This is a genomic window from Terrilactibacillus tamarindi, assembly GCF_009718825.1.
Classification (GTDB): domain Bacteria; phylum Bacillota; class Bacilli; order Bacillales; family Sporolactobacillaceae; genus Terrilactibacillus; species Terrilactibacillus tamarindi.
In genome coordinates this window covers 1-57,671 of the sequence record NZ_WNHB01000017.1, presented here as the reverse complement: position 1 = coordinate 57,671, position 57,671 = coordinate 1, and the positions used below count along the sequence as shown (strand labels likewise).

The window sequence follows — 57,671 nt, the reverse complement described above, 5'->3', positions numbered from 1 at the left end:
AATCTCATCTTAACAACAGGAAAAATTCTCTTTCTTTTTGGCAAGGTTGTCCCTCGCTTTACGTTGCTTACGGTCATTACACTTCGTTTCATGCCGCTACTTAGGAAAAGGTTCATCGAAATTAAGCACGTACAGGACATGAAGGGTCTATCTATCACAACAGGCCATTTTCGGAAGCGACTTCGCCATGGCATCATGCTTATTCAATTGCTTCTTACCTTTTCTCTAGAAGAAGCTTTGCAAACAGCTGATTCAATGGAATCTAGAGGTTTTGGTCTAGATAGAAAGAGAACGTCTTATGTTAGTTACCGATTTGATCGAAAAGATACTTTTTGGTGCCTCATCTTTTTTGGTTTAATTTTGATGTATGTTATCTTGCAACGTCAGTTTTATCCGGACACACCTTTCTTTGGTTACACAATGATCACGCTTGATGATTCCTTATTTCCAAAGGGGCAAGCCATATGGCTTTTAATTTTAAGTTTGACGTATTTTAGTTGTCCATTTTTTATTGAAGGAAGAGAGCGAATTCGATGGTACTTTTACAAGTTGAAAACTTAACATTTAACTACCCAAATGAACCCGAACCTGTCCTTAAGGATCTATCATTTACCGTAAATTCCGGTGAATTTGTTTTACTTACTGGTCCTACAGGATGCGGAAAGTCAACCTTATTAAGGCATTTAAAGCCGGTTATTCAACCTATAGGTGATAAAACAGGCTCTATTTATGTTGATAACAAGCCCATAGATAGGTATCCAAAAAAAGAAATGGCACAGGCCGTAGGATTTGTTTTTCAAGATCCAGATAATCAAATTGTGATGGATCATGTTGAACAGGAACTCGTCTTTGGACTAGAAAATATAGGATTAAACCGTTCAGAAATAAAGAAACGATTGGCAGAACTTGTTCATTATTTTGGTATTGGGGCATGGATGGATGATCCAATCGATGAACTTACAGGTGGCCAAAAACAATTGCTGAATATTGCTTCCGTCCTTTTATTAAATCCCAAGATTATTCTTTTAGATGAACCGACGAGTCAACTGGACCCCATTTCAACTAAAGGCTTTTTTGATTTGTTACATCATTTAAATCAAGAACTGGGCATAACCATTATTCTTGTTGAACACCGCCTTGAACACGTATACGACTTATGTGATCGAATGATGTTCATGAATCATGGACAAATTGTCTATAACGACACCCCAAAAGAGGTGCTTTATCATTTATGGGAGTCTAAAGATGAAAACGTTAAAGATATGAAGCATTGGCTGCCTAATATAGCCGAACTGTATTTAACATTTGATCCTCAACCAGAAAGGGACCTTATTCCTTTAAATGTCAATGAAGGACGAGCATGGTTAAAGTCATTACATATTCATGAGAAAGAAGTTAGAAAAGATCAAGAAGTCGGGATTAAGGATACGATTCTTCAAGCTAAAAATATATCATTTAAATATCATCGAAAAGGAAAAAAAATCATTGAGCATTTAGATCTCTCCATTTATCAAGAAGATTTCCTAGCGATCGTCGGCAGTAATGGGTCAGGTAAATCGACTTTATTGAAGGTTCTAAGTGGAATTTTAAAACCTCAGGAGGGGAGCATTTACTACAAACATCAGAAGTTAAAAAAAACAGACCGTCGAGTCCTAGGTTATTGTCCACAAAACCCAAAATATTATTTCCTTCAAGACACGTTAAAAAAGGAAATGAATGATCTTGTTCAAAGATACGAAATCCCATCAGCAAAAGAAAAAATAGATGAATGGTTACATCATTTTTCCCTTCATATGGTTCAAGACCGTCATATCTATGATTTAAGTGGTGGAGAAATCCAGAAAGCCGTGTTAGCATGCCTTTTATTGACAGATCCCGACATCATCCTTATTGACGAACCAACAAAAGGGCTTGATCCTTTTGTTAAAGAACGATTTGCCGAATGTTTGTCAGAGATTAATAAAAAGGGAAAAGCCATTGTATTGGTCACACATGATATTGAATTTGCAAGCAAATATGCAAAACGAAGTGGCATGATGTTTCGTGGTGAGATGTCAGAAGTAGAAAAAGCGACGGACTTCTTTAAACAAAATCACTTCTATACGACGGCCATTAATCGTATCACGCGTCAACGAGGGATCCCGCATGTTTTGAATCTTGAGGAGGCTAAATTGAAGTGGCACGTACAAAAGCCTTATTAATCTTATTTCTTATAAGCCTATCAGGAGTTTTAATTTTATCAGAGTTTATTTGGCCAGAGCATCTGTATTTTTGGATTTCTTTATTTGTTATAGGAACGGCTGCACCATTTTTTATTCGATTTGAAGTCCGCCATATATCGGGTCGTGAGGTCGTTTTAATTAGTATTCTTGCGGCTATTGCAGGTTTGAGTCGTGTTCCATTTTCCGCATTTCCAAGTGTTCAGCCAGTGACCTTTGTGATTATTGTCAGTAGTGTCGTTTTTGGTCCGGAAAGTGGCTTCATCATCGGAACATTGAGTGCTTTTGTTTCGAATCTATTTCTTGGGCAAGGACCATGGACCATATGGCAAATGTATGCATGGGGACTGATTGGCGTTCTAGCTGGGTTCTTAGGTCAAACACGGATCTTACGTTCTCGTCTTGTTTTATGTGTTTTTGGGTTCCTAGCAGGGTTTCTTTTTGGATGGATTATGAATTTGTGGATCATCTTAATGAATCATGAGTGGACATGGGCGATGGTGATGAGTTATTACCTATCGAGTTTTTATTTTGATTTCGCCCATGCACTCTCTAATGTTTTCTTTTTGGCTATATTTAGTAAAAGTTGGATAAAAATTTTATCCCGGTTTAAACTTAAATATCGGTTATTGGATGATACACAAATGACTCATCCAAAGCACAAAGACACAAATTAGCCCCACTTTGTCACTAGACAATGGTGGGGCTGTTTATCTTCAATCATGAATTGAAGATTAGTCGATCACAGGAAGGATACGGGTTTCTTTTTCCATTTTTGATTGACATAAAGGACATGACGGCTCTTCCTCGAAAGAAAATTTATCTCTCATCCAACCTGAGCATGATTCATTCGTGCATGACCAAACGTTTGTTTCTTCTTCAGGTATTGGTTCTTGCGGACCTCTATTAAATGCCAATTCGATCATCCCTTCCTCTATACTCATTCTATTATACCCTATTTTACAAAAAAATAAAAAAACTCGCTTTCAATTCCACAAAATGGCAGTACTAAATAAGTATTAGTATGTATTCAAATTGTAGAGCCACGATATTATCAAAACTAAACATTAAAGAGTCAACAGAAGATTAGTTTGACTCTTTAATCATGATTTTGCGGAGCTAAAGTTGGGATTTGAAAGTCATCTTCCATTAACTTGGCAAATTGAAGGAGACGAACGTCATCTAAACGCCTTGCTGCTGCCTGAATGCCAACGGGTAATTTTGTTTTTTTTGTAAATCCAATGGGGATGGATATCGCTGGTTCACCAGTTAAATTATACAATTGCGTCATGACCCAGTCCGAATCTCGTTTGATTTTCTTGCCGTTTATATGGAAAGGTCCTTCTTGATCATAATCAAACGGCGGCACCGCAAGTGTTGGTGATAGTATAATGTCATAAGTTTGAAAGTGAGATTCCATCATATGATAAAGATAGGCCCGATAGGTTTCCAATGATTTGAATTCCACGGCCGATAATTGTTTTCCTCGTTCAATCATCGATAGTAAAGTTTCAGGTAAACGATCCCTATGTTTATCCGCAAATTCACCTGTGCTGGCAGCTAAACCACATGTCCATAACGATTCAAAATAAGCAATATACTCGGGAAGTGTTTTCTTCATATCTATGTTCACGTGTTCAACCGTTATTCCAAGTCTCTCGAGCTTTGATAAAGTATCAAAAAAGAGGTGATTGACCTCTTCATCAAGAGTATAAATTCCAAAATCACTTGTCCATCCAATCCGAAAGTCTCGGGTTTTTAGGTTTATTAAACGGGCAACAGACTCTTGCATCTTAGGTAGTGAAAAAGGATCTGTCATGGCATCACCTTGAACGACATCAAACATTAAAGCCATATCGTCTATATGCCGACCAATGACACCATAATGGACAAAAGGCTCATGGTTACCAAAGATACCATCAAGATGGTTATCCATAGGAATTCGTCCAAAGGAAGGTTTAAAACCATAGACACCGCAAAAACTCGAGGGTATACGTATTGAACCTCCCCCATCACTTCCTTCAGCTAAAGGGACTAAGCCGGCAGCAACGGCTGCAGCAGAACCTCCGCTTGATCCTCCGGTCGCTTTTGCCAAATCCCATGGATTTCGAGAGGGTCCAAAAAGCAGATTTGTTGTCGTTCCCGTATGACCAAATTCAGGTGTATTGGTTTTACCTATAATAATGGCTCCTGCTTCTTTCAATCGTTTGACGATCGTTGCATCTCTTTTCGGTATATGATCTTTATACACGAGGCATCCATAGGTTGTACGAAGTCCTTTGGTATTTGTTAAATCCTTAATGGCAATTGGGACGCCCTCAAGTGGCCTAGCGTTATCGTTTTTTCCATAAATACGTTCAGCCTGTTTAGCTTGATATAACGCTTTTTCTTTATTTAATGCAACAAAGGCATTAATTTTAGGATTAATCAGCTCGATACGGTGAAATAAATTTTGAATATATTCAAGCGGGGACAAGGTTTTGCTTTTGTATCTTCTTAATAGTTCATTAGCTGAATATGATTGTTGTGAACTCAAAAGAGGAACCTCCTTAAATTTTTAAACTTTTTAATAAAAAAGAGTGGCAATTCATGTACTGTTTTTAATATACTATAATAAAGAAATAAATTTTTTTTATAACAAAATGTATGCGCTTTCTTTCTCTCGCCAACCTTCTATAACACTGTAACCAATCTAATTTTTATTCGTATCACTCTCTGATTTAAAAACTAAAGAAAACTTGTCAATTGCGTGGCATATAAGGCGAGACAGAAGCCTTTCTTAAAGCAAAAAAAAATCTGCGTATAATACGCAGAATAAACGATGAATTAGTTGTTGGGATTAGGGTTAGTAGTTGAATTCCCTTTTTCAGAGTTTATAAACCATTTTTCTTAAATAGTTTAAAAGATGACGTGATTGGCAACAATGAAAATAGATGAAATGGCTGTTTTATAGTTTATAGAAAAAAAGGAGGACGCCTAATGGAGCGCCCAAATAATATATTAAGAGCTGCCGTTATGAAGAGAAAGGCCGAACTTGTTGATTTAATAAAAGCAAATGCAGAAGAATCTGAATCTGATTTACTAGGTCTAACATTATCTGAACTTGAAGAAGAATGGAAGCGTTACCAAGACCGTTATTCTGAAGATCAGTTCCACTAAAAGACTACACGATCTTTTTTTCGTATAGATTGGACAAAGTGGGCGTAATTTTTTATACTGAATGATAGACTAAATAAATTTTAACCAAAAAGATGCGGACATGAGGCTGTTTTTTTTCATATTTATATATTACATCCTTAAGCTAAACAGTTATGAATTGGTTTAGTTATTCGAGCCCAAAATCTTTGTAGAGGTTGTTCAAAAAGTCACCAAATGATAAGCTACGAATCTCGGACGCTATCCAAGAGGATCTTCAACTAAAAACGCTCACGTCCTGTGAGCAACGTTGAAGCCACCACATCCTGTGGAAGGCCGGTCCTCAGGAACTGCGCGCTCTTATCTTCTTGCTTTTAATTTGTCACCTTTTTGAACACGCATTTATAGATAGGGATGGAGTTATAAACAATGAGTCAATCGATTACCTTTGATGATTATTATCAAAACAGAGTTACTTTGTCATTTGAAGATCATCCCTTTTCTTCCGAACCAAAGCATGTATGGGTGATTTGCAAGTTCCATACACAGTGGCTATTAACCCAACATCCAAGACGTGGTTTAGAGTTCCCTGGTGGTAAAGTCGAAGACGGTGAAACACCCGAAATGGCAGCTATTAGAGAAGTAGATGAAGAAACCGGGGCAAAAGTGTCTGATATCCATTACATTGGCCAATATAAAGTTGAAGGTAAAAATGGTACGATTGTGAAGAATGTATATTATGCTACCATATCAGATATTCGGTTAAAAATGGACTATCTAGAGACTGAAGGCCCTTATTTTATTCAGAACATTCCCCAACATATAAAGAAATTAAATCATTATAGTTTTATGATGAGAGATGATGTTCTCACTTATTGCCTTAAAAGAATTAAGAAACTCTATTTATCTTCGTAACAACGATAACTTATCCTTTATAGTTATTGACAGGTATTCATGACTGCGATATTCTAATTCTAATACGGCTGCTCTTATCCCGAGTAGGCGGAGGGACAGGCCCGATGAAGCCCGGCAACCGGCATGTTATGTGTACGGTGCTAACCTGAAAGGATTTAATTAAATTCCCTTGACGATAAGAGGTGCGTGGATCTGACCGGCGGCCTACTCCTTACTTTAAGAGGGACGAGGTCTTTTTTTCATGCTTTTAACACGATATCAGTGGGAAACGAGTACCGTTATTAATAGACATCATAGTTCATGTAGAAGGAGGACTTAGAACAAATGGCAAAGAAATATTCCAGGCGACTCTTCACATCAGAATCTGTAACAGAAGGACATCCAGATAAAATCTGTGACCAAATATCCGATGCTATCTTAGATGAAATTATAGCAAAAGATCCAGTTGCAAGAGTTGCATGCGAAACAAGTGTGAATACGGGACTGGTGCTCGTTGCAGGAGAAATTTCCACATCAACCTACGTAGATATTCCGAAAATTGTAAGAAAAACCATCAAGGATATAGGGTATGACAGAGCAAAATATGGTTTTGATGCTGCAACTTGTGCGGTATTAACTTCCATTGATGAGCAATCACCTGACATCGCACAAGGTGTAAACACAGCACTTGAGTCACGAGAAGGCCAAATGACGGATGATGAGATTGAGGCGATAGGTGCAGGAGATCAAGGCTTAATGTTCGGCTATGCTTCTAATGAAACACCTGAATTAATGCCATTACCAATATCATTAGCCCATAAATTATCTAGAAAATTATCTGAAGTAAGAAAAACGGGTGAGATTGACTACTTGCGTCCCGACGGAAAAACGCAAGTAACGGTTGAGTATAATGAAGAAGGAAAGCCTTCTAGAGTCGACACGATTGTTATTTCAACCCAACATCATCCCGAAATTTCTCAGGAACAAATTCGCAGGGACCTGATTGAAATTGTGATAAAATCGATCGTCCCAAGTGAATTAATTGATGATCGGACGAAATTTTTTATTAATCCGACAGGTCGCTTTGTCATTGGTGGCCCTCAAGGCGATGCTGGACTCACTGGGCGTAAAATCATTGTTGATACATACGGTGGTTATGCTAGACACGGTGGCGGAGCTTTTTCTGGGAAAGATCCAACGAAAGTTGACCGTTCAGCGGCCTATGCGGCTCGTTATGTGGCTAAAAATATCGTAGCGGCAGGTCTAGCTGAAAAATGCGAAGTACAGTTAGCCTATGCTATTGGTGTTGCTCAACCCGTATCGATTTCAGTCGATACATTTGAGACGGGTGTTGTACCAGAAGACGTATTAGTTGCGACTGTTCGTGAACTCTTTGATTTACGTCCTGCAGGGATTATAAAAATGCTAGATCTTAGAAGACCCATTTACCGTCAAACAGCAGCTTATGGACATTTCGGCAGAGTTGACGTCGACCTTCCTTGGGAACACACAGATAAAGCAGAACTAATTAAAGAAAAATGTCAAATTAAATAAATCGATGTTACGATCACGTTGAACATGGGTATATACAAAGCAATAAAAAAAGGTGTGACTTAAGCGAGGTCACGCCTTTTTTAACATCTTTGACTAAATTTGATATACTTATAGATAACACAGGTTGTGTTACAAGTTCAAAGATAGGCATATAATGTTCGATGAAGACAAGGTTCTATGGAGGTCAGTACATGAAAGTACCATCAACGCCATTTGGACTCATGGCACAAATATATCGAAAAGTACTTCCAGGTGTCCATCATGAATTAAACAAATGGCATAAACTAGCTTTAAAAATACCTGATCCAGAATTACAAAAACAGGCATTAGCTAGTATCCAGTCAAAAACCTTTCATTGTGAAGGAGGAGCCATTTACAGTCTTCTTGCTCGGGATCATTATTTAGAGGTCATTCCATTTATTGTCGCTTATCAAACGATCAGTGACTATTTAGATAATCTATGTGATCGAAGTACGTCACAAGATCCAGAAGACTTTAGAGCCTTACATCAAGCTATGATTCATGCTTTGACACCTGGCGCTTTACCTGAAAATTATTACCGGTTAAGAAAGGTTTCTTCTGATGGCGGTTATTTACTTAAACTCGTCAAAACTTGTCAATCTTACCTCGAAAATTGTGAAGGATATGATGAAATTAAATCTGCTCTTCTTGAATTGGCAGGTTACTATTGCGATCTCCAGGTGCATAAACATGTAACAAAAGAAGAACGTGTTCCCCGTCTCGAAGCATGGTTTAATCAATACAAACATCAAGTTCCGGCTATGACGTGGTATGAATTTTCCGCTTGTTCAGGATCAACGTTAGGAATCTTTTGTTTAATAGCCTATGCTTATGCTAAAGGAAGCGAAATGAAAAGTCTTGCAAAGACAATCAAAGAGGGTTACTTTCCGTGGGTACAGGGATTACATATTTTAATGGATTACTTTATAGATCAGGAAGAAGATAAACAAGGTGGAGACTTGAACTTTTGTTTTTATTATCCTAATGATAGAGAAATGATCAAACGCTTTCAATATTTTATTGAACAAGCTGATATCAGCATTAAAACCTTACCAGATAAAAATTTCCACCTCATGATCAATCGCGGATTGTTAAGCATCTACTTAGCGGATAAAAAAGTAGCTGGGCAAAAAAACGTTCGATATTTATCGCGGCGTCTTATGAGAAAAGCAGGGCTATCAGGCATGTTCTTTTTCTTTAATGGTTGGCTATACCGACGATTAAAACCAAGTATTTAAAAATTCGATTAATGTAAGAAAAAAGTTCGGCCTATTATAATCAATTGGCCGAACTTTTGTTGTTTATGTTAATAGATACTTATCCCGCCTTAACGGGAATTAAGACCCCCACTGATGGAAGCTTCACTTTATTTACGTTTTTCTAAAACAATAAGAAAGGGTGGCTCATGAACTTGATTAAACATGTCAATTTTTATAACTCGCCAAAAGTGTTGATCTAAGGATTTAAAGAAGGGTAATAGGGTGTTTGCTTCAACAGTCCCTTCTGGATGGCCTGGATAAATAACCAGTGCAATGACTCCTCCAATAACCAGTCGATTTTGTATGGCTTTGACTGCTTTAATCGTCGTATCTGGTTTCGTAACAATGGTTTTATCTCCTTTTGGAAGATAACCGAGGTTAAAGATAGCTGCTTTGATATTTGTGTTTTCGTCTATATATTGTTCAAGACGATGATGACCATCTAAGATGAGTTTGACCTGTTGATTTTTCCCTGCTTCAATGAGTCTCTTTTTTGTATTTTCGATGGCTTGTTCTTGAATATCGAATCCATAGACAAGCCCTTCTTCTCCGACAGCGTTAGCTAGAAATAACGTATCATGACCATTTCCTACAGTCGCATCAATGACGACATCACCGCGCTCGATAGCCTTAAGTAGAATATCATGAGCCATTTGAATGTTACCTTTTAATATCATTGATGCGCCGCCTTCACTTCATAATATTTTCCTTGCCAACTGTTCCGCTTCTCAAGTTCATGATCAATGGCATTTAATACTTCCCATTTATCCAGACTCCACATAGGCCCAATCAATAGATCATTAGGACCATCTCCGGTAAGACGATGAATGGTCATTTCAGGCGGCAATACCTCTAATTGATCACAGACAAGTTGGATATAGGTGTTAAAATCCAAAAAATCAAATAATCCTTTTTCATACTGTTTCACGAGGGCTGTTTTCTTCAAGAGGTGAAGAAGGTGGATCTTAATCCCTTGAACATCGAGTTTAGCCACTTCTTTTGCCGTTTCAAGCATCATCTCCGGTGTCTCTCCAGGAAGTCCATCGATAATATGTGTACAAATTGGAATGTTATGTTGGCGTAGTTTGGCCACACCTTCTTTATAACAGTCAAAGTCATGTGCACGATTAATGAGTTCTCCTGTTTTATCGTGTACGGTTTGAAGCCCTAATTCTACCCATAAATAGGTTCTTTTGCTAAGTTCGTTTAGATACTCAACCACATCATCAGGGAGACAATCGGGACGAGTGGCAATGGATAAACCAACAACACCATCTTGCTCTAGAATCACTTCATAACGTTGTTTTAAAATATCAACAGGCGCATAAGTGTTCGAAAAGGCTTGGAAATAGCCAATGTATTTGCCTTTTTTCCATTTACGATGCATTCGTTCCTTAACGACTTGGAATTGCGTCACTAAGTCGTCACGTCTGTCTCCAGCAAAATCACCTGAACCGCTTTGACTACAAAAAGTACAACCTCCGTAAGCAGCTTTGCCGTCCCTATTGGGGCAATCGAATCCACCGTCAAGTGGAATCTTAAATACTTTTTCACCAAATTTCGTTTTTAAAAATGTATTCCAAGAATAGTAACGTTTATTTTCTGGATAAAAATGAGGTATACCGCTAATCATGAATAAACTCCTCCATTCACATCATAACCTAGTCTACCAAATTATAGATGGAAATTCATTCTATCATTTTTAACAGATTTCCGGAAAAATTCCCCTTCTTCAAGCCTGTGAGGGTTAAGTCCAAGGGTAATGAGGGATCATTCACTATAGTTCCTTTGAGCGAAGGATCTTAACTTGTCTTTTTAAAAAAAGGTAAAAGATGTTGACATATAAAATTCACTTACATACAATGAGGTGTATAGGATTCTTTTATTGGTTATAATGATGAATATAATGATGAAAAACATGGACGAGGAGTATTAGTGACGTCGTTAGTTTATAGAGTCGTATCATCTTTAGCATAGATTCTAATAAAGAGAGTTGACGGTTGGTGCAAGTCAATACTAACAGGAACGAACTCGCCTCTGAGTTGCAGTAGTGAACGATGAGTAACTATCTGCCGTGAAGCTTGCGTTAAGGCATAAACAAGTGAGTACGTTTAGTACTAATTTGGGTGGTACCGCGGGTAACCGATACACATGTGTGTCAACCTCTCGTCCCTAACAATACGTTTGGGATGAGAGGTTTTTTAGTTGTGAACTATGTTAATAAAACTAGGAATTTCCATTTAAATATAAAACAAAAAGTATGTTTAGTTAACATAGCTCGTTTTAACATTTTTATTATGGGATGTATTAAGGGAGGCGTTATCAATGGCCTATAATCATAAGGTGATTGAACCAAAATGGCAAAAATACTGGGAAGAACATGAAACATTCAAAACGGACGATCAATCGAATAAGAAGAAATTCTATGCACTCGATATGTTCCCCTATCCATCAGGTAAAGGATTGCATGTTGGACATCCTGAAGGATATACAGCAACGGATATTCTTTCGAGAATGAAACGCATGCAAGGATTTGAAGTTTTACACCCTATGGGTTGGGATGCGTTTGGACTTCCTGCTGAACAATATGCGTTAGATACGGGAAATGACCCGAGTGAATTCACGAAAAAGAACATAGAAACCTTTAAAGGACAAATTAAATCTTTAGGTTTTTCTTATGATTGGGATAGAGAGGTCAACACAACAGATCCAGATTACTACAAATGGACCCAATGGATCTTCCTTCAACTTTATAAAAAAGGATTGGCTTATGTGGATGAAGTGCCAGTAAACTGGTGCCCAGCTCTTGGTACGGTTCTTGCCAATGAAGAAGTCATCGATGGAAAAAGTGAACGTGGGGGCCACCCAGTTATCCGTAAGCCTATGAGACAATGGATGCTTAAAATTACCGCTTACGCCGATCGATTACTTGATGATCTTGAAGAACTTGATTGGCCTGAAAGTGTCAAAGATATGCAGCGCAACTGGATTGGAAAATCAGAAGGGGCAAATATCACGTTTTCTATCGAGGGTCATGACGATAAAATAACGGTTTTCTCGACTCGGCCAGATACATTGTTTGGCGCGAGCTTTCTCGTACTCGCTCCTGAACATAAATTGGTAGATAAAATTACCACGACTGATCAGAAATCTGAAATTGATGCGTATCGAAATGAGGTCGCAACAAAGAGTGATCTTGAGCGTACCGAACTTAATAAAGACAAAACAGGCGCATTTACAGGAAGCTATGCGATCAATCCAGCAAATGGAGAGAAATGCCCAATCTGGATTGCAGATTACGTTTTAGTCACCTATGGTTCAGGGGCTGTTATGGCGGTTCCAGGACATGATCAAAGAGACTATGAATTTGCTCAAAAATTTGACTTGCCAATCTACGAAGTCGTTGAAGGCGGCGACATATCAAAAGAAGCGTACACTGAAGATGGAAAACATATTAATTCAGATTTTCTAAATGGAATGAAGAAGAACGAAGCCATTCCAGCTATGATTCAATGGCTAGAAGAGCACGATGCAGGATCTAAAAAAATAACGTATCGTCTTCGTGATTGGCTATTTAGCCGTCAACGGTATTGGGGCGAACCGATTCCTATTATTCATTATGAAGATGGAACATCGAGACCCGTTGACGAAAAAGACTTGCCGCTTATGTTACCAAAAACAGATGAAATTAAACCGTCTGGAACAGGAGAATCTCCACTAGCTAACATAGAGGATTGGGTCAATGTTGTTGATCCAGAAACGGGACTAAAAGGTCGTCGTGAAACCAATACGATGCCGCAATGGGCAGGAAGCTGTTGGTATTACTTACGTTATATCGACCCACACAACAAAGAGGCATTGGCTGATCCAGAAAAACTCAAAAAATGGCTCCCTGTTGATGTTTATATCGGCGGAGCAGAACACGCCGTTTTACATTTACTCTATGCTCGTTTTTGGCATAAAGTACTCTACGACCTTGGGATTGTTCCAACTAAAGAACCCTTCCAAAAATTGTTTAACCAAGGCATGATTTTAGGTTCGAATCATGAAAAAATGAGTAAGTCGAAAGGAAATGTCGTCAATCCAGATGACATCGTTCAATCTCATGGTGCTGATACGCTCAGGTTGTATGAAATGTTTATGGGACCACTTGATGCAGCCATTGCATGGTCTGAAGAAGGTTTGGATGGTTCAAGACGATTCCTTGATCGTGTTTGGCGTCTTATTGTGACGGATGACAATCAAGTTGCCGATAAAATATCGAATCAGGCAACGAAGGATACAGCCTTTGAACGAGTTTATCATCAGACGGTCAAAAAAGTAACCGAAGACTTTGAAAATCTTCACTTTAATACCGCCATCTCACAAATGATGATCTTTATTAATGAAGCCTATAAACAAGATCAATTACCACTCTATATGATTGAGGAATTTGTGAAATTGTTATCTCCTGTTGCGCCGCATATGACAGAAGAAATTTGGAGTATATTAGGCCATCAAGCATCCATCCAAACAAGCCAATGGCCAACCTTTGATGCTTCTAAACTAGAAGATACTCAAGTAGATGTTGTGGTACAAATTAATGGTAAAGTAAGAGCAAAATTGCGTATTGAAAAAGGAACAGCTAAAGATGTCTTAGAAAAACAAGCCTTTGAAGACGCAACGGTTCAAGAATGGTTGAAAGATAAAACGATTCGCAAAGTGATCGTCGTGCCAAATAAAATTGTCAATATAGTAGCAAACTAAAATCATATTAATTGGCTTTGTTGATAAGATCCATAACATAGCAATGTCATCATACGTGTAGCTCAATCTTTAATGTGACTATTAAAGATTGACATGCTACACGTTTTTTTATTGAAAAAGTAACCTAACTCATTTCTATTTGTTTATTGTCGTGGTAAAATTAAAAATAAAAACGCTTACATAAACGGTACATCAGGTTAGAAATAAAACAGTGCCATAGGAAATATAGATAGACCATAAAGCAATTTTATAAAATGCCCACTGATGGAAGCTTCACTTTATAAGACGTATTGGAGGTGATTTTAATGAAGCGTATTGAGCGTATTTATCAAAGGCTAGAAGAAAAATGTGAGGATCTAACTAAGGAGGAACTTCTGAACATTGGTGGTTATTCAGCCAACGATTTAGCAGACGATTTAAATATATTGCGAAATAATATAAGTCTTGAACTAAATAATCTAGTTAGAGAAGGCCGGATTGTAAAAATAAAGACTCGTCCAGTTCTTTATGTTCCAAGGAAAACAATCCAGAAATTCTTTGGTAATATCGTTGATCGAACCGTTATTGAAATTCAATCATTGAAAGATCTATATCAAGGGAAAGAGAAACAAAAGGATCACTTAATGGAAAATCCGTTTAATTTGTTAATTGGATCTGATGGGAGTCTAAAACGTTCTATCGATCAAGCTAAAGCGGCGATTGTTTACCCACCTAATGGCCTACACACGCTTATTCTAGGTCCAACAGGATCCGGTAAAACATTATTTGCTCATATGATGCATAATTACGCAAAGTATGTTGGTAAAATGAATGAAAAGTCGCCTTTTATTGTCTTTAATTGTGCTGATTACTATCATAATCCACAATTATTAATCTCCCAAATCTTTGGCCATGTCAAGGGTGCGTTTACTGGAGCGGCTTCCGATAAAGAAGGGATGGTTAAGAAAGCGGATAATGGGATTCTTTTCTTAGATGAAGTTCATCGACTTCCACCTGAAGGACAAGAGATGATTTTTTATTTCATGGATACAGGAAAATTTAATAAATTGGGAGAAACGGAACGAAATCGAACGGCCAATGTTTTAATTATTGGCGCAACGACAGAAGATCCAAACTCCTCTTTTCTAAAAACCTTTTTACGTCGAATACCTATCACAATAACCATGCCTTCATTTCACGAGCGGCAAGTAAAAGAAAAAGTCGACTTAACAAAATATTTATTGGCGAAAGAAGCGTCTCGTATTAATAAAAAAATTACAGTTCAAGAAGATGTTATAAAAGCATTGATTCAAAGTGTGACTTTCGGTAATATAGGACAATTAAAATCGGGTATTCAGCTCGTTTGTGCTCAAGGTTTCTTAGAAAGTATCCAAGAGCCTTTTGTTTACTTAAATTCTAAAACCTTGCCTCAGGAAATGAAAGAAGGTCTCAGTCTTATTTCGAGAAATCGAAAGGAAAATGAAGAAATTGCCAAATGGATTGATCCGGTTACGGTGATTTCTAATGATGAAACACTTGAATTAATCGAAGATGACGTTTACGAACTCCCTTTTGATATGTACCGAATTATAGAGGATAAAGCGAACCTACTTAAAGATGAAGGGGTAAGTAAGGAAGAAATAAATAAATTTGTGACAACGGATATTAAACTTCATATCAAAAGTTTTTATCGTCAAGTCGCAAAAGAGAAAAAGACACCTTTATCTAAATTAGTGGATAAGAAAGTCCTTCAATTGGCTGAAGAGTTAAAAACGTTGTCCGAAAGTATGTTAAAGCGAAAGTTTAGTGATAAATTCCTTTATTTCATGAGCTTGCATATAGATGGTTTTCTTAAAAGAAAGGATATGCAAAGCAAAAATTTAACACCACTTCACCGCATGCATGAAGTGATTAAAGAAAACAAGAATGAATATCAGGTCGCTCTAAAAATGAAAGAGGTGATTGAAGAAACACTAAGTATCACTATTCCTCAAATAGAAGTCATGTATTTAACTTTGTTGTTGATATCTGCAGATGAAATGAATCAAAAAGGAAAAGTTGGCATTGTGGTTGCAACGCATGGAAATAGTACTGCCACATCCATGGTCGATGTAACGAGGGATTTATTAGGGGATTATAATATTCAAGCGGTTGATATGCCGTTAAGCATTCAATTTAACGAGATATTAGATCAGATTATCGACGCTGTTAAAAAAACAAATCGAGGCGAAGGTGTTCTTCTTTTAGTCGATATGGGATCGCTTTATTACTTTGAAGAGCGTATTATGGAGCAATCTGGGGTTGAAGTTAAAGCGATTGATATGGTGTCTACCCCTCTCGTGCTTGACGCTGTTCGTAAAGCCAATTTCATGGACATGGATCTTAAAACGATTTATGCTTCTTTGAGACAAAATCATATTGGCAGTGAACAATTCCTTGAGCCTTTACTGGAACCAAATGATAAATTAGATGGTAAACGAGCCATTTTAACGATTTGTTCAACAGGTGAAGGTACGGCAAAGAAGTTAAAAGAGATGTTGAAAACTTATATTGAAGACATCACGGATAGTCCTATTACAATCATTCCGGTCTCAACAGTAGGTTTAAAAGAAACAGTTAACCAGTTAAAAGATAACTATCACATCATAGCGTCTGTCGGAGTCAAGAATCCAAAATTAAACGCACCATTTATCTCACTTGAACAATTTATTGAAGGTAAGGGCGAAAAAATTCTTCAACAAGCATTAAAAAATCATCAGATCACCATTAAGAATAACCATTCCAATCTGGTAATAAAAAGTGTGTGTGAAGATGGTCTAAAAAAATTCCTTCTTTATTTAAATCCTTACCGTGTGACTCAGGGATTACTCCTTTTCGTTAATGAGCTGGAAAAAGAATATCGTGTGCATTTTAAAAACTCAACAATCATAAATCTTGTTATGCATACGGCCTTCGCCGTTGAAAGAGCGGTTAAGAATAGTCAGTTGAGATATACGGCTGAAGTTACAATGGAAAAAAGAGAGGCATTAAAAATTGTTAGGCGTGCTTCAGAAATTATTCAACATCATATGAATGTTTCTTTAGAAGACGATGAACTTTTGTTTATTGTTGATTTGTTAACGGATAGTATGAAGGAAAGAATAACATCGAAATAAGAGGATGTTCAAAAAGCCACCAAATGATAAGCTACGAATCTCGGCGCCCGCCAAGAGGATCTTCAACTAAAATCGCTCACGTCCTGTGGCTGGCGCCTGAAGCCACCACATCCTGTGGAAGGCCGGTCCTCAAAACGGCGCCGCCTTGACCTTCTTGCTTCTAATTCGTCGTCTTTTTGAACGTGTATTATAATAGTTTCAGATAAAGAATAGTGTATCAAACAGAAAATAAAATGAAGTTGTGTATCAAAAAGAAACCAATTGACAGGATGGTTTCTTTTTATTTATGAAAAGTGTATCAAAAAGAGAAGTTTAATGGATTGATTGGTTACTAGATAAATAAAAATAAAAAAATTAGTGCCTTTTTTACTTGATTAAATAAGGTATTTCACTTTTTTGAAAGCGCTTAATACTGTATTTGGCACAGAACTTGCTTATATAAAAGTGTAAGGCAAAGTAAAGGTAAGGAGGTTTGAATATGATTGCATTAATTGTTGCAACTCACGGAGAATTTTCACGTGAAATCGTGAAATCCGCAGAAATGATTTTTGGTAAGCAAGATAATTTGGAAACAATTACATTTTTACCTGGAGAAGGTATTGAAGAGCTTAAGGAAAAATATCTTCTTGCTATGAAGCATTTAGATACATCTAAAGGTGTTTTGTTCATGACAGACTTATTTGGTGGAAGTCCATTTAATGTTGCAGCATCTGTGGTTTTAGATCACGAAGAAATGGAAGTTATTACAGGAACAAATCTACCCATGTTAGTAGAATGTTTTGCAAGGAGAAGGACAGACGACTTAAAAACACTTGTACCAGCTATCAGTCAAACGGCCATTGAGGGAGTAAAAACCTTAAGTGGGAGTTTGAGCTTAAACGAAGAAGAGGGGGATTTATAATGATTATTGCACTCGTTCGAATTGATGATCGTCTTATTCATGGCCAAGTAGCAACATCGTGGTCCAAAGAAGCCAAATGTGATCGTATTATCGTTGTATCTGATGAGGTGGCGAAAGATACCTTTAGAAAAACGCTATTGCTATCTGTTACGCCTCCAGGCATTAAAGCAAGTGTTGTTCCTATTGACAAAATGATCCGTGCTTACAACAATCCAAAATATGAAAAATCAAGAGCTTTACTCCTTTTTACGAATCCGAGTGATGTGTTAAGAGTTGTGGATGGTGGAGTAAAAATTGAAAGCGTAAACATTGGCCAAATGAGTTTTAAAGAAGGACGTACAGCCATTGCACATGCTGTGAGTGTTGTTGATGAAGACATCGAAGCATTTAATAAATTAAACGAAAAAGGAATTGAACTTGAACTTCGTCATACTGCAAGTGATCCTAAGGTTAATTTGATGGATAAAATAAAAGCGTTTTCAAAAGAGTGATGGTCTTCATTATTTATACAAAATGACAAAGGAAATAGCCATCATGAATTCTTATAAAAAATAAAGGGGTGACACATCATGTCATTGATTCAAATTATCTTGGTTTGTCTTATCGCAGCCATTGCAGGTATGGCCAGTGTATTAGATGAAGGTCAACTTCACCGCCCGTTGATTGTATGTACCCTTATTGGGTTAGTACTTGGTGATTTGAAAACAGGCGTTATTCTTGGAGGTACGCTAGAAATGATGGCCTTAGGCTGGATGAATATTGGGGCTGCAATGGCACCTGATACGGCTTTGGCGTCTGTTATTTCAACTTTACTGGTTATTACGGCAGATCAAAGTATAGGAAAAGGGATTGCGGTCGCCGTTGCGGTTGCAGCAGCTGGGCAGGTTTTAACCATCTTTGTAAGAACGCTTACGATAGGTTTACAACACCGTGCAGATAAATATGCAGAGGAAGGGAATATTCGGGGAATCGATATTATGCATATCATAGGTTTATCATTACAAGCCTTGCGTGTTTTGATTCCAACACTTATTGTTGCATTAATTAGTGTTACTACAGTTCAAAGCCTTCTCAATTCCATACCAGAAGTGATTACGAAAGGACTTCAAGTCGGTGGAGGCATGGTCGTTGTAGTAGGTTATGCGATGGTTATTAATATGATGGCCGTTAAATATCTCATGCCATTCTTATTCTTAGGCTTTGTTATTGCGGCATTTACAAACTTTAACTTGGTGGCTTTAGGTATTCTCGGGTTGGTCGCAGCCATTATCTATATCCAATTAAATCCAAAATATCATGTGTCAGCAGGCCAAAATCGCGCAGCTGCAACTAATGGCGGAACGGTATCCGGCAATGATTTAGATGATGATTTAGATGACTAATCTTGATAAGGGGGAGAAAATAATGAGCGAACAAGTGAAAACACAAGATGTAGCCACTAATGGTGAGAAAAAGTTAACGAAAAAAGATTTGTTTTCCATGTTTATTCGTAACAATTTTCTTTTAGGAAGTTTTAACTTTGAACGGATGCAAGCTGTCGGTTTTTGTTTCTCAATGATTCCAGCTATCAAGCGCTTGTATAAGGGAGATGAACGGAAGAAAGCACTAAAAAGACATTTGGAATTCTTTAATACCCAACCGTTCTTGGCTGCTCCAATCGTCGGAGTTAGTGCAGCCATGGAAGAACAAAAAGCAAATGGTGCACCCATAGATGACTCGACAATTAGTGGGGTTAAAGTCGGCTTAATGGGTCCACTTGCAGGTGTTGGTGATCCAATCTTCTGGGGTACGTTACGTCCTGTCATTGGCGCTTTAGGTGCATCACTTGCTATAACAGGGAATATCATTGGGCCACTAGTCTTCCTAGTCTTCTTCAATATTCTTAGACTAGCAACGAAATATTACGGCATTCAATACGGATATAAAAAGGGATTATCGGTGATTTCCGATCTTGAAGGCAATCGACTTCAAAAATTGACTGAAGGAGCCTCGATACTAGGATTGTTTGTCATGGGAGCCCTGGTATGTAAATGGACCAGTATTAATGTTCCAGTTGTTTTAGCTCATTTGACAGACCAAACAGGACATAAAACCGTGACAACCGTTCAAAGTGTTCTTGATTCGTTATTACCGGGATTACTTCCATTACTACTCACATTCTTTGTAGCTAGTCTGCTTAAAAAGAAAGTAAATCCACTTTGGTTAATCTTTGGTATCTTTGCCGTTGGTATTCTTGGCTATTGGTTAAAAATTCTTGCATAAAAAGTCTTGACTTTTTAAGGCTAGGACACGACAATAATAAGGCAAGAAAAAATTTAAAACGAGGTGGAAGCATTGGCTGAGAACGTTCAGATCATACAACCTGAACAGCTTGATGACATGCTTAAAAATCATGAAGACGTGTCTGTTATTGATGTAAGGGAAAATGAAGAAGTCGAATTGGGCAAAATCCCATCCTCCATTCATATTCGTTTAGCGGATATCCCTGAACGATATGAAGAATTGGATCGTTCAAAACAACATGTTGTAGTTTGCAGATCGGGAAGAAGAAGTGTAATGGCAACCGAATTTTTGCAAGAACATGGTTTTAAAGCAAAAAACATGGTTGGTGGTATGTTAAAATGGCACGGTGATGTTGAGTAAAACAGCCAAGTGACACACGTGAAAAATAGCAAAAGCTCCTCTAATCAGTCGTTCTGTTTAGAGGGGTTTTTTTTGAAGTTTAGCAAATAGGAATAAGTAGGCTGCTTCTGTTAGATGTGACTTTAATGGATATAATATATAGAAAGACTTCATCAAATTTAGACAAATTTCTTTAATTGTAACATCTTTTGCGTTAACCTATATTTGTTTATGGTACAATACTATAGTTATGACTTTTCGCCTAACAATCAAGATTTTATCATGATAACATATCTCATCAATATGTCAATATATTGTCATATTAACGTTGATTGAGAGCAATTTTGATTAGTGTATGGTCATTTTATTTACATCGGGGAAATTGAAATTATGTGGTTAAAAATCCGTATTATAAATAAAGTGAAACTTCCATCAGTGGGGGTTTTCTTCATCCCCCACTGATGGTTAGCTGAACCAATCGGACCTTTACGGGCAGTTGATCCCCACCTATCTTCTTTGAATACTCAGAATCCCCGAGGTGGGGTCTTTACTTGCCCGTTAAGGCGGGATAAATGTTAGAGTACTTCTAAATACCATTTGGTTGCCTGAAGTTTCACATATAGGAGGATCTTCATGATCAGAGGAACTTTGATCCTTACCGTTGCTACATTTCTATCAAAAATGTTAGGTATTGTGTTTGTTATTCCATTTACAGCTTTGGTTGGAAATGATGGCGTATTTTTATATTCAATTGCTTATATTCCTTACTCAATTATATTAAGTATTTCCACATTAGGACTACCACTAGCTGTGTCCAAATTTGTTGCCAAATATAATGCTATGGGGGATTATCATACAGGAAGACGTTTATTTAAAACCGGTTTACTCATGATGAGTTTATCAGGTCTTATTGGTTTTCTATTTTTGTTTATTTTTGCCCCAAAAATTACTGGATTAATGGATGCTGATGGGCATAATCTTAATGATATGGTTCTTGTCATTCGTGTCGTAAGTATTTCAATCTTAATCGTCCCATCCATGAGTTTAATCCGAGGTTATTTTCAAGGTTATCAGTCAATGGGACCTACAGCGGTATCTCAAGTAGTTGAACAAGTGGCACGGATTGTCTTTATTTTGTTAGGTTCCTTTCTTGTTATTAAAGTTTTTCATGGGTCAGTACGGACAGCTAGTGCCATGGCGACATTTGCGGCCTTTGTAGGTGCTGTCGCAGGTTTATACGTTATGCTGTTATTTTGGATGAAACGTCGTCACCGTTTTAATGAACTGGACGATCGTTCGCTAAATTCAAAAAATACGAGCCTTTCTTTAAGCAAAATGTATAAAGAATTATTAAGCTATGCCGTATCATTTGTAGCCGTAGGCATAGCGATGCAAGTCTATCAATTAATTGATCAATATACGATATTTAGGTTTTTACATCTTGGTGTTGAGACCATGACGTCGTATTATGCCGCTTTATCCATGAATGATCAGAAAATTATTATGATCCCTGTTTCACTTGCAACAGCTCTTGCGGTTAGTGTAGTACCGTCAATGATTACATCCTATGCCGAAGGGGATCAACGTGGTCTTCATAAAAAGATTACACAAGCCTTACAGTTTGTTATCTTTTTAACGCTACCGGCGGCAGCAGGATTATCTATTCTTGGGTATATGATTCATGGTCTATTTTATACTGTTGATCCAAAAGATCTTACAATAGGTGGACATATCCTAAGATGGTATGCTCCAACAGCTTTGTTTTTTGCTTTGTTTTCAGTCACGGCTTCGATATTGCAAGGGATTAATCGGCAGAGGGTGACATTATACAGCTTACTTGTTGGTGTTCTTTTCAAACTGATATTTAATCCAATCTGCATGATACTTTTCGGTATGGTTGGGCCAATTATTGCGACTAATATCGGGTATTGTGCGTCAATTCTAATTAATTTATATGCTATTAAACGGCAAACAGGGTATAATTTTACCTTTATTGCAAAAAGAACAATACTTATTTCAATATTCACATTAGTGATGCTCATTCTTATTAAAATCATCTTTATGTTATCAGGTGGTTCTATTCCGAACACAAGAGGAAAAGCCATTATTATTTCCGTTATTAGTGTTGGTGTAGGTGGTTGTTTTTACTTATTCATTTCCATGAAAACAGGTCTTTTAAGGCAAGTTATCGGTAAAGTACGAGTTCCTCTTCTTTCGAAGCTTGTGAAAAAACATGCATAAGAAGCCCTCCAGTCTATGAGGGCTTTTTTCGTACCAAAAATAATTAAGATGGGTAAGCTTGAGGAGGGACAGGAATGCCAAGCCTTTGTTCAATGACACGAAGCCGTGCATGGAGACTCGAAATACTTTCTGCTAATTGCTTATAATTGTTATCAATGTCTTCAATTCTTTTTGTTAGTGTATCGTCTAACATCGAAGTTTGTTGATAGTAGGATTCTGAAGGATGTCCATTTGAGTTGTAAGTGGGTTGGTAAGGGAATGAATTGGTTTCAGTGCCAGGCAACATCGAATAAGGAATAGATGTAGGCGATGACATAGGTTGATGATTTGTGGCTGGCTGAAAAGGTAAACTATAATAACTTGTTCCAATCGTAGTTGGATCATATTCAGTAGGTCTGTTTGGTCCTTCAGTCATATTTCCATAACCATTAAACGTATTTGAAGGCGACGGCCACTGAGGCTGTTGTTGGTGTTGATTACGATAAACCATGAATTAACCCCCTAAAGAATGCTTTTCATAATAGTGTATGTATAGGCAAATGGATATGTTTCTATGTTTAGCCTTTTTTATTCCTCAGGATCAGTTTTCATTTGTTCATCGTACCATTTTAATTGTTCCCCGATGCCTAGTCCTTTAAGTGGAACTTCAAAGGTAAAACCCCTCTCATGTAACACCGGTTCAAGATATTTGCGATAGATGTTGCCTCCATGGAGATAAAGCTGAATTTGATCGGGTTTTTCATATTGACAAAAGGCTTCGATAACCTTTTCTCCCCACTTTCTTCTTTGTTGATTTGAAAATGTACGGATCGATACATCATAAGGTGCCATAATAGTATCCGGGAGTAAGAGGCCATCTTTTGCGTTATAAAAATACAAAGTATCGTAGTTTTTTAAAGCATATTGCACCGATTTCTTGAATAATGGACTTTGATAAAATTCAATAACAGGTGCTGTTTCTTTACTCTTTTTTCTTGCGGTTGCCATTAGTGCAACTTTTCTTGTCATTTGATCCCCTCCTTCCTACTATTGTACCTTTTATTTTGTAAAATGGGTCAAATGACGCATGAAAATTTTATAGAATTGTGATTAGTTTGCTGTCTTGAAGGGTATTTTTACTATTAGAGGATGTTCTTGAACACGCTCTAGAGTATTAAACGTTATATGTGGATTGAAAAAACAAAAAAGAAGGGAGTATCCGATGCTAAGTTATCAGCAAATAAAATCATTTCCTCTTATCTATGATGATGCCGAAGGAGAAGATATCCGCACTGTTCACGATATCTTAATCGATCCCAAAAATGCAGATATCAAAGCATTTGTTTATGAAGATTCTAAGGTTGATACACGTGATACAGAAGAATCTGTTCCCCCAGATACGATTAATCATGTGACAGAATCGGGACTCGGTATTCAAGCATCATCCGTTCTGCCTTCATCATTTTCATTTGAAGGCGAAAAAACACAAGACTATTTTATCAACGCTAATAATATTTGGCTTGACGAAGAGGCGTTAAGATATACAGGAGTAACACGAATGGCGACGGAACAACATGACCTAATTTCTTTAGAGTTTAGTATAGGAAATCCTGTTTTTAATGAAGAAAATGATAAAATCGGTAAAATAAATGATGTGTATCTCGATATGGTGAATAAAAAGGTATCCTCATTTAAAGTCAGTGGTGGATTGTGGGATCAGTTATTTGGAACAGAAAGTAAGGAATTAATCCATATTAAAGACATTATATCTATTAATACAAATGGAATTGTTATGAAAAAAAGATGAATGGATTAAAGATGAGGATAAAAAGCGAATAAATATCGTTTAACTGTTAACTCTTTTAAATTTGTTTGAAAATTTGAAGAATGTGTTTGACTTTTTATTATATTAATGTATAGTATAGGGGTATAGAAGGATAACATAGTTCCTTTTGACTGCAACTCTGGCTTTTACTAAACACAGTAACCATAACGTAATCACTTCAAGAAAAGGAATTAGAATAATCTGCTGCATTTTGAATATTCTTATTATTGTAAGTTATCCTTTAAAAAACGTTAGGGAGTGGTTATTTGAATCCTTCAACTGATCGGATGTTAAACCGTGTAAAAGCTGTTTATTTATTCATTCGAAACAAAGGTACTGTCACAACGCAGGAATTAGTTGAAGAGTTTGACATCACGCAAAGGACGATTCAAAGGGATCTAAATATACTTATGTATAATAATTTAGTGAAAAGTCCTAGTAGAGGAAGATGGACAATAACAAATAAGAAAGTGAAAGTTTCATGAGCTGCCATTGCTGCACGCTCTTTTTTTGTGTATAAATAATTGATGCATTCTATTTCATTTAGATCATGATTTTGCCAAACAAGAAACAAATGAAATGAAGTCAACGTTTCTTGTTTGGATTATCATCATTCTTAAATAATTAATCTCTTATTTTACGAAGAGACTTGCTTTCAAAATAAGTCACCGGATAAATAGCGTTCTCCTGTATCGTTAGTCATACATATAACAATGTCATCTGGTGTATATCGTTTGGCTACTTGCATCGCTGTGTAGACAGAAGCACCTGATGAAGGACCAACAAGAATTCCTTCTTCATGGGCCAATCGTCTAGTTGTTTCGTAGGCTTCTTCATCGGTTATTTTAATAATTTCATCGATAATAGATAAATTTAAAATAGATGGGATGAAACCTGGACTCGTTCCGACTAATTTATGCCGTCCGGGCTTTCCTCCAGACAGAACAGGAGATCCAGCTGGTTCACAGCAAAAAATAGATAGATCATGGAAATGTTCTTTTAATGTTTCACCTGTCCCTGTGATTGTACCTCCCGAACCGGCTGTCGAAACAAAGGCTTTAAACGGCTTGTTTAATGTCTTAACATCTTCAATGATTTCCAGAGCAGTGGACTTGCGGTGAGCATCCGGATTAGCCACATTTTCAAATTGCATAGGTAAGAAACTGTTCGGAATGGTTTCAGCCAGTTCCTTAGCCTTCTTAATAGCCCCAGGCATTTTTTGATCTCCAGGAGTTAAAATAACTTCGGCTCCGTAAGCTTTCAATAAACTAATACGCTCTTGGGTCATCGTATCTGGCATAACAATCATTGCTCGGTATCCTCGTGCTGTTGCGTTCATAGCTAGACCGATCCCTGTATTACCTGACGTTGGTTCAATAATCGTTGCCCCCTTTTTTAGGAGACCGTTTTTTTCAGCGACCCGAATCATATTGAAGGCAGCCCTATCCTTCAAACTTTTACTAGGATTAAAAAACTCTAATTTAGCGTAAATTTGGGCGCCCTTTTTATCTGGTAAGCGATTTAACTTAACAAGAGGCGTATTTCCAATTAATTGATCAATTCGATCGACAACTTTTTTCAAAATCAACACTTCCTTCTTATACACGATAACTATAGATTAGTCTTCTCTCATATTATTATACCAAGAATTATAATAGGAATAACAGGAAAAAGAATTAAAACGAATGTTATGCCTTTTTTGATAGTTCACTCTAACCTTGAAACATCTAGTTTAATCGGAATAATTGACTCTAATCGTGCTAAACTAACCATATGCCTTAAATTGATTTCAACGTGAATAGGGGTGCTTTAATTTGGATTCTCATTATTTTATAGGGATCAAAGTTCCGGAGGACGTAAGAAAAGAACTTTCAAGACGGTCCGAAAGTTTAAAACAACATATTGATTATAAACAATGGACTCATAGTGAAGATTTTCATATCACTCTAGCCTTTTTAGGTGCAAGTGATGAGAAGACCATTCATACGCTTATTGATATAATAAATAAGGAAAAGATAGCCATCAACCCTTTCATGATAAAACTAGAAGGTATAGGGGGATTTGGACATCCTGAGCATCCACGTGTGCTATATGGAGATATTGAAAAAAATGAACCACTTTCTGCATTAAAAAGAAAGATAGATAATAGTGTTCGTTCTTGTGGGTTTAAAGTCGAGTCTAGGCCGTACCATCCACATATTACACTCACTAAGAGATGGGTTGGACCAAAAAGTGGGTCTTTAAATGAGATTTTACAATGGACTGAACCAAAACCTGTTTCATGGAGTTGTAACGAATTCATGTTGTTTCGAATTGAGCTAAATAAGGCTCCAAAGTACAATCCGATTGAAATATGGCCTTTAGGATAATTTAAGTGGTTAAATGCTCTAATGTGTAAATTAAGGGGAAGCAGACGATTATGAGAATAGTGAATGTGTCTGGGGGAAGAGATTAACATGGCTCAACTTATTAAGGTAAATGAGTGTATTTCAAGGTATGAAGGTGATTTACAACGCTACGCCAATCGATTTATTACATTGAAACAGAGAAGATGGTTACAGTGGAGAGACCAATTTGAAAAGCCTCAGGACGACCGTTCTGTACGACTGGCTAAACGATTTAGTTCTATTTCGAATATAGAACAATTAAAATCTGCCTATTATAAATGGTTATTTGATCAACAACTTATTTGGGCGACATCTACAGCTCATTTTTATTCTGAAAATCATGAGGATTTAAGTCGTGTGACATGGCTTCAGTTCTGTCTTTCGAAATTAAATGATGTGACGTTTATACTTTACAAACCAGTGCTATTAATGAAACAAACAACGTTGCAATTAGATTCGCTTATCATAACGAATGACACGTTATGGTGCGTGAAGCCATTAATAGGTGAAGACAGCAGTGTCTTTCAAGAAATAAATAATCGGTTATGGCGAGAGATGAAAAGAGAGGAATCTCCTCAATTTATAAATCCATTTATATCGCTAAAAAGGACGAAGACGGCATTACGAACATTTTTACAAACTCAAAACTTATCAATGCCTATAAAATTTTTAATTTTTGCTCCAAATAGTTATGTTGAATTTGTACATCATGATACGGATATAGAAATTTGCGATTCTCGGGATAAGAATCAACTATCCGAAAAGATAGGTCGTCATTCATCTACGTTGAAATCCCTACAAATTATTACAACAAATCGTTTATTATCTAAGATGGCTACCACGGCCATTAAACGTGACTAAAAAAACCACCAAATGATAAGCTGCGAATCATGTAGTAAAAACAAGTGGATCTTCAACTAAAATCCCTCATGTCCTGTGGCTGGTGCCTAAAGCTACAACATCCTGTGGAATGGATTTGTCGCCTTTTTGAAAATGTACTAATAGACGTAAAAATTTTTTAAAGCCTCAATTTGTAAAAAGTATTTTTCTTTAATCTAAAATCGTGGTATGCTTATGTTTATGTTATGAAATATGTATGATTATTTGTTTGAAGGGTGACCATTTTGATGCAATTTTTCGATAATGATAATTGGGTCATTTCATCAGCTGGTGGGATGACAGGAGAAGCATATATGGCTGAATCGGCACGAGATAAATTATTCATAAAACGTAATTCATCTCCGTTTTTGGCTTCACTGTCTGCTGAACATATTGTTCCGAAACTTTTGTGGACAAGACGGCTTTCAAATGGCGATGTTCTAACGGCTCAACAATGGTTAAATGGGCGTGAGCTAAGTGCGAGTGAAATGTCATCGGAAAAAGTTGCCACGTTACTTAAAAAAATTCATTCTTCGGATCACCTGTTACTTACCTTTTCAAAACTTGGTAAAAAACCTATATCACCAAAAAATATATTAAATGATTTAAAAGATACTAATGATCAACGTCATAATGAATATTGTATTGATAAGGCGTTAAATTTTTTGAATCAATATGTAAATGACATTGACTTTGATCAAAAAAGTGTTTGTCATTCAGATATTAATCATAATAATTGGTTAATTGATGAAAAAGGAGAGCACCTTTATCTGGTGGATTGGGATCAGGCAGTCATTGCTGATCCAGCTCTTGATGTCGCCTTATTGCTTTATTGGTATATTGATGAGAACGAGTGGAGTAAATGGCTTTCCTTTTATGGATGGTCACTCGATCATCATCTTAGGCTGCGTATGCATTGGTATATGATTGCGCAGACAATCCAATTTATGTTTTGGCATCAAGATCACCACCAAACGAAAGAAGCTCTCCTTTATGAGAAGGATTTAAGGCGATTGAATCATTACTCTATTGTTCATTTTAGCTGAGTGAATCAATCCACGTTTGGAAATTTTCTTTATTATCACCAAGGTGACCATCATAATTCTCGAGTTGCATTCCTTTTTCACCATATGATTGAATGGCTTGTATGGTATTTACATCAAGTCCTGCTTGAGACTCGGGAGATAACAATGATGCAGCACTACGACACAATTGTTCATATTCTGATGAACGTGCAGCGCCATCTTGTTGGTGCGCTTTTAAAATGTCACCGATAAGACGTTTTTGATCACTATGTGATAAAACCATGATTGCCCACATCCTTTCCTCAATAGGATATCCGGATGGGGTTTTTTTATGAATAAGGAAAATAGTTAGTTGTTGGTAAATCCCTTAGATAAAACTATTCCTTTTTTCTTTTCGATAGTCTAAAATCGAATGTACAAAGTTATAATTAGGATGTAAAGGAGCCATGAGTCATGAGAGTGCGTCATAAGCCTTGGGCAAAAGATAAATTATTAAATCATCCAGAGTTTGTCGTCACGGATCCAAAGTCTCATATTGGAGAATGGCAATCCATATTCAAAAGTGCATGCCCAATTCATGTTGAGATTGGAACAGGGAAAGGTCAATTTATTACAAATATGGCTAAACAGAATCCGGATATTAATTTTGTTGGGATAGAAATACATGAAAGTGTCATTGTCTCAGCATTAGATAAATGCATAAACAGTCAATTGAAAAATGTACGTTTAATTAATGGGGATGCGAATGAACTAACAGATTTCTTCTCCGAAAATGAGGTTGCGGCGATTTATTTGAATTTTTCAGATCCTTGGCCTAAGAATCGACATGAGAAAAGACGCTTGACCTATCGCTCATTTTTGGCTCAATATGAATATGTTTTAAACAGTAAAGGCCGGATCTGTTTAAAAACGGATAATCAAGGTTTATTTGAATATTCTCTTGAAAGCTTCTCAAAATATGGCTTATATTTACAAAATGTTAGTCTGAATCTGCATCAATCTCATTACAAAGAAGAGAACGTCATGACGGAATATGAAGAAAAGTTTTCAAGCCAAGGGCATCGAATATACCGTTGCGAAGCCTGTTTTAGTGAATAAAGAATGATACAAGGCTAAGAAGCACCTCTCTTAAGGAGCTTCTTAGCCTATTTAAATGCATCATTCACTGTGATTGAAGTTCGAGTAATGTTCCTGTTTGAGCATCAACAATAAAATCATAATGTTTTTTTTCGTTACCTTGATTTGCCGTTACACCACCTTGATAGACATTGTAAGAAATGCCATAACGTTTCATGTCCGTCGGTGTGAGATAAATCCATCCATTATTAACATCTAGATCGGATTTAACCGATTTTTTAACTGATTGAAGTGCTTTTTCAGGCGTAAGTAATTGTTTTTCTTTTCGTTTTTGATACACAAGTTGACTTGTCATTCCCACCACGAAACCTAAAATGAGGGGTTTCCATTTCATTATTTATCCCTCCTAAAAATATCTTAATATAGAATATAGTATATCAATATCTTCGAATAATCGATATTCATCATATCATCTTTACTTATTATGCCTTTATTAGCTATCAAAATCCAAGGATTTTATCTAAAAATTGGATTGGTTTCATATTATTCGGTAAGATAAGAAGAAGATTATAAGGAAGGAAGTGAAGACTCACGACATCAGTATGATGCCTGTGTCACAATAATGGAAAATAATACTCAAGAATTGTTCAAGGTACTAACAGAATTAAATGGAGCTTCCGGTTTTGAACGTGATGTTAGAAAATTCATGAAGGAACAATTAACGAAATATTCGGATAGCATAGTTCAGGATGGTCTTGGAAGTATTTTTGGTGTAAAAAAAGGGACGAGTAATGGACCAAAAGTGATGGTAGCCGGACACATGGATGAGGTCGGATTCATGGTGACTCAAATTACTGAAAATGGGATGCTAAGATTCCAACCACTTGGAGGATGGTGGGAGCAGGTTTTACTTGCTCAACGTGTCCATATCATGTCAGATAATGGTCCTATAACAGGTGTCGTTGCTTCTGTCCCACCCCACCTCCTAGATGACGAAACACGTAAGAAACCGATGGCTATAAAAAATATGCTTATTGACATCGGTGCAGATGACCAAGAGGATGTTAAACGTTTAGGCGTAAAGCCTGGACAAGCGATACTTCCCATCTGTCCATTCACTCCAATGGCAAACGAGAAAAAGATATTAGCTAAGGCTTGGGATAATCGTTATGGATGTGGTCTAGCTATTGAATTGTTAAAGGAGATTTATAAAGAAGGTTATTCTCTTCCTAATCAATTATATTCTGGTGCAACGGTTCAAGAGGAGGTTGGATTGAGAGGAGCACAGACTGCCTCGAATATGATATCCCCGGATATCTTCTATGCACTTGATGCGTCTCCTGCCAATGATACAAGTGGGGATAAATCTGCTTTTGGTCAATTGGGGAAAGGTGTCCTGCTCCGGATATTAGATCGGACGATGGTCATGCATCGAGGGATGAGGGAATTTATTTTAGACACGGCAGAAACCCACAATATTCCCTATCAATATTTTGTTTCGCCTGGGGGAACGGATGCTGGCCGGGTACATATGAATCAGAATGGGATTCCTTCTGCCGTCATTGGCATCTGCGCACGTTATGTCCATACATCGTCATCAATCATACATGTCGATGACTATGCAGCCGCTAAATCACTACTTATTGAGCTTGTAAAGACGACTGACCAAACGACACTAGACACCATTCATGAAAATGTTTAAATGGAGAGCTGACTCGAATGCTGATTAGTATAGGAACAACCAATCCAGCCAAATTGAAGGCTGTCGAATCCCTCATTCAATTTGAAAAATTAGAAGCAACCTGTCAAAGCATTGAAACGACCTCAGGTGTAAGAGCCCAGCCTTTGTCTGATGAGGAAACCCGAAAAGGGGCCATTCATCGTGCCAAATCTGCACTCGAAATCTCAAGGTCTGATATTTCTATTGGACTTGAGGGGGGAGTAACAGAACATCATGGCGAGTTGTATTTATGCAATTGGGGGGCATTGGTTGATCGGCAAGGACACCTTTTCACTGCAAGTGGGGCCAAAATTGTTCTACCTACAATTTTGGCTGACGGGATTCGACAAGGCCATGAACTTGGGGATTTGATTGATGAATTTTCAAAGAAACACAATGTAAGAAAAGGCGCGGGAACGATTGGTATATTGACAAATGGAAGACTGAATCGAAGTGACATGTTTTTTCATGTTCTTTTGTTATTGTATGGACAATATTGTTTTTATCATCATAAATAGAGTGAAAAATGCCTTCATCAGATTATATTCTGATGAAGGCATTTTAAATTAATTAATTACTGCTGAGAAAATTGTTCAATTTTCTCTGGCTCATCTACATTTTTATTATTTGGTTCAACAAGGGGTGTTGAATCAAAGTCCTTTTCAGAGTCTAGAGTGTCAAAAGTGAATTTTAAGACTTCATTTTCTAGATCAATAGCAATAACTTGAAGATCAGTCGCAGCTTGTGTAACTGTTCCAATCGCCGATTTTTGATTTTCACTCGCTGCTGAAACTTCTTCTGTACTAGCTGCTGTTTCTTCTGAGATAGCGCTAATGTCTTCTAATTTCATCACTAGATTTTGATTAGCATCTTTCACGTGAGTCACTTTACGGTTAATATTATCCATCATAGTGTTTATAGATGAGATTTTATCAGTAATACGGTTAAATGAGCCTTTGGTCATAGCCACATTATCTTTCTGTTCTTCGGAAAACTGATTGAGAGTTTCTGCCCTTGTTGTTAAATGAATCAATCGAGTAATAATATTCGATATATCTTCGTTAATTTGATTTGTTTCTTTCTTAGATCTCTCAGCTAATTTACGGATTTCTTTCGAGACGACAGCAAATCCTTTTCCTGCTTCTCCGGCACGTGCAGATTCAATGGCCGCATTTAATGCGAGTAAATTCGTGTTGTCTGATATGCTTTTTATTGTTTTTAGGATATGTTTGATATTCTCGGATTGTGTAGCGACATCTTTAATTTCATGAATGAGGGATGAAATACCTTTTAAAAATTCATTCGCGCTCGTTTCAAGATGTGAAACAGTTGTGATGCCTTCTTGACTTGTTTTTTCTGTTTCTTTGGTCTTCTGAAGGATTTGTTGACTGAAAGCCTTGCTTTCATCAATTGCTCGAGTGACATTAGACAGTAAATTCATACTTTGGTCTAAATGATCAGCTTGATTTTGAGCACCTGCAGCTACTTGCTGAATGGCTTCATTAACTTCGGTCACTTGAGCCACAGTTTCTTCTGAAGCTGCTGCTAAGTTCTCTGATGATTGGGTTAATGTATTTGTCGAATTAAAGACCTTCTGAATCGTTTTTTCCATACGCTCCGTCATTTTATTAAATGATTCAGCAAATTGACCTAGTTCGTCATGTGTAGTGATAGGAACACGGTAATTTAGATGTCCTTCTCCAATTTCAGTAGCACCTTTTGTTAGTTCATGAAGGGAATCAGAAATACTAATTGATAAACGTCTTCCAAACCAGTAAAGAACTACAGCCATGGCTATGCTTAAAAGAAGGGCAATAATAAAGAAAATAAGACCAATCGTTGTTTGTTGGTGATTAATAATTTGGTTTTGTTGGTTTAAAGAGTTCACGACTTTGGCCACACTTTTTTCAATATGGCTGCTTGCAGATGCAAACTGCTTTTTAAGTGAATCGGATAACTGATAGGATGAATTAATCGAGTCATTAATGCTTTTATATTTAATTAATGTTGAACTAAAGTCATTTTGGTTTTTGTCAGAAAAAACGGTTGTAGCATATAGGTTAAAATCATTTAGATCGTTTGAAATTTCATTAAAACCTTTTGCTGTAGGGTTATCGAAATACGTTTTCTCTTGTAACTTTAGTTGCAAGTATTTTTTAATCAGTTCATTATTGTTGGTATCATGAATCATGGCGTCCAATTTTTTTTCTGTCTCGAAGAATTGCTTATGTAGGCCTTCATTTTCAGTGTAACCGATTAACTCCGTAATGGAAACGACCTGGTTAAGGCTTTCTTGATAGACTTTAACTTGGCCATTTATTTCTTTAGTTGATTTTTTAACGACATCTGTTTGATAAGAAAATGACTTTGTATCTTTCTTAATCCCTTTAAGCAGTTTATTTAGTTGATCCACATATTCTTTTTTCGGTTCAGCTAAATACATCTGTTCTAAGGTGCGAGCTTTTTCAATTTTTGTATGAATACTTTCTGCTAAGTTAGCATCCTGATGAATCGCATTTACTTTACCATTTGTCCATTTACTATTAACAAAGGTAAGGCAAGTAAATAATGTTAAGAGAATGATGCCAATAATGCCCATGAAAAGCATCGTCTTTATTTTCCTTTTTATTGACCAATCCATGATAACCCTCCTAAATATATTTCTATAACGTATATCTATGTTATGAGGCATCTTTAGTCGCCTTAACGCTATTTATATTATATCGTCCAATCAACGAGATTCTTTAGTGATTCCTTACATTGCGTGTTCAAAAAGGTGACAAACTAGAGGCTAGAGGATCAAGGCGGCGCCGTTTTGAGGACCGGCATTCCACAGGATGTGGTAGCTTAACGCCAGCCACTGGACGTGAGCGATTTTAGTTGAAGATCATCTTGTGTTACTACATGAGGACCGGCATTCCACAGGATGTGATGACTTAACGCCAGCCACAGGACGTGAGCGACTTTAGTTGAAGATCCTCTTGACGGGCGCCCGAGATTCGCAGCTTATCATTTGGTGGCTATTTGAACTACCTCTATAATAGTGTTCAAAAAGGTGAAAAATTAGAAGCAAGAAGGTCAAGGCGGTGCCGTTTTGAGGACCGGAATGTAGGTTTTTACTACATGAGGACCGAAAAAACAAGCCAACGCCGAGATTCGCAGCTTATCATTTGGTAGCTTTTTGAACTACCTCTTATAAATATTCCAAGAACATGGTAAAATGATGTCATGCAGATGCAGAGGAAGTGTTAAAATGGAAAGTAAAAAACTTAAACGTCTGCTGGAAAATCGACTACAGGCACCAGACAGAACAATGATTTATGATCGTGAAAAAGAGACATTACGAATTGAAAATAGTCAGTCTAAGAAGGGGATTACACTTGAACTTTCTGGACTTTCCGGTCGCTATGAAGCAGAAAAGGATAAGCTCTTAGATCAAATCGTCTATTACGTTGACCATGCACTCCGAGTAATGAATACATCTCAACGACTCGCAGGAATGGAAAAACATATTTTTCCTGTCATGCGATCTACTTCATTTCCAACGGAAACATCAGATGGGAAGACGTTACTTTATAAGGAGCACACAGCTGAAACACGTATCTATTACGCTTTAGATTTAGGTCATTCTTATCGCCTCATTGATCGTGAGTTTATGAAGAGTGAGGGTGTTTTGGAAGATTCTTTATTTGAGATGGCTGAATTTAACCTACGTTCCTTATCAGTAGAAATGAAGGAAGACCATGTTGCGGATAACGTATTTACGTTTATTAATCATAACGATGGTTATGATGCCAGTCGTATATTAAATCGGACCTTATTAGATGACATGGCGGCTAAATCAAAAGGAGATCTGGCTGTTAGTATCCCTCATCAAGATGTTTTAATTTTTGCTGACATTGTGAATAAAAGGGGATATGATGTCTTAGCTCAGATGACGATGCAATTTTTCACTAACGGTAATATTCCAATAACGGCGTTACCGTTTATCTATGAAAAAGGGAAATTGAATCCAATATTCATTTTAGCCAAAAATCGTCCAGTTGACGAAGAAGATTGATGAATTAGTACGGATTGAAAGGTTGGAGGAAGCAAGAAGATGAATATATTTTACAATAAAGAGGGCATTGGAGATGTCCTAATAGTACAAGCAGTCATAGGGAACGCAGGGCCCATTCAGGTTGAAAAAAAGGAAAGCGTGGTTAAACTTTTAAACCCTGAGACAGGGGAAACACTTGGCTTTAATCTCTTTCAGATATCTGAACGGATCGATATAGATGCAACTGGACAAGTCGATCTAAGCAAAAATCTCGTTGACGAGGTCAATAAAGTCATTAAAAACGCAGGATTTGCTGATGTATTAACCTTTGATGATCGACCTAACTTTGTTGTTGGAAAGGTTATTTCTAAAGAAAAGCATCCTAATGCGGATAAATTGAGTGTCTGTCAAGTAGATATTGGTAGTGAAACCCTGCAAATTGTTTGTGGAGCACCCAATGTTGAAGAAGATCAACATGTGGTTGTCGCACGTGTTGGAGCGGTCATGCCAAGTGGTATGATCATTAAAGATGCACAATTAAGAGGTGTTGCCTCCTCGGGTATGATTTGTTCTGCTAGGGAGTTGGATTTACCTCATGCACCTCAAAAAAAGGGGATTCTTGTTTTAGATGATTCCAAAACCGTTGGGGAAGATTTTTTTGGTAAATAAGCCGATGTATGTAAATAAAATCACTAGTTAAATAACTAGTGATTTTTAATACACACACGAAAAAATAAGATGTTTGGTTATGACAAGGGGTATCGACCTTTGTATTTGAAAAATGGTTCAATCAATAAATGGAAGGAGTGAGAGGAATGGGATCAAATTGGTGGAAACGTTTATTTCATCTAGATGATGAAGAGGAATTTCTTCATCAAAAACAAAATCAGGATGATAACACCTATCAGTCATCACACAACCCGATCGTTGGCCGCTTTGAAGATACAAATCGACAAATTCATGTAAGAATGCTACATCAATATCCAAATTCAACTAGCAAAGATGTCACCCCGAATTCTAGACAATCATTTAAGGACACTCCCATTCCTAATCATGATCACTATGAATCAGCAAGCGAGCACCCTGCTCACCATAGAAAGGCTTCTCGCAAATCTGACGACAAATGGGCGAAAAATCAAGAATCTCAAGAGACATCTCAATCACCTAAGAAAAGTCGGTTTAAACCGACTGAAATTATCTCACCTGTCTACGGATATAAAAAAACACCGGAGCATTTTTATCGTCAAATGGGAAATGTAAACGAAATGGCTAAAAATGATCAAAAGGTGACTCAAGAAGCGAACAATTTGACGGTCAGTTCACTAAACACAAAAGATAAACAACAAGTAAATGAAAAAAAATTAAATCAACCAGCCTATCAACGAAAAGAAAATAAATTAATAGAAAATGTAGATTCAAAGACAAATCTTCAAAAAGATGTCCATTCTATACCATTTAAGCGTTCTCAAAAAGAAGAGAAAAATGAAGAGAAAAATATTGACTTTATGACATCTGATACAAAAGAAGGCTTGGATGATTTTCCTGAGAATAGGCCTAAAAAAGTGAAGACTGACTTGCATTCTGAACAATATGATTCAAAGGACAACAATGTAAAAAAGTCTGATGCCGATGTACAGAATCAGGAAAATACAATGGAAAAAGATGAGACACCGGTGAAGCGGGAATTTAAAGTCTCACCACATCGGCAAGGTCGGAGAGGTTCAAAAGTTCCTTTTAATGTTTTGATGTTTCGTACGGATAAAAAAAATCATAAAAACAATCACGAACAACCTAAAAAGATCAAAAGCCTTGAACAGAAAGACTTTCAGATCTCCTTAGATGTACTTGATGATCCTCCTGAATCAAAGGAAAGTGATTCCGTGTGGATAGAAGAGAAGCGAGCAATCCTAAAAGAAGCACTCGATAACTTTCACGTGAATGCCGATATCGTGGATTATACACAAGGGCCTGCTGTTACACGGTTTGAAATTCATCTTCATCCTGGTGTAAAGGTAAATAAAATTATGAATTTAACAGAAGATATAAAATTAAGTATGGCGGCAGAGCAGATACGTATTGCGCCTGTCATCGGAAAAAGCACGGTTGGTATTGAGATACCAAATGATGAACGCAAACCTGTCTATTTAAAAGACTTACTTCATTCTGAAGCATTCAAAGATCAATCAGCCGCTTTACCGGCTATCTTGGGACAAGATATTTCAGGACAACAAGTAATAACGGATCTAGCCAAAATGCCGCATGGTCTTATAGCCGGAGCAACTGGTTCTGGTAAAAGTGTGTGTATTCATTCATTAATTCTAAGCTTGATATATAAAACATCACCAGAACGTCTGAGATTAATTTTAATTGATCCAAAGGTCGTTGAACTTGCAGCATATAGAGAATTACCCCATCTCGCAACGCCCGTTATTACGGAACCAAAAGAAGCTTCGCTCTCCTTAAAATGGGCCGTGGAAGAAATGGAAAAAAGGTATCAATATTTTGCGAAAATGGGTGTCCGAGATATCAAACGGTATAATGAGTGTATTGAAAATGGGCAACAAGAAGGGGAAATTATGCCCTATATCGTCATTATTATTGATGAATTAGCGGATTTAATGATGGTGTCACCTCAAGATGTTGAAGAGGCCATCTGTCGTATTGCACAAAAAGCAAGAGCAGCGGGTATTCATCTTCTCTTAGCTACTCAACGACCATCGGTGGACGTCATAACAGGACTTATAAAATCAAATATTCCAACACGGATCGCATTTAGTGTTTCTTCTCAAGTGGATTCCCGTACCATTTTGGATTCATCTGGTGCAGAAAGGTTACTCGGGCAAGGCGATATGCTGTTTATTGAAAACGGAGCAAGAGATATTAAACGCTTGCAAGGTTGCTTCGTATCTGATGAAGAAATTAGCCGTATCTCGGCACAGTTTGATCAAATGGAATCCCCACCTTACTTATTTGACAAGGAAGATTTCAAAGGTGTCTTGCACGACAATGCTGACATGGACGACGAACTATTTGATGAAGCAGGATACTTTGTGATTGACCAAGGACAAGCTTCTGTTTCAAGTCTTCAACGGCGTTTTCGTATAGGCTATAATAGGGCTGCTCGTCTAATTGATGATTTACAAGCGATGGGGATTGTTTCAGAAGCCAATGGAAGCAAGCCACGTCAAGTTTTAGTTTCTAAAGAAGAATTTGAAGATCAAATAATAAACCAAGACAAAGTGTATTAAACCAGGATTGAAGCTATGACTAGCACGGCTATAGCTTCAATCCTCTAAATATGTTGGATTAGTGTAGGGCTTAGGACCGGCTTAAACAAGTGGTTATGAGAAACTCTATTTACCCCCTATTTACGGCGAGTCTTGACTCCCACCTCAAGGTAATGAGTGTAACCGAGCATCCCTAGGTGGGGGATAACTGCACTTTATCTTCTAGAGAATCAATAAACTGAAGTATATTTTTTTTACAATAAGGTTATTTAAGGTTAAAATAAATGGCGAGTCATGTATCTTACGTCAATCGCGTTAGTTAAGGAGATAAACACATGAAAGAAATTGAATTAAAAGTTCAAGGAAAGATTAAAAGGCTGACGAATAAAACCTTTAAATTTGATGAACGAATTAGAGAAGGGTGGTTTTCGGCCGTTTACTTTCTTAAATCGTGTGAAATTATTAAAAAAGAGAAACCCAATAACATTGTAACAACTCAATTTTTTCAAAAAGAACATGCTGTTTTGTGTGGTACAGATGAGGCAATTGCTTTAATCAAAACTTTTGCAAAAGACCCAGATCAATTGGAGATATATTCCTTAAAAGATGGTGACAAGATTGAACCGTTTGAAACGGTCTTAACCATTACAGGTCCTTATCAAAACTTTGGGTTTTTAGAAGGCATTATTGACGGGATTCTAGCCAGAAGAACGTCAGTTGCAACGAATGTCTATAATGTTGTAAAAGCAGCCAGGGCATCTGGTGTTCAAAAACCCGTGATTTTCATGGGTGACAGGGATGACCATTATACACAACAAGCGGGAGATGGATACTCTGCATACATAGGTGGTTCTACAGCTCAAGCGACTCATGCGATGAATGAGTGGTGGGGTAAGCAAGGAATGGGGACAATGCCTCACGCATTGATCCAAATGTTTGAAGGTGACGTTGTTGCAGCTACACGGGCCTATCATGAGCATTATCCAGAGGATGATCTTGTGTCATTAGTGGACTATAATAACGATGTCATTGGTGATAGTTTAAAACTTGCACATGCTTTTGGAGAAACACTGAAAGGTGTAAGGCTCGATACGGCAAAAAATATGGTTGATAAATATTTTATTAATCATCCTGAATTGCTTGGTCGATTTGATCCAAGAAGTGTTAACCCTGAACTTGTTTTCGGTCTAAGAGAGGCTCTGGACAAAGAGGGGTTTAATCATGTTAAGATCGTTGTGAGTGGCGGTTTTACAAAAGAAAGAATACTAGAATTTGAAAAACGACAGGTTCCCGTGGATTTGTACGGTATAGGAAGCAGTTTATTAAAAATAGGTATAGGTTTTACAGGAGACAATGTGATGTTAAACGGAAAACATCAAGCCAAAGCTGGAAGAAAATATAATCTAAATCCGAGATTAGAAAAAGTCGACTAAGTTAAAGAGACTGCAAATTCATTATTACAAGAAAAAAGATGTATAATAAGATAAAAGAAAGTTGTTAGGCTATATCCATCCCATATGTAATTCAAGGTATTTCATATGCGAAACGACTTTAGACAACGAGTTTTTAAAATTTAGCTTTTGTTAACGCTTAACAGGTTTTCAATTGGCAAACTTATCTTTGGGAAAAGAATACCAAACAATTAGAATATATTTGCATATAGTATCTATATATATATAGGTTAAGTGAATATGGATAAATGGAAGGGATTTTGGAGGTCATTTTAATGGCGAAATATCATTTCGTAGGAATAAAAGGAACTGGAATGAGTGCACTTGCGCAAATTCTATATGACATGAAGCATCAAGTACAGGGCTCAGACTATGATAAGCGATTTTTTACTCAACAGGCTCTAGAAGAAAAAAATATTCCTCTTTTACCTTTTGATAAAAACAATATTAATAAGGATGAAATCGTTATTGCAGGGAATGCGTTTCCTGATGATCACGAAGAAATCAAAAAGGCAAGAGAAATGGGCGTACCTACGTATCGTTACTTTGATTTTTTGAGTCATCTTGCTGATACACATACAAGTGTAGCCATAACAGGTACCCATGGAAAGACATCAACGACTGGTTTACTTGCTCATGTTTTTAGTGAGTTTGCCTCGACATCATATTTAATAGGTGATGGAACTGGAGTGGGTGTTGAAGATAGCGACTATTTCATCTTTGAGTCATGTGAATACAAACGGCATTTTTTAGCTTATAAACCTGATTACTGTATTATTACAAACATTGAGTTTGATCACTCTGATTACTACAAGGATATTGATGATGTTTTTGACGCTTTTCAAGAAATGGCTTTGAGCGTGAAAAAGGGGATCTTTGCTTGTGGTGACGATGAGAAATTGCAAAGTATAAAATCTAATGTACCCATCATTTATTATGGATTAAATGAGGAGAATGATTTTCAGGCGAGAAATATCGAAACAACCTCGGATGGTACGCATTTTGATGTGTTCGTTAGAAATGACTTATATGGGCATTTTAAAATTCCCGGATTCGGAAATCATAACATTTTAAATACCCTGGCAGTCATAGCTTTCTGTCATTATCAAAATGTACCCGTAGAGCTAGTAAAAGAAAGATTAGCGTCTTTTAAAGGTGTGAAGCGTCGCTTTGCTGAGAAAAAATTAGGCAATCAAATTTTGATTGATGATTATGCTCACCATCCAACAGAAATTAAAGTAACGATTGAAGCAGCAAGGAAAAAATACCCCGATAAGCAGATTATTGCGGTATTTCAACCTCATACGTATTCTCGTACCCTTACATTTCTAGATGGTTTTGTTAGCAGCTTGAAATTAGCAGATCAAGTTTATTTATGCGAAATCTTTGGTTCTGCTCGCGAATCCAATGGGAAATTAACCATTCACGACTTACAAAATAAAATTCCTGGCTCTATTATTTTAAGCCTACAAAATATTGATGATCTTAAGCAATATGAAAATAGTGTGTTACTATTTATGGGAGCTGGGGATATTCAAAAGTATCAAAAAGCTTATGAAGACTCTAATCGATAATTTAAGTTATCGATTAGGGGACTCTGCCAGTGTGCAATAACCTAAACAACTTGATCAGTATTTGATACGAGTAGATCCGTGTTAAATAATTAATGGCTTGGTCTAATTTCACTTTCAGATTTTATTAATCATTGATATATTGAATGTATAGATTTGTTGTTTAGAAACAAACTAAAATGGGAAGATAGTCAAAAAGGGAGGTAATCGTTGTGGTTATAATTTTATATTTAAGCGTTGCAGTGATTGCGATTGCATTTGCGGCACTCGTTTATTTTCTTGCAGAAACACTTCGTTCAATACAAAGAACAATGAATAGCATGGTGAGTACATTAGATCATGTTGAACAACAAATGCAAGGTATAACAATGGAGACAGCTGAGCTATTACATAAGACGAATCAGTTATCTGAAGATGTTCAGCACAAGTCTGCTCACCTTAATCGTTTCTTTGAGGGTATTGAAGGTGTTGGAGACTCCATTAAAAATGTCAATCAATCTGTACAAAGAGTGGCCAATAAGGTGACACTTAAAGGTGAACAACATTCAGATCAAGTTGCCAAAGCCATTCAGTATGGACAAGCAGCTATTAGTTTATGGAGTAAATGGAAAAACAAAAATACACAAACGTCTTCTACTAATCAATAAACAAGTTAAATAAAAACTTGGGGATAAAGAAGAGGTCTTATCTTCCAACTTAGAGATTCCCACCTATATACTAAGGTGGGTCTCAATTTTTAATTGAGAAAAATATGAGCAAGGAGATGGAGAAGGGTTGAGTAAAACAGGAAAGAAACAAAGTAAAAAAGGTTCTCTGTTTTTTACTGGTATGATGCTTGGAAGCTTACTTGGAGCAAGTGCCGCATTATTATTGACACCTAAGACAGGTAAAGACATGCGGATTCAGCTTGATCGTGGAACTCACTCTATTCGTCGGAAAAGCGTCGATTTTATCCAATTAGCGAAGGAGAGATCCACAAATCTAGCTAAATCAGTTTCAGATAAACAGATGGTTCAATACGTAAAAAAATCCATACCAAGCCGAAAGAAACGTCAGAATGTCAATCTCAAGTCGAGTAAAGAAATCAAAGTGACTGCACCCAAAGATTACATATAATTTATATTGAATCAACAAAAACGGGTTGAACATGAGGTTCAACCCGTTTTCTTCATCAAAACGGATTTGGTTTTTCTATTTCCGTGTAATAATATGATATTTTTTGTTGAAAAAGATAGATATGTGATTAAGTTATGCTATAGTAAAAATAAAATACTAATATTAATGGTTATAATAGTATTACATGTAAAGTTGAAAAAGTTGAGGGGGGACAATCGTGTATGAGTGCAACAATATATGATGTAGCTCGAGAGGCAAGCGTTTCAATGGCGACTGTTTCTAGGGTTGTTAACGGTAATCCAAACGTTAAACCAACGACAAGAAAAAAAGTGTTAGAAGCGATTGAAAGATTGGGTTATAGACCGAATGCTGTTGCTCGAGGTTTAGCTAGTAAGAAAACAACAACTGTTGGAGTCATCATTCCTGACATTTCAAATGTGTTTTTTTCTGAGCTTGCTCGAGGAATTGAAGACATAGCAACCATGTATAAATACAATATTATTCTTTGTAATTCTGATCAGAATAAAAATAAAGAGATGCACCTTATTCAAACTTTACTTGGTAAACAAGTCGATGGTATTGTTTTTATGGGTGGGGAAATTAATCAAGATCTTATCGAAGAATTTAAAAAGTCCCCAGTACCAATCGTTCTAGCTGCTACGCTTGATGAACAAAACCAAGTACCATCGGTAAATATTAATTATGAACAAGCCGTTTTTGATGCCATTACATACTTTATTAATCAAGGTCATAAACGAATAGGCTTCATTTCTGGACCAACTGAGGTACCTATCAATGGAGAACATAAACTCAAAGGATACAAACGTGCCTTAGAGAGCGCAGAAATACCTTATTTAGAGGATCTGGTGGCTATTGGTGATGACACTTATGAATCAGGTAAAGAAGCGACAGAACAGTTTTTAGCGCTTGATAATAAGCCAACGGCGATCTTTGCTGGTTCAGATGAAATGGGCATAGGTGTTATCCATCAAATACAAGACAGTGGGTTAACAGTGCCTAATGATATTGAGGTCATAAGTAATGACAATACACGATTAGCTCAAATGGTTCGTCCAACGCTATCATGTGTAGTTCAACCAATGTATGACATTGGGGCGGTTGCTATGCGATTATTAACCAAATTTATGAATAAAGAAGAAGTTGATGAAATCACTGTCACATTGCCTTATCGAATTGAATATCGATCATCAACTACTAAATAGGTTCTATATAAAATAGACTTGTCCATAATGACTTAATTCGGACATAGTCTATTTTTTATAACAAAAATGAAGCAGGAGAGCCGATCATTGGCTCTTTTGCTTCATTAATTTATTGGTTGTTTGATTGATTGTTCCTTTTTTACTGAGTCATTGTTCTCTGTGCTATTTGATTGTGGCGTTGTATTGTTTTGTTGATCTGTTGTTTGTTGACCTGATGTTTTTTGATCTGTTGTTTGCTTATCCGTTGTTTGTTGATCGGTTGTTTGCTTTTTTCCATCAGGTTCTGTTTTATGATTCGATTTGTTTTGCTTTTTATCATTCGTTTTTGTTGGTATCTGTTCCTCTTTATCGTTTTGTTCTATCGTCGCTTTTTTATTATCTGGCTCTTTCTTTTTTTCCTCATTCTCTTTATCCCTGTCTGCAGCAACTTCCTCATCAGTAACTAATTGATCACCTGGCAATTGGATTAGTTTTAGAAATTTTTCATTCGTTTTAGAAAGATCAAGGAACGGATAATTTTGGCTAACAAAGCCTTGCTTAATTTTTACACCTTGACTCGTTCTGACTAAGGCTTCTTCGGTTGTTCTAGGAGCATATTTAGCATTCATTAAATCCGTTGTGACAAATCCAGCTTCCCTGCAGAGCGATGTCACTTTTTCCCCAGTTAAACCACAGTATGTTGTTTTTATGATTCCTTTTGGTTGAGTAAATTTCTTATTAGGGCTCATAAGTTCAGGATCAATACGATAGGCCGCATTGGCAAATCCTGCCCAAAGCTTCTGTGTTCTTGATGAGTAATATTGATGATTCATTTTAGCGTTATTGCCATAGCCAGTCCAAACGCCAAGTGTGACATTAGGATTGGTAGCAACAAACCATCCATCTCGCCAATCTTGAGATGTTCCGGTTTTACCTGCCCAGTCGGCATGAAAATCAAGTTGACCAGGTACACCTCGGGCTGTACCCATTGGGCTTAATACATCTCGCATCATATCTAGCATTAAATAATTTGTTTGTGGAGAAAAGACAGTCGTTTTTTTAACTTTATGTTGATAAACCGTACGGCTAGATGTATCTGTGATCTTATCAATAATATAGGCATCAACAAACTTACCGCCGTTTCCGAATGTTGCATAAGCATTCGTATTTTCTTCAACAGTAGGTCCGAGTGTAATACCGCCTAACGCAGCAGAAACGTTATATCCATCTGAACCAATGAGTGATGTAAATCCCATTTTCTTCAGATAACTTGGAGGATCACTTATGGTTTGGCTTAGCCGAGTAAATAGTCGGACGGCCGGCATATTATCAGACTGATATAGGGCTTTTCTCGTCGATTCAAAGCCATGATAGAGGGGTGTATAGTTAACAGGTGAATAAACTTGCCCAGAACCCATGATTCTTTTGTATGGTAAGTCTGCCATTATGTTGCCTGGCTGAGTTAGTCCAGCTTCCATCGCAGGGGCATAGACAAGTAGTGGTTTCATCGTAGATCCGTTTTGTCTATTGACTTGAGTCGCAAAATTATATTGGGATAAATCAAATCCACGCCCACCAACAAAACTTATGATTGCGCCAGTATCATTTTTAATAAGAACAGAACCTACCTCCATTGGGTGGCGAATCTCTTCCTTTTTTCCTGTTTTAGAGTCTTTTCGATACGTAATCCGATCGCTTTCATATCCGCTATAATGACTTGCAAAAGCTTGTTGGTCATCATAGATATCTTTATTAATGGTCGTATGAATTTTATAGCCACCATTCTGTAAATCTAATGTGGCACTATCCATGAGATTTTCGAATGTATCAAAATGTTTTTTTATTGTTGAATAATTAACTTTATTTGCTTTGGCAATGGATTCAACACTTGATCCTTGTGACTTTGATACCTTCGAATAGTTAAGATAGGTTGTATAGTCATGATATAATTTGTCCTCGCTATATCCCTGTTTTCGAGCGGCTTGTTTGGCCAAAATAATACTTGCGTCTTTAATCACTTCATTCGTGACATAGTGATAGCGATTTTTTATCATTTTGGTTGTATCTTTAAAGTGCTTTTTGTAGTCATATTTCAGAGCGTCCTGATAGTCTTTCTGTGAAATATAGCCGCCATCGTACATATTTTTTAGAACAGCATGAGCTCGGTTAATTCCAGGAGAGATATCTTTTTTGATTTCACCATTATTATCAAAAGGTGAATAGACAAATGGATTTTGAGGTAAACCAGCAATGAACGCAGCCTGTGGAATATTAAGTTTTTTAGCATCAACACCAAAAATACCTTGTGCAGCCGTTTGAACTCCTGCTATATTCTGACCAGATGCATTTCGTCCAAAGGGACTGACGTTAATATAAGATTGCAAAATCTCGTTTTTACTAAAAAAATGTTCCAATCTCATCGCCAACAAGATTTCCCTTGCCTTACGCTCTTTCGTCACAGCATTACTCAGGATTTGATTCTTAACAACTTGTTGTGTGATCGTACTGCCACCGGTTTGTAATGGTTGGTTTGTAATATCTTGATAGGTTGCACGGAATACAGCTTTTGGAACAACACCGTGATGTTCATAGAAAAGTTCATCCTCCGTTGATAGCAAAGCATCTGTAAAATGAGAGGAAACTTGATCTAATGTCACTGTTGTCCGAATAAGATCACTATTAACTTTTCCCAGAGGGATGTTATCGGCAAAATAAATCTCACTACTTTGAGAGTAATTGGCCATATCCCCTTTCAACGTCTTATAATTCAAAACCGGCTGGTCCCGTACCAAAGCAGCAAAATAACCAGTGGAAATACCAAATGCAAAGACACAGCCGATAAATATGACTGAGATAATGACTAAAAATGAATTCCATGCTACTTTGTATGTAAAAATAAGTGCTTGAATGAGTCCACTGTTTTTAAAGCGATCGAACCATTCGCTAAAAGATGACTTTAAATTCGAAGTCATAACATTCCTCCTTAATACCTTTTCCATAATAAAGTTTAAAGCCTATGAAAAAAGCAGCTATTAATTCAGTAACTAATGTACTGAACTTGAATAGGTTGTTATGCGAATGTTTGCATTTAACCCATTATAAGATAATAAATCTAATTTTTATCTTATCTTATATTGAATATCTTGCAAGTTATTTTGCTAAAAAAGGTCGGTATTTATCAGAATGGAGAGTAAAATGTTTTTTTACATTCTATAGTAGTAAAGATTGTCACTCATTAAATTAAAGGATTGGTTTACTGATTGTCCAACTTTTTACGAATCATGCTTTCTTGACTTGCATCTGCTGAAATATACAAAAAGTTACCTGCTTGAATAACGGTATCCCCATGTGGTACAACTTCTTGCTCACCTTTACGAATCAAAACCAAGAGTGCATCATTTGGCCAAGAATATTCTTTAACTTTCTTTCCGACCAGAGAATGATTTGTTACATCAACCGGATAGACAAATGTTGTATAATGATTTTTCTTATTGCTTTTCTTATTGCCTTTCTTTTCGCCTAAGAGATTAACTAATAGTCCCTCATATATTGGAATTCCACCCATTAGATCTACCGCAATATACGCAACAAGCGAGACAATGGCGATCGGCATAAGTACTTCCAAGCTTCCAACCATCTCAGAAACTAAAATAATACCGGTTAATGGAGCTTTACAAATGGCCGTAAAATAGCCAGCCATTCCATAAATAATAAAACAGCGAATCAGTGAATCATCTACTCCAAAAAAGGTACTGATCGAATGACCATAAATGGCACCTAATGAAGCACCGAGTGTTAGTAAAGGTAAAAAGATACCCCCGGGTAAACCACTCCCGTATGAGATCATTGAATAAATGAAACGAAGGATGAAGACAAAAATCAAAAATTCCAAAGTAAAATAGGCACCATTCAATGATGTTATTACGTTTGCTCCTCCACCAAGTAAATCAGGCACAAAATAACCAATTGGAATCACAAGTAATAATGGAATTAATCCATAGAGATAACTTGGGAGAAAATGAATATGTGAATACCAATCAGATAAACGGAATAGCACTTTTTGATAAATCAGACCAAGAATCGCTAAAAGAATAGCTAATAAAACAAGCCATAAATAATGATTCAAAGGAAAACTGGGGATATCTCCTAAAAATAATACCGGTGTCATTCCAAATATATTTAATGAAACAAAATTTGCAGTAATTGAGGCTGAAAAACAGGTAACAAGAAGTGTTGAACTGAAATGATGATGAATTTCTTCTAAACCGAATAGAAGCCCTGCCACTGGTGCATTAAATGCAGCCGAAAGACCAGCACTGGCTCCAGCTGTAATTAATATCTTTTCATTTGTTGAATCCCCACCAGTGAATTGATTAATCCCTTGTCCAACGGTGGCTCCTAATTGGATGGAAGGGCCTTCACGACCAAGAAAGGTTCCGGGACCAATGGAACAGATTCCTCCAATAAATTTTCGCCATAGTACTGGCCACCAGTTCAATTCAAGATCACCTTGAATTTGGCCCTTTACTTGGGGAATTCCACTACCTTTTATATTCTTTTCGCCTTTAATTAACCAACCAATCATGCAACCAATTAGGATCATAAAAATCGCCGCCAATATCAGTAAATAGGGATTTTCATGAGCATAAGTGTAAAACGCCTTATCTAAGTTTAGTAATTTTTGAAGCGTGAGTCGGAATAGGCTCACAACTAAACCGCCTAATAGACCAACTAGCATTCCTTGAATAACAAATTTCAGTTGTTTTAATGGGATTCTCCGGACAAAAAATTTAGCATTCATTTTGCTGTCACTCCTATGGTGAACTTCCTCTATATTATATAATAGTTTATTAATAAATTTTGAAGGGATAACGAAAAGAAATGAAATGAGATAAGAAAATGGAGAAAAAGGTTAAATTCTATTTGAAATTTGTCACCAAATTGTTAATAGGTAACTGAGGGTAAATATAAAATGGTTAAAATAAGCTATTGTCATATTTTTACATAAAAATTTTCTGTACATTAATAATACTCGGAAAGATAAATATGTAAACTTATATCATAGTACTGTAGTTAAAATAACTAGAAATGGATTCAGTATAGTCATTATCTTATTAAAGCGTCTGTCCACAATTTTGTTTCTTAATCAATTAAAAACTCCCCCCAAATCGTTGAGGGGAGAGTACATTATTCTATAAAGCATGAAAAACTTAAAAAGCCCTAGAAATATAGATTCAACATTTCTAGGGCTTTCGTTATTGCTTTTTAAGAAGCAATTGAATTAACGTGAGTAGAACTCAACGATAAGAGCTTCAGTTATTTCAGCTGGTAATTCAGAACGTTCAGGAAGTCTATTGAAAGTACCTTCTAATTTATCTTCATCAAAAGTTAAATATTCAGGAACAAATGAGTTAACTTCGATCGCTTCTTTAACGATATCAAGGTTTTTAGATTTTTCTCTTAAACCAATAACATCACCGACAGAAACACGGTAAGAAGCAATGTCAACACGTTTACCATTGACAGTAATGTGACCATGGTTAACAAGTTGGCGAGATTGACGACGTGTACGAGCTAAACCTAAACGATAAACGAGGTTATCGAGACGTGATTCGAGAAGAATCATGAAGTTTTCACCGTGTACACCTTTCATTTTACCAGCTTCGTCGAAGAGACGACGGAATTGACGTTCGTTAAGTCCATACATATAACGTAATTTTTGTTTTTCATTTTGTTGCAAACCATATTCAGATAACTTTTTACGTTGTGTAGGACCATGTTGTCCAGGAATATAAGGACGTCTTTCAAGTTCTTTACCCGTACCGCTTAATGAAATACCAAAGCGACGAGATTTTTTCCATGCAGGACCAGTATAACGAGCCATAATTGACTCCTCCTTGTCATTTTAAATTAGGCATAAAATGACAGCATCTTCAAGGATTTAAAGAATGAAGTTATTTTGTTATCTTGTACCTTCGCTCGGCAGTGAAGAGTTACGGGGTACACCTCTAATTTAAAGTTAAAAAGTACGGAAAAACAGCCTTCCTTTTAAACTCTAATTAATTTAAAAATCACGAGGAACAAAATAAGAGGGTCTTCATCTTATCCATTGACCACTGCCTCATTTTACACAAACTCTATTATAGTTAATTAAACTTAGACTTGTCAACTATTTATTTAAATTAAGAGTTTGAATTTTAATGTGATTGCTTAATATTTCAACAAATTGTTCTAGAAAGTGTTGGTCTTCTTCTGTGAAACGATTAACCTTTGGACTATCAATATCGAGAACACCGATCACTTGAGAATCAACGATGATCGGAACGACGATCTCGGATCTAGAGGCCGAATCACAAGCAATGTGTCCAGAGAATTGCTGAACATCACTAACGCGTAATGTTTTCCTCTCTTGAACAGCTGTTCCACACACTCCCTTTCCAATTGGGAGTCGTACGCAGGCAGGCAGTCCTTGAAAGGGTCCCAAAACGAGCTCTTTTTGGTCTAAAAGATAAAATCCAACCCAATTAATATCTTGCAAAAATTGATTGAGAAGGGCTGAAGCGTTAGAAAGATTAGCTATTAAATTTTCCTCATCTTCAATAAGGGAGGTGAGCTGCTTTACGACTAACTGATATTGGGAGTCCATATCACCAGAATATTTATTGACAGAATACATGTATATTCCTCTCCTTTTAATTCATCATACGTGTTATTTTATCAGATTATGTAGAATATCTCATCTAAGTGTCGAGCGATTTATGAAGGAGGATGCTGATGTTTAGAGAAGATGTTATATAGAGTGTAAATGACGAGGTGATCATATTGCAAACGATTGAAAAGGTAAAGGATATCAATAAAAAAAATGAAGTCATTCGTTCAGCCATCCGACTTTTTAATATGAGTGGTTATACAGGGACATCGGTCCGGGCCATTGCCAATGATGCAGGAGTGAACATTGCGCTAATATCTTACTATTTTGGAGGAAAAAAAGGGCTACTAGAGTATTTAATGTCTTCATTTTTTGAAGGATATCTGGAAGAAATGGAGTCAGCTATTGAACAAACGACCCATTTAGAACCTTTATTATGTACGCGATTAATTCAAATTGCAGATCGAATGATCCGTTACCAACAACGCTACTTTTATTTGTCACGTTGTGTACACCGAGAAATGACTCTCGATACCAATTTGATCCGTGAATTCATGGCGAGCTATTTAATGAAAGAAAAATATCTGTTAGAAATGGTATTTAAACAAGAAAAGTATCCGGTTGCCATTCCAATCGATATCCTTGTTATGCAATATCGCGACATGATCATCATGCCATTTTTGCACCCACAATATATTAGACGCATCCATGACTTACAGCCGCATGAGGACTATTTCCGGAAATATTACTTAAAATATATCAAATATTGGGCTGATCAGCTCTTTGCCCAAACTTCATAAAAAGGGTTATCAAATAATGAAGTCATGAAGTCTCCTTTGATAATGTTAGTGGAGCGTTAATATGGAATAAAATCTTGCTTAATGAAGTGGTAAATAGCTGAATAAGTTCTTTCCTATTAATAAGATGGTAACCACGATAAAGATTAGTTTGACATAGGATGATCCCTTTCGAATGGCTACATTGGCACCGATCCACGATCCAATGATCATGCTGATAGCCATAGGTATGCCATACTGAAAATTGACTGAACCTAAACAAATAAACGTAATCAAAGCCATTATGTTACTACAAAAATTTAAGATTTTTGCATTACCTGCAGCATGAAGAAAATCAAATCCAACTGCCAAAAAAGAAAAGAGAAGAAATGAACCTGTACCGCCACCTAGGAACCCATCATAAAAACCAAGCGTAAAAATGATCAGGCCGAAAAGAATGGCTCGGGATAGTGTAAAACCTTTATATTTTGATATGGTTCCCCAATCTTTTTTGAAAATCGTATAGATCGTTACTAAAGCTAATAAAATGAGGATTAAAGGTTTTAATATTTCCGGGGAGATAATATGTACAACCATTACACCGATAAAAGAACCAATAAGAGTGAGCGGAAACAGGCGACCAATTAAATGAAAATCGACCTTCTTTGAACGAATAAAAGTTAAGGTGCTCGTTAAAGCCCCCATTGTACCTGCTAGTTTGTTTGTTCCCAATGCGATATTCGGAGGTAATCCAGTAAACAAGAGTGCAGGTGTTGAAATAAGCCCCCCACCCCCAACGACGGCATCTATAAAACCGGCTAAAAATCCAGCAAATATAAGAAAAACAAGAGTTAAGGTATGTAAATCTTCCATAATCAAGGCTCCTTCGCTAAAACCAATTGTATTGTACCATTTTTTGTTCCAAACGTGTCTATAAATATGGTTTTCCTTATCGTTCAAGAAAAGTTTAAGAGAACGATTAATCATGTGATAAATTAAAATATATATATCTTAGTCAAATCTCTGTATTCATGGTATTATTAAAGGTAAGAATTTTGATTAATTATGTCGTATTTTTAACAATACCTGAGTATGTTCTGATGGAAATTTATAAAAAGCCTATTTGAGTTTTGCTAAATTAGTAGGTTTAAAACGTAAGGGTATTTCGTTGGATAACGATACTTAATTGGGAACTTTACATATCTTCCCTAGTGAGCGAACAAGCATAGATTGGGAAAGATACCGGTTTTAATGGGAGAATGGGGGAACTTCCAATGTTCTATTATGTCGTATTAAGTTTCATTATTGTTGTCGTTTTTGTCGTCATTTTTAGTACGTGTATGAGGAAAAAAACGTACAATAAAATTGATCGATATGAAGCGTGGAAAATGGATATTATGAATCGACCTGTAACGGAAGAAATATCAAAAGTAAAAGAATTAAAAATGATAGGCGAAGCTGAAAAGAATTTTGAAAAATGGCGTGCAGATTGGGATGAGATCGTAACAACTGAATTGCCGCTGATTGAAGAATCATTATTTGATGCAGAAGGCTATGTGGATCATTATCGTTTTAAAAAAGCAGAAAAAACGCTTGACTCTTTAGAACACCATCTAAATAAGATTGAAAATCGAATACGAGATATGCTTTCTGATCTGAACAAAGTGGTTGAAAGTGAGCATGCCAATCGAAAAGATATTCTTATTGTCAAAGATATGTTTCTAAAAGGAAAGAAAGAGTTAATTACGAAAAGAAGTCAATATCGCGGAGCTGTCAATTTATTAGAAGAAAAGTTAAAAGCCGTTGACAAAGAATTGCAGGGTTATGAAGCGGAGACGGATAATGGTAATTACATAAAAGCAAGAGATATATTGCTATCGGCCAAAGCAAGTATGGAAAAGTTAAATGAACAATTTGAAAAAATTCCTTTCTTATATAACGAGATTCACCATACAATACCTGATCTTATGCAAGACTTGCGGATGGGTTTTGAAGAAATGACGAGCCAGGGCTATGTTTTAAGTCATTTGCAATTAAATGTACAATTAGAAGAAATTAAGCATCAACTTAACATACTTGATCAAGCCGTTGACAAGATGGAATTAAAACCAGTAGAAGAAAGTATTAATATCATGCACGAACAATTAGAACACTTATTTGATCAGATGGAAACAGAAGTGATGAGCAGAAAGAAGCTCTTGGAAGTGGCTCCAACCATAGAACGAGACCTCACAATCGTTGGAGAAAATGTAAAATCGCTTGCTGAGGAAACGGAAACAATTCAAACGAATTATCATATTGATGAAGAAGACCTTAGAATGAAACATGAGATTGATGATATTTTTAATAAATTAGATATGGAATACCAAGAGGTCAATAAAGATTTACAGGAACAAAAAGAAGCCTTTAGTATTTTGTTAGAAAAGCTAGAATCCATGCGTTCTGATATTGAAGTTGTTCAAGGATCTGCAAAAGAGTTTAAAGACAAAATAAAAACGCTTAGAAAAGATGAATTAATTGCGAAAGAAACGATGCAAAAGTTGAAAAGAACCATATTTGATTGCAGGCGAATGGTTCAAAAAAGCAATTTACCAGGAGTTCCTGAGTACTACGTCACTTTACTTGAGGATTCAGAAGAGCATCTTGCAGATGTTAATCATGAACTTGATCAATCCCCGTTAAATATGGTAGCTGTCCAACGTAGTTTAGATGATGCTGTAGAAAAGGTTAATGAGTTCTATAAGAAGACTCAAGAAATGATTGATAACGCAGCCCTTTCAGAAGAACTTATTCAATATGGTAATCGTTATCGTAGTGATTCGCACGAAATTAATGAAGAGCTAAAACATGCCGAAGATTTATTCAGAAGTTATAATTACCAAGAAGCCGTTGAGGTCGCTGCAAAAGCGATTGAGAAAAAAGAGCCAAAAATATTAAAGCGTATGGAATTGTATTCAAAGGAAAACTAATTTAGAATAATAAAAGTGCATGTTCAAAAAGGCGACAAATTAGAAGCAAGAAGATCAAGCCAACGCCGAGATTCGCCGCTTATCATTTGGTGACTTTTTGAATAACCTCTAAAAAGTGAAAAACTCCTATATAAGGGGTTTTTCTTCTAATACACAGATTTCTTGCTACAACAATGTTTACTTAAAAAATTTAAAGCTGTAAATACTTGAAAGGGATCGATAAGAGTGATTTATTTCGATAACAGCGCAACAACGAAACCATATCCTGAGGCATTGGATACTTTTTTAAAAGTTGCACAAAATTATTATGCCAATCCATCATCTATTCATAGACTTGGCAGCCAAAGCGAGGAGCTATTGAAGCGTTCAAGACAGCAAGCGGCTAATCTGCTTCAAGTATCCGATAAAGACATCATATTTACCTCTGGTGGATCAGAAGGGAATAATTTAGCTATAAAAGGGATAGCTAACTATTATAAAGATCGTGGCAAACATATTATTACAACCGAGATAGAGCATGCATCCAGTTATCTGGCTTGTAAACAACTGGAAAAGGAAGGGTATGAAGTCACTTATCTACCTGTTGATAACGAAGGTAAGATTTCATTGGACCAATTGAAACAAGCATTAAGAAAAGATACCATCCTAGTATCCATCATCCATGTGAATAATGAGGTAGGAACCATACAACCGATTTCTGAGGTTGCAGCCTTATTACAAGATAAACCCACGACCCTTCTTCACGTTGATCATGTCCAAGGAGTAGGAAAAGTTCCGTTAGATCTCTCTCAAGGGAATATCGATCTATGTACCATTTCTGGTCATAAATTTCATGGACCAAAAGGAACGGGCCTACTTTTTGTCAGACATGGTGTGACTTTATCCCCACTAATTGCTGGGGGGAGTCAGGAACAAAATAGACGTGCAGGGACGGAAAACTTACCCGGCATTGCAGCAATGGTTAAAGCTCTCAGAATAACGTTAGAGTTAAAAGAGACACATTCTCGTGAGCTTAAACGTCATAAAGAAAAACTAATCCAGGGACTATCTTCAATTGAAGGAATAACCTTTCATACACCTAAGAACGGATCTGCCCCTCATATCATCAATATCAGTGTAAAAGGGCTCAAAGCAGAAGTACTCGTTCATGCTCTTGAAGAAAAAGAGGTTTATGTTTCGACAAAGTCAGCTTGTTCTTCAAAGGATCAGCAGGCAAGTCGGATTTTACTTGCTATGGGTGTATCAGATTCAGATGCCAAACAAGCTATTCGGTTAAGTTTGTCCTATCAAACGACGGCTGAAGAAGTTGAGCAATTTCTAAAAATATTTAAAACACAAGTAGAAGACTTGCGGCAAGTCATGAGGAGTTAAACCATGATATATGAATTTTTAATACTTAGATTTGGTGAAATATCACTTAAAGGAAAAAACAAAAAGAAGTTTATCGTAAAATTAGAAACAACAATACGAAAAAGTTTAAAAAAATTTCCTAATCTCTTTGTCAAACGGCATTACGATGATATTGAAATCACACTACACGGTGAAGATGTCGATGCGGTTGCACAGCAACTTCAATCTATTTTTGGCATTCACTCGATCCGGGCAGCCATAAAAGTAGAGAATAATCTTGATGATATAAAACAGGGTGTCCTGCAAATCGCTCAAAGTGAAGTTTATGCTCAAACATTTAAGATATCTGCAAGAAGAAAAAATAAAAATTTCGAATATCCATCCAATGTCTTGAATCAAGAATTAGGTGGCCATATCTTAAAAAATATGGAAGCGTTGAAAGTGGATGTTCATCACCCTGATTTGAATATTCGAGTTGAAGTTGGAGAGCATGATACTCGTCTATATGGAAGAGAGTACCCGGGTGCTGGTGGGCTACCCGTTGGAACAAGCGGTAAGGTGATGCTTATGTTATCCGGTGGAATTGATAGCCCTGTTGCGGGATATTTACTTCAAAAGAGAGGGGCAGACATTGAAGCAATTCATTTTCACAGCCCACCCTATACAAATGACCGAGCTAAGCAAAAAGTCGTTGATCTAGCTGAAAAGTTACAACGCTTTGGTGGGCACATCAAACTTCATATCGTCCCTTTCACTAATGCCCAAGTGGCCATTAAAGACAGCATGCCAGATAATTATCGTATGACGATCATGAGGCGTATGATGCTTCGTATTGCAGAAAAATTAGCCAAAAAAAATGGTGCTCTGGCCATTGCAACCGGCGAAAGTCTTGGACAAGTAGCAAGTCAAACACTTGAAAGTATGCACACGATAAATGAAGTGACGAATTATCCAGTTCTCCGTCCACTGGTTTCAATGGATAAGATTGATATTATGGCGATTGCTCAAAAAATTGATACGTATGATATTTCTATTAGGCCATATGAAGATTGTTGTACCATTTTTCTTCCAACAGCACCTAAAACAAAACCCAAACGTGAACATGCTAATAAATTTGAACAATATCTACCTATTGATGAACTCATTAACGAGGCATTAGAGGGAGTCCAAACCATTGATTTATTGACTAAATCTCAGGAGTCAGATGATCTTGATGATTTATTATAATTGAATAAGAAAATGATAAAAAGTGTCCAAGGCTGACTTGGATGCTTTTTTTACACTTTAAGAAAGTATAGGCCCCGGCCCCGCAATTGCCAAGCTTTCTTTATCCAGTGATTTTCACAATGGTGATGCAGGTCGTTTTTTAAACAGAGAATGAAATAATTTCCAATGGGTTTCATGAATGGTTTATCATCATTTAACACACTCTAATATCACAAGGAGGTGATACCAAATGCCTAATAACAATAGCAATCAAATTCTTGTACCTGGAGTAGAACAAGCTCTTGACCAAATGAAAAATGAAATCGCTCAAGAATTTGGTGTAAAACTTGGCGCTGATACAACTTCTAGAGCGAATGGATCAGTTGGTGGTGAGATCACAAAACGTCTTGTCGCTACTGCTCAACAACAATTAAGTGGTAAATCATTCTAATTAAATAGGATATGGCTAGAAGGGTGACGTTTCGTCACCCTTCTTT

The 57,671-nt window shown here is 36.7% G+C and carries 52 protein-coding genes, 1 riboswitch and 1 other annotated feature (1 of these 54 running past the window's edge); of the genes, 37 read left to right on the top strand and 15 right to left on the bottom strand.

The features are described 5' to 3' along the window. The 3 genes in view from GMB86_RS11150 to GMB86_RS11140 are tightly spaced (each overlapping or abutting the next) and all read left to right on the top strand, a layout consistent with a single transcriptional unit that may run on beyond the window. On the top strand, positions 1–561 hold the 3' portion of the coding sequence (locus GMB86_RS11150) for an energy-coupling factor transporter transmembrane component T (protein WP_196220204.1). 333 nt of this gene lie to the left of the window's left edge; only the last 561 of its 894 coding nucleotides appear in the window; the start codon falls outside the window, past its left edge; the stop codon is at positions 559–561. Continuing rightward, positions 534–2,201 carry an ABC transporter ATP-binding protein gene (locus GMB86_RS11145; RefSeq protein ID WP_155219875.1) on the top strand — a complete coding sequence of 556 codons (1,668 nt, stop codon included), beginning with the start codon at positions 534–536 and terminating at the stop codon, positions 2,199–2,201. The genes GMB86_RS11150 and GMB86_RS11145 overlap by 28 nt, the downstream gene beginning before the upstream one ends. Next, positions 2,177–2,896: an ECF transporter S component gene (locus GMB86_RS11140; protein WP_329602892.1), complete on the top strand. Its 720-nt coding sequence runs from the start codon at positions 2,177–2,179 to the stop codon at positions 2,894–2,896. Before GMB86_RS11145 ends, GMB86_RS11140 begins: the two co-directional genes overlap by 25 nt. 57 nt (positions 2,897–2,953) lie before the next feature. Here the strand turns inward: GMB86_RS11140 and GMB86_RS11135 are convergent, their stop codons facing one another. Together GMB86_RS11135 and GMB86_RS11130 are read right to left on the bottom strand one after the other, a co-directional pair. Continuing rightward, on the bottom strand, positions 2,954–3,136 hold the full coding sequence (locus GMB86_RS11135; RefSeq protein WP_155219942.1) for a cold-shock protein: 183 nt from the start codon (positions 3,134–3,136) through the stop codon (positions 2,954–2,956). 182 nt (positions 3,137–3,318) lie between these two features. Next, positions 3,319–4,755, bottom strand: a complete 1,437-nt coding sequence (locus GMB86_RS11130) for an amidase (RefSeq protein ID WP_155219872.1) — start codon at positions 4,753–4,755, stop codon at positions 3,319–3,321. 443 nt (positions 4,756–5,198) lie between these two features. Here GMB86_RS11130 and GMB86_RS11125 point away from each other — a divergent pair, with 443 nt between their 5' ends. The 4 genes from GMB86_RS11125 (at position 5,199) to GMB86_RS11110 (ending at position 9,061) form a co-directional block, all read left to right on the top strand. Further along, entirely contained in the window at positions 5,199–5,378 is a 180-nt protein-coding gene (locus tag GMB86_RS11125; RefSeq protein WP_155219869.1) for a hypothetical protein, read from the top strand. Between the two features lie 405 nt (positions 5,379–5,783). Then, positions 5,784–6,269, top strand: a complete 486-nt coding sequence (gene ytkD / locus GMB86_RS11120; protein ID WP_155219866.1) for an RNA deprotection pyrophosphohydrolase — start codon at positions 5,784–5,786, stop codon at positions 6,267–6,269. Between the two features lie 71 nt (positions 6,270–6,340). Then, a riboswitch (SAM riboswitch) is annotated at positions 6,341–6,451 on the top strand. Between the two features lie 142 nt (positions 6,452–6,593). After that, complete coding sequence (gene metK / locus GMB86_RS11115) at positions 6,594–7,802, top strand: methionine adenosyltransferase (protein WP_155219863.1); 1,209 nt, start codon at positions 6,594–6,596, stop codon at positions 7,800–7,802. Positions 7,803–7,993: 191 nt separating this feature from the next. Further along, positions 7,994–9,061, top strand: a complete 1,068-nt coding sequence (locus GMB86_RS11110) for a tetraprenyl-beta-curcumene synthase family protein (protein WP_155219860.1) — start codon at positions 7,994–7,996, stop codon at positions 9,059–9,061. Positions 9,062–9,189: 128 nt separating this feature from the next. Here the strand turns inward: GMB86_RS11110 and GMB86_RS11105 are convergent, their stop codons facing one another. Continuing rightward, complete coding sequence (locus tag GMB86_RS11105) at positions 9,190–9,759, bottom strand: class I SAM-dependent methyltransferase (protein ID WP_155219857.1); 570 nt, start codon at positions 9,757–9,759, stop codon at positions 9,190–9,192. Beyond that, positions 9,756–10,715: a TIGR01212 family radical SAM protein gene (locus GMB86_RS11100; RefSeq protein ID WP_155219854.1), complete on the bottom strand. Its 960-nt coding sequence runs from the start codon at positions 10,713–10,715 to the stop codon at positions 9,756–9,758. The genes GMB86_RS11105 and GMB86_RS11100 overlap by 4 nt, the downstream gene beginning before the upstream one ends. Before the next feature lie 277 nt (positions 10,716–10,992). Next, positions 10,993–11,259, top strand: a binding site (T-box leader). Between the two features lie 148 nt (positions 11,260–11,407). On the opposite strand from GMB86_RS11100, the gene leuS reads away from it, so the two are divergent. The 8 genes from leuS (at position 11,408) to GMB86_RS11060 (ending at position 22,726) form a co-directional block, all read left to right on the top strand. Beyond that, the gene (leuS, locus tag GMB86_RS11095; RefSeq protein WP_155219851.1) at positions 11,408–13,828 is read left to right on the top strand and encodes a leucine--tRNA ligase; all 2,421 of its coding nucleotides are present in this window, start codon (positions 11,408–11,410) and stop codon (positions 13,826–13,828) included. A 305-nt stretch (positions 13,829–14,133) separates the two neighbouring features. After that, the gene (locus GMB86_RS11090) at positions 14,134–16,962 is read left to right on the top strand and encodes a sigma 54-interacting transcriptional regulator (RefSeq protein ID WP_155219848.1); all 2,829 of its coding nucleotides are present in this window, start codon (positions 14,134–14,136) and stop codon (positions 16,960–16,962) included. A 478-nt stretch (positions 16,963–17,440) separates the two neighbouring features. Next, positions 17,441–17,863 carry a PTS sugar transporter subunit IIA gene (locus GMB86_RS11085; RefSeq protein ID WP_155219845.1) on the top strand — a complete coding sequence of 141 codons (423 nt, stop codon included), beginning with the start codon at positions 17,441–17,443 and terminating at the stop codon, positions 17,861–17,863. After that, positions 17,863–18,354 (top strand): mannose/fructose/sorbose PTS transporter subunit IIB, encoded by a 492-nt coding sequence (locus GMB86_RS11080; protein ID WP_155219842.1) that lies wholly within the window; start codon positions 17,863–17,865, stop codon positions 18,352–18,354. Before GMB86_RS11085 ends, GMB86_RS11080 begins: the two co-directional genes overlap by 1 nt. Positions 18,355–18,432: 78 nt before the next feature. Then, positions 18,433–19,245, top strand: coding sequence for a PTS mannose/fructose/sorbose transporter subunit IIC (locus tag GMB86_RS11075; protein WP_155219839.1), 813 nt, complete (start codon positions 18,433–18,435; stop codon positions 19,243–19,245). Between the two features lie 22 nt (positions 19,246–19,267). Further along, positions 19,268–20,125: a PTS mannose transporter subunit IID gene (manZ, locus tag GMB86_RS11070; protein WP_155219836.1), complete on the top strand. Its 858-nt coding sequence runs from the start codon at positions 19,268–19,270 to the stop codon at positions 20,123–20,125. Between the two features lie 72 nt (positions 20,126–20,197). Next, positions 20,198–20,506, top strand: coding sequence for a rhodanese-like domain-containing protein (locus tag GMB86_RS11065; protein ID WP_230459089.1), 309 nt, complete (start codon positions 20,198–20,200; stop codon positions 20,504–20,506). 612 nt (positions 20,507–21,118) lie between these two features. Then, positions 21,119–22,726, top strand: coding sequence for a putative polysaccharide biosynthesis protein (locus GMB86_RS11060; protein WP_155219833.1), 1,608 nt, complete (start codon positions 21,119–21,121; stop codon positions 22,724–22,726). A gap of 43 nt (positions 22,727–22,769) precedes the next feature. Here GMB86_RS11060 and GMB86_RS11055 read toward each other — a convergent pair whose 3' ends face one another. Next, entirely contained in the window at positions 22,770–23,216 is a 447-nt protein-coding gene (locus GMB86_RS11055) for a hypothetical protein (protein ID WP_155219830.1), read from the bottom strand. 77 nt (positions 23,217–23,293) lie between these two features. After that, positions 23,294–23,734, bottom strand: coding sequence for a DUF6884 domain-containing protein (locus tag GMB86_RS11050; protein WP_155219827.1), 441 nt, complete (start codon positions 23,732–23,734; stop codon positions 23,294–23,296). A 193-nt stretch (positions 23,735–23,927) separates the two neighbouring features. Between GMB86_RS11050 and GMB86_RS11045 the strand changes: the two genes are divergently transcribed. Further along, entirely contained in the window at positions 23,928–24,512 is a 585-nt protein-coding gene (locus GMB86_RS11045; protein ID WP_155219824.1) for a PRC-barrel domain-containing protein, read from the top strand. A 284-nt stretch (positions 24,513–24,796) separates the two neighbouring features. Next, a complete protein-coding gene (locus tag GMB86_RS11040) occupies positions 24,797–25,015 on the top strand; it encodes a DeoR family transcriptional regulator (protein ID WP_141190197.1) in 219 nt (72 codons plus the stop codon). 170 nt (positions 25,016–25,185) lie between these two features. Here the strand turns inward: GMB86_RS11040 and cysK are convergent, their stop codons facing one another. Continuing rightward, positions 25,186–26,112: a cysteine synthase A gene (gene cysK, locus GMB86_RS11035; RefSeq protein WP_155219821.1), complete on the bottom strand. Its 927-nt coding sequence runs from the start codon at positions 26,110–26,112 to the stop codon at positions 25,186–25,188. Positions 26,113–26,344: 232 nt separating this feature from the next. Here cysK and thpR point away from each other — a divergent pair, with 232 nt between their 5' ends. The 3 genes from thpR to GMB86_RS11020 all read left to right on the top strand — a co-directional run bounded on the left by thpR (position 26,345) and on the right by GMB86_RS11020 (position 28,842). Beyond that, complete coding sequence (thpR, locus tag GMB86_RS11030) at positions 26,345–26,899, top strand: RNA 2',3'-cyclic phosphodiesterase (protein WP_155219818.1); 555 nt, start codon at positions 26,345–26,347, stop codon at positions 26,897–26,899. An 87-nt stretch (positions 26,900–26,986) separates the two neighbouring features. After that, positions 26,987–27,778 (top strand): nuclease-related domain-containing protein, encoded by a 792-nt coding sequence (locus GMB86_RS11025; RefSeq protein WP_155219816.1) that lies wholly within the window; start codon positions 26,987–26,989, stop codon positions 27,776–27,778. Between the two features lie 266 nt (positions 27,779–28,044). Continuing rightward, the gene (locus tag GMB86_RS11020) at positions 28,045–28,842 is read left to right on the top strand and encodes a phosphotransferase family protein (RefSeq protein ID WP_155219813.1); all 798 of its coding nucleotides are present in this window, start codon (positions 28,045–28,047) and stop codon (positions 28,840–28,842) included. Here GMB86_RS11020 and GMB86_RS11015 read toward each other — a convergent pair. Further along, positions 28,835–29,104 (bottom strand): YtzH-like family protein, encoded by a 270-nt coding sequence (locus GMB86_RS11015; RefSeq protein WP_196220202.1) that lies wholly within the window; start codon positions 29,102–29,104, stop codon positions 28,835–28,837. The genes GMB86_RS11020 and GMB86_RS11015 overlap by 8 nt on opposite strands. Before the next feature lie 170 nt (positions 29,105–29,274). Between GMB86_RS11015 and trmB the strand changes: the two genes are divergently transcribed. Next, on the top strand, positions 29,275–29,919 hold the full coding sequence (gene trmB, locus GMB86_RS11010; RefSeq protein WP_155219807.1) for a tRNA (guanosine(46)-N7)-methyltransferase TrmB: 645 nt from the start codon (positions 29,275–29,277) through the stop codon (positions 29,917–29,919). Positions 29,920–29,983: 64 nt separating this feature from the next. On the opposite strand, the gene GMB86_RS11005 is transcribed toward trmB, so the two are convergent. Beyond that, complete coding sequence (locus tag GMB86_RS11005; protein ID WP_155219804.1) at positions 29,984–30,292, bottom strand: PepSY domain-containing protein; 309 nt, start codon at positions 30,290–30,292, stop codon at positions 29,984–29,986. Positions 30,293–30,520: 228 nt separating this feature from the next. Here GMB86_RS11005 and GMB86_RS11000 point away from each other — a divergent pair, with 228 nt between their 5' ends. After that, positions 30,521–31,600, top strand: a complete 1,080-nt coding sequence (locus GMB86_RS11000; protein ID WP_155219801.1) for a M42 family metallopeptidase — start codon at positions 30,521–30,523, stop codon at positions 31,598–31,600. Positions 31,601–31,617: 17 nt separating this feature from the next. Next, positions 31,618–32,136, top strand: coding sequence for a DUF84 family protein (locus tag GMB86_RS10995; RefSeq protein WP_155219798.1), 519 nt, complete (start codon positions 31,618–31,620; stop codon positions 32,134–32,136). 56 nt (positions 32,137–32,192) lie between these two features. Here the strand turns inward: GMB86_RS10995 and GMB86_RS10990 are convergent, their stop codons facing one another. After that, positions 32,193–34,259 carry a methyl-accepting chemotaxis protein gene (locus GMB86_RS10990; protein WP_196220201.1) on the bottom strand — a complete coding sequence of 689 codons (2,067 nt, stop codon included), beginning with the start codon at positions 34,257–34,259 and terminating at the stop codon, positions 32,193–32,195. Between the two features lie 383 nt (positions 34,260–34,642). Here GMB86_RS10990 and GMB86_RS15550 point away from each other — a divergent pair, with 383 nt between their 5' ends. From GMB86_RS15550 to ccpA, 9 genes are all read left to right on the top strand, one after another. After that, on the top strand, positions 34,643–34,795 hold the full coding sequence (locus GMB86_RS15550; protein WP_196220200.1) for a hypothetical protein: 153 nt from the start codon (positions 34,643–34,645) through the stop codon (positions 34,793–34,795). Between the two features lie 76 nt (positions 34,796–34,871). Next, positions 34,872–35,678, top strand: coding sequence for a DUF1444 family protein (locus GMB86_RS10985; protein WP_155219793.1), 807 nt, complete (start codon positions 34,872–34,874; stop codon positions 35,676–35,678). A gap of 39 nt (positions 35,679–35,717) precedes the next feature. Beyond that, positions 35,718–36,326, top strand: a complete 609-nt coding sequence (gene ytpR, locus GMB86_RS10980) for a YtpR family tRNA-binding protein (protein ID WP_155219790.1) — start codon at positions 35,718–35,720, stop codon at positions 36,324–36,326. Positions 36,327–36,472: 146 nt separating this feature from the next. Further along, a complete protein-coding gene (locus GMB86_RS10975; RefSeq protein ID WP_155219787.1) occupies positions 36,473–38,905 on the top strand; it encodes a DNA translocase FtsK in 2,433 nt (810 codons plus the stop codon). 314 nt (positions 38,906–39,219) lie between these two features. Continuing rightward, positions 39,220–40,317 (top strand): nicotinate phosphoribosyltransferase, encoded by a 1,098-nt coding sequence (locus tag GMB86_RS10970; RefSeq protein WP_155219784.1) that lies wholly within the window; start codon positions 39,220–39,222, stop codon positions 40,315–40,317. A gap of 293 nt (positions 40,318–40,610) precedes the next feature. After that, a complete protein-coding gene (gene murC / locus GMB86_RS10965) occupies positions 40,611–41,909 on the top strand; it encodes a UDP-N-acetylmuramate--L-alanine ligase (RefSeq protein ID WP_155219781.1) in 1,299 nt (432 codons plus the stop codon). A gap of 209 nt (positions 41,910–42,118) precedes the next feature. Continuing rightward, positions 42,119–42,553, top strand: coding sequence for a DUF948 domain-containing protein (locus GMB86_RS10960; RefSeq protein ID WP_329602889.1), 435 nt, complete (start codon positions 42,119–42,121; stop codon positions 42,551–42,553). Positions 42,554–42,680: 127 nt separating this feature from the next. Further along, positions 42,681–43,022 (top strand): YtxH domain-containing protein, encoded by a 342-nt coding sequence (locus tag GMB86_RS10955; RefSeq protein WP_155219778.1) that lies wholly within the window; start codon positions 42,681–42,683, stop codon positions 43,020–43,022. A 221-nt stretch (positions 43,023–43,243) separates the two neighbouring features. Beyond that, positions 43,244–44,245 (top strand): catabolite control protein A, encoded by a 1,002-nt coding sequence (gene ccpA / locus GMB86_RS10950; RefSeq protein WP_155219775.1) that lies wholly within the window; start codon positions 43,244–43,246, stop codon positions 44,243–44,245. 104 nt (positions 44,246–44,349) lie between these two features. Here ccpA and GMB86_RS10945 read toward each other — a convergent pair whose 3' ends face one another. From GMB86_RS10945 to GMB86_RS10930, 4 genes are all read right to left on the bottom strand, one after another. Further along, the gene (locus tag GMB86_RS10945) at positions 44,350–47,196 is read right to left on the bottom strand and encodes a transglycosylase domain-containing protein (RefSeq protein ID WP_155219772.1); all 2,847 of its coding nucleotides are present in this window, start codon (positions 47,194–47,196) and stop codon (positions 44,350–44,352) included. 281 nt (positions 47,197–47,477) lie between these two features. After that, on the bottom strand, positions 47,478–49,025 hold the full coding sequence (locus GMB86_RS10940; RefSeq protein ID WP_155219769.1) for a ClC family H(+)/Cl(-) exchange transporter: 1,548 nt from the start codon (positions 49,023–49,025) through the stop codon (positions 47,478–47,480). Positions 49,026–49,505: 480 nt separating this feature from the next. Further along, positions 49,506–50,108, bottom strand: coding sequence for a 30S ribosomal protein S4 (gene rpsD / locus GMB86_RS10935; RefSeq protein ID WP_155219767.1), 603 nt, complete (start codon positions 50,106–50,108; stop codon positions 49,506–49,508). A gap of 285 nt (positions 50,109–50,393) precedes the next feature. Further along, a complete protein-coding gene (locus GMB86_RS10930) occupies positions 50,394–50,900 on the bottom strand; it encodes a GAF domain-containing protein (RefSeq protein WP_155219764.1) in 507 nt (168 codons plus the stop codon). Positions 50,901–51,037: 137 nt separating this feature from the next. Between GMB86_RS10930 and refZ the strand changes: the two genes are divergently transcribed. Continuing rightward, positions 51,038–51,673 (top strand): forespore capture DNA-binding protein RefZ, encoded by a 636-nt coding sequence (gene refZ / locus GMB86_RS10925; RefSeq protein WP_329602887.1) that lies wholly within the window; start codon positions 51,038–51,040, stop codon positions 51,671–51,673. Between the two features lie 78 nt (positions 51,674–51,751). Here the strand turns inward: refZ and GMB86_RS10920 are convergent, their stop codons facing one another. Next, positions 51,752–52,522, bottom strand: coding sequence for a sulfite exporter TauE/SafE family protein (locus GMB86_RS10920; RefSeq protein ID WP_155219761.1), 771 nt, complete (start codon positions 52,520–52,522; stop codon positions 51,752–51,754). 401 nt (positions 52,523–52,923) lie between these two features. Here GMB86_RS10920 and ezrA point away from each other — a divergent pair, with 401 nt between their 5' ends. From ezrA to GMB86_RS10900, 4 genes are all read left to right on the top strand, one after another. Further along, a complete protein-coding gene (gene ezrA, locus GMB86_RS10915; RefSeq protein ID WP_196220199.1) occupies positions 52,924–54,618 on the top strand; it encodes a septation ring formation regulator EzrA in 1,695 nt (564 codons plus the stop codon). A 225-nt stretch (positions 54,619–54,843) separates the two neighbouring features. Next, positions 54,844–55,989 (top strand): cysteine desulfurase family protein, encoded by a 1,146-nt coding sequence (locus GMB86_RS10910; RefSeq protein WP_329602886.1) that lies wholly within the window; start codon positions 54,844–54,846, stop codon positions 55,987–55,989. 3 nt (positions 55,990–55,992) lie between these two features. Next, positions 55,993–57,195, top strand: coding sequence for a tRNA uracil 4-sulfurtransferase ThiI (gene thiI, locus GMB86_RS10905; protein WP_155219755.1), 1,203 nt, complete (start codon positions 55,993–55,995; stop codon positions 57,193–57,195). A gap of 229 nt (positions 57,196–57,424) precedes the next feature. Beyond that, a complete protein-coding gene (locus GMB86_RS10900; protein ID WP_155219752.1) occupies positions 57,425–57,625 on the top strand; it encodes an alpha/beta-type small acid-soluble spore protein in 201 nt (66 codons plus the stop codon). Positions 57,626–57,671: the final 46 nt, after the last annotated feature.

What these genes read in the sequence shown, in the direction of transcription:
- ccpA (WP_155219775.1), top strand. Translation starts at nt 43,244, where the DNA reads ATGAGTGCAACAATATATGATGTAGCTCGAGAGGCAAGCGTTTCAATG.
- GMB86_RS11050 (WP_155219827.1), bottom strand. Translation starts at nt 23,734, where the DNA reads ATGACAAGAAAAGTTGCACTAATGGCAACCGCAAGAAAAAAGAGTAAA.
- ezrA (WP_196220199.1), top strand. Translation starts at nt 52,924, where the DNA reads ATGTTCTATTATGTCGTATTAAGTTTCATTATTGTTGTCGTTTTTGTC.
- GMB86_RS10985 (WP_155219793.1), top strand. Translation starts at nt 34,872, where the DNA reads ATGGAAAGTAAAAAACTTAAACGTCTGCTGGAAAATCGACTACAGGCA.
- GMB86_RS11025 (WP_155219816.1), top strand. Translation starts at nt 26,987, where the DNA reads ATGGCTCAACTTATTAAGGTAAATGAGTGTATTTCAAGGTATGAAGGT.
- murC (WP_155219781.1), top strand. Translation starts at nt 40,611, where the DNA reads ATGGCGAAATATCATTTCGTAGGAATAAAAGGAACTGGAATGAGTGCA.
- GMB86_RS11090 (WP_155219848.1), top strand. Translation starts at nt 14,134, where the DNA reads ATGAAGCGTATTGAGCGTATTTATCAAAGGCTAGAAGAAAAATGTGAG.
- thiI (WP_155219755.1), top strand. Translation starts at nt 55,993, where the DNA reads ATGATATATGAATTTTTAATACTTAGATTTGGTGAAATATCACTTAAA.
- metK (WP_155219863.1), top strand. Translation starts at nt 6,594, where the DNA reads ATGGCAAAGAAATATTCCAGGCGACTCTTCACATCAGAATCTGTAACA.
- GMB86_RS10940 (WP_155219769.1), bottom strand. Translation starts at nt 49,025, where the DNA reads ATGAATGCTAAATTTTTTGTCCGGAGAATCCCATTAAAACAACTGAAA.
- GMB86_RS11020 (WP_155219813.1), top strand. Translation starts at nt 28,045, where the DNA reads ATGCAATTTTTCGATAATGATAATTGGGTCATTTCATCAGCTGGTGGG.
- leuS (WP_155219851.1), top strand. Translation starts at nt 11,408, where the DNA reads ATGGCCTATAATCATAAGGTGATTGAACCAAAATGGCAAAAATACTGG.
- GMB86_RS11015 (WP_196220202.1), bottom strand. Translation starts at nt 29,104, where the DNA reads ATGGTTTTATCACATAGTGATCAAAAACGTCTTATCGGTGACATTTTA.
- GMB86_RS10945 (WP_155219772.1), bottom strand. Translation starts at nt 47,196, where the DNA reads ATGACTTCGAATTTAAAGTCATCTTTTAGCGAATGGTTCGATCGCTTT.
- GMB86_RS11045 (WP_155219824.1), top strand. Translation starts at nt 23,928, where the DNA reads ATGCTAAGTTATCAGCAAATAAAATCATTTCCTCTTATCTATGATGAT.
- GMB86_RS10920 (WP_155219761.1), bottom strand. Translation starts at nt 52,522, where the DNA reads ATGGAAGATTTACATACCTTAACTCTTGTTTTTCTTATATTTGCTGGA.
- GMB86_RS10975 (WP_155219787.1), top strand. Translation starts at nt 36,473, where the DNA reads ATGGGATCAAATTGGTGGAAACGTTTATTTCATCTAGATGATGAAGAG.
- GMB86_RS10970 (WP_155219784.1), top strand. Translation starts at nt 39,220, where the DNA reads ATGAAAGAAATTGAATTAAAAGTTCAAGGAAAGATTAAAAGGCTGACG.
- GMB86_RS10990 (WP_196220201.1), bottom strand. Translation starts at nt 34,259, where the DNA reads ATGGATTGGTCAATAAAAAGGAAAATAAAGACGATGCTTTTCATGGGC.
- GMB86_RS11000 (WP_155219801.1), top strand. Translation starts at nt 30,521, where the DNA reads ATGGAAAATAATACTCAAGAATTGTTCAAGGTACTAACAGAATTAAAT.
- GMB86_RS11125 (WP_155219869.1), top strand. Translation starts at nt 5,199, where the DNA reads ATGGAGCGCCCAAATAATATATTAAGAGCTGCCGTTATGAAGAGAAAG.
- GMB86_RS11005 (WP_155219804.1), bottom strand. Translation starts at nt 30,292, where the DNA reads ATGAAATGGAAACCCCTCATTTTAGGTTTCGTGGTGGGAATGACAAGT.
- GMB86_RS11110 (WP_155219860.1), top strand. Translation starts at nt 7,994, where the DNA reads ATGAAAGTACCATCAACGCCATTTGGACTCATGGCACAAATATATCGA.
- ytpR (WP_155219790.1), top strand. Translation starts at nt 35,718, where the DNA reads ATGAATATATTTTACAATAAAGAGGGCATTGGAGATGTCCTAATAGTA.
- GMB86_RS11085 (WP_155219845.1), top strand. Translation starts at nt 17,441, where the DNA reads ATGATTGCATTAATTGTTGCAACTCACGGAGAATTTTCACGTGAAATC.
- GMB86_RS11080 (WP_155219842.1), top strand. Translation starts at nt 17,863, where the DNA reads ATGATTATTGCACTCGTTCGAATTGATGATCGTCTTATTCATGGCCAA.
- manZ (WP_155219836.1), top strand. Translation starts at nt 19,268, where the DNA reads ATGAGCGAACAAGTGAAAACACAAGATGTAGCCACTAATGGTGAGAAA.
- GMB86_RS10995 (WP_155219798.1), top strand. Translation starts at nt 31,618, where the DNA reads ATGCTGATTAGTATAGGAACAACCAATCCAGCCAAATTGAAGGCTGTC.
- GMB86_RS10900 (WP_155219752.1), top strand. Translation starts at nt 57,425, where the DNA reads ATGCCTAATAACAATAGCAATCAAATTCTTGTACCTGGAGTAGAACAA.
- GMB86_RS11055 (WP_155219830.1), bottom strand. Translation starts at nt 23,216, where the DNA reads ATGGTTTATCGTAATCAACACCAACAACAGCCTCAGTGGCCGTCGCCT.
- GMB86_RS11100 (WP_155219854.1), bottom strand. Translation starts at nt 10,715, where the DNA reads ATGATTAGCGGTATACCTCATTTTTATCCAGAAAATAAACGTTACTAT.
- ytkD (WP_155219866.1), top strand. Translation starts at nt 5,784, where the DNA reads ATGAGTCAATCGATTACCTTTGATGATTATTATCAAAACAGAGTTACT.
- GMB86_RS11075 (WP_155219839.1), top strand. Translation starts at nt 18,433, where the DNA reads ATGTCATTGATTCAAATTATCTTGGTTTGTCTTATCGCAGCCATTGCA.
- GMB86_RS11145 (WP_155219875.1), top strand. Translation starts at nt 534, where the DNA reads ATGGTACTTTTACAAGTTGAAAACTTAACATTTAACTACCCAAATGAA.
- GMB86_RS11060 (WP_155219833.1), top strand. Translation starts at nt 21,119, where the DNA reads ATGATCAGAGGAACTTTGATCCTTACCGTTGCTACATTTCTATCAAAA.
- rpsD (WP_155219767.1), bottom strand. Translation starts at nt 50,108, where the DNA reads ATGGCTCGTTATACTGGTCCTGCATGGAAAAAATCTCGTCGCTTTGGT.
- trmB (WP_155219807.1), top strand. Translation starts at nt 29,275, where the DNA reads ATGAGAGTGCGTCATAAGCCTTGGGCAAAAGATAAATTATTAAATCAT.
- GMB86_RS11105 (WP_155219857.1), bottom strand. Translation starts at nt 9,759, where the DNA reads ATGATATTAAAAGGTAACATTCAAATGGCTCATGATATTCTACTTAAG.
- GMB86_RS10930 (WP_155219764.1), bottom strand. Translation starts at nt 50,900, where the DNA reads ATGTATTCTGTCAATAAATATTCTGGTGATATGGACTCCCAATATCAG.